Raw genomic sequence first — 57,671 nt, 5'->3', positions numbered from 1 at the left:
AAGGCACGTGAATTAATACATGAGGGAAAGTACAAGGAAGCAGAACAATTGATTAATACGAATATGCTTGGTAAGGATACTGAAGCCTATCAGCCAATGGGTTACTTATTTATTGAGCAAGAGAATCTGTCGGATGTTCAGAATTACTCACGTCAGTTAGATCTCAATACAGGGATCTCGGTAACATCCTTCCGTAGTGGAAATACTACGTATACAAGGGAGACCTTTATAAGCGCAGTGGATCAGGTTATGGCTGTAACTTTGAAGGTTGAGGGAACTGGGAAGATTCATGCAAGCGCTCTACTAGAAAGTCCTCAGCAGCCTAAGATCAGTGTGAATGACAATCATGATGTTATGCTTGCAGGGCGTTGCCCAAGCCATATTGAATCCAACTACTTACGAGATCATCCTCAATCGATTCTATTTGAAGAAGATCTGGGGATACGTTTCGAAATGCACATTCGTGCTGTTCCACACGGTGGAACGATTAGTTACGAGAATAACGCACTACATATTCACGATGCAGAGGCTGTGACGTTCTATTTGGCAGCTGTTAGTGACTTCGAGAAGTATGATGTGATGCCAGGCTCTACGAATAAAGATATGACAAGTATCTGTGCTGACTGGTTAGATCGTGCGGTTCAAGCAGGGTATGACGTTCTAAGGGATCGGCATATTAAGGATCACACGGCTATGTTCGGACGTGTTGATCTATATTTAGGGACAAGCGATAATAGCACCCTCCCTACGGACGTTCGTCTGAAGTCTTATCAGGATGGAGCGAAGGACCCCGAACTTGAGGCATTGTACTTCCAATATGGACGATATTTATTAATGGCTAGCTCACGCCCGGGTACACAACCAGCTAATCTGCAAGGCATATGGAATAACCAGATGGAGCCACCTTGGGGCAGTGAATACACTACGAATATCAACACGGAAATGAATTACTGGTTGGCTGAGATAGGTAATCTTAGTGAATGTCATGAGCCTTTGTTTGATCTGATCGAGGATTTATCCTATTCAGGTCGTCGTACTGCCAATATTCACTATCAGGCGAGAGGTTGGACTGCTCATCATAATTTAGATATTTGGAGACAATCTGCCCCAACAGGTGGAGATGCGAGTTGGGCATTCTGGCCGATGGGAGGCGTATGGTTAACTTCTCATTTGTGGGAACATTATCTGTTTACAGGGGATGAGGATTTTCTGAGAAGCAAGGCTTACCCAGTGATGAAAGGTGCTGCCTTATTCTGCTTAGATTGGTTGGTTGAAGGTCATGATGGTTATTTGGTAACCAATCCATCGACATCACCTGAGAATAAATTTCTGACATCAGAAGGCGAGCCTTGTAGTGTGTCTATGGCGAGTACGATGGATATGACGTTAATTCGTGAACTATTCTCTCACTATCTGGAGGCGATTTCTCATCTAGGTGTGGATGATGACCTAGGCAAGGAGATTGCCAGCGCTTATGAACGACTGTATCCGTTTAAGATTGGTCAGCATGGGCAACTTCAAGAATGGATTCATGACTTTGAAGAGAGCGAACCAGGTCACCGTCACGTCTCCCATTTGTATGGTGTCTACCCAGGTCACGAAATCAATCGGTATGAGACTCCTGAGTTAGTACAAGCAGCAACGACTTCTTTAGAACGCCGTATAAGTAATGGTGGTGGACATACGGGTTGGAGTTGCGCTTGGTTGATTAATCTCTATGCACGGTTACTGGATGGCAAATCTGCCTATCAATTTGTTCATACGTTACTTGCACGATCAACGCATCCTAATCTGTTCGACGATCATCCTCCATTCCAGATTGATGGTAACTTTGGTGGGGCTGCGGGTATCGTTGAAATGTTACTTCAGAGCCAATTGGGTGAGATTCACCTTCTCCCAGCCCTTCCAAACGAATGGAGTACTACCGGTTATGTTAAGGGAATAAAAGCTCGTGGTGGGTTCTCTATTGATATGGAGTGGAAAGATGCCGAAGTAGTAAGTGTTATTGTTACTTCTGATCTTGGAGGAACTTGTACACTTCGGAGCACTATACCATTGATGCTAGAGGATGGTAGTGTTATTGGAGTAAGAGAATCTCAAACAGAACAGTTTACGTTACAATTCGACACAGTTAAACAACAGAAGTATAAGATAACAGCAAAGATAGGTTAATATAAAAAAGGTTATCCATTCTTCAATGTCGTGGATGACCTTTTTTTAACTTATATGTATGTTTTGCGTTTTTTTAAAGAATGATACGATAATGTGAAGAGAACTTGAAGACATCACTATTTGTACATCATAGGAGGAAACATTTTGAACCAACAGTCGATATCAAGAATGATTGATCATACGTTACTCAAAGCGGATGCTAAGAAGGAAGAAATTCAAAAGCTAGCTGAAGAAGCTAAAACACATGGCTTCGCTTCAGTGTGCGTGAATCCAACATGGGTGGCAGTAGCGCATGAAGTATTGAAGGATACTCCAGAAGTAAAAGTATGTACCGTTATTGGCTTTCCACTAGGAGCTTCAACACCTGAAGTTAAGGCGTTCGAAGTGACAAATGCAATCGCTAATGGCGCAGGTGAAGTAGATATGGTGATTAACATAGGTGCTTTGAAAAGTCATGATGATGCCTTGGTGTCACGTGATATTGCTGCCGTTGTTCAAGCGGCAAAAGGAAAAGCACTGACGAAGGTCATCATTGAAACATGTCTGCTGTCTGACGAAGAGAAGGTACGTGCATGTAAGCTGGCTGTTGAAGCGGGAGCTGATTATGTCAAAACATCAACTGGATTCTCAACCGGTGGAGCGACAAAAGAAGATATCGCGTTAATGCGTGCTACGGTAGGACCTGATCTTGGGGTTAAAGCTTCAGGTGGAGTACGCAGTGCTGAAGATGCACAAGTTATGATCGCTGCAGGTGCAACTCGAATCGGTACAAGCGGTGGCGTCGCCATAGCTCAAGGACAACAATCTCAAGGAAGTTATTAACGATAACTGAATTGAGATGAAATGATGCAAAGACTGATTTCGATTCTCTAAAGGAGAAGGAAATCAGTCTTTTTTTGCTAGTTAAAAGATCTCTTTTTAAAATAATACTACACAAATGGTACGAAATGAACTAATATGAACACATATGAACGTAAATGCAGAAACAATATTGTTCATGACTACAAATCGAGAGGAAGTAATAATGATGGAAAATCGCTATGTATCTCATCCCAACGATGTAAAAGGATTTAATACAGCTCGTTTGCGCGAGGAATTTCTAATGGATACTCTTTTTGCAGTAGATGAACTTGTTACCGTTTACACGCATGTGGATCGTTTTATTGTAGGTTCAGCTGTACCTGAAACAAAGGATATTGAGCTTGCGGTCAATCTTAAGGATATTGGAACAGATTATTTCTTAGAGCGTCGAGAGATTGGTATTATCAACGTGGGAAGTAAAGGGACGATATCGGTAGATGGTACGGATTATGAAGTAGATACGAAGGAATGTTTATATATTGGACTAGGTGTGAAAAAAGTAGTATTTAAAAATAATGGGGGAGGAGCACCATCAGCTCGCTTCTATTTCAATTCTGCCCCTGCACATAAGTCATACCCAACGAAGAAATTAACTCAAGCAGAAGCCACGCCAGCCCATTTGGGAAGTATTACTTCGTCAAATGAACGTACGATCTATAAATATATTCATCAGGATGGTATTCATAGCTGTCAACTTGTCATGGGATTAACGGAACTAGATCCAGGCAACATGTGGAATACCATGCCGAGTCACACACACAATCGTCGTTCTGAAATATATTTATATTTCAATCTACCAGAGGATGGCGTAGTGTTCCATATGATGGGTCAAGCGGATGAAACACGTCATCTCGTTGTACGTAATGAGCAGGCGATTATCTCTCCAAGTTGGTCCATTCATAGTGGTGTTGGTACGTGTAATTATACATTTATATGGGGAATGGCTGGAGAAAACCAGACGTTCAGTGATATGGATGCGATCGCCATGCAAGACCTACGTTAATCTATTGTAGAAAGCGATGAAGGTATATGAGTCCCTTGAAACGGCATGAGAAAATTATGGAGGCCCTAATTTCGGGTCAAGAAGTGACAGTGATCGAACTTAGTGAGTTATTACAAGTGACCGGTAAAACAGTACGTGAAGATCTTGATAAGTTAGAAAGCATGGGGCTGTTGGTAAGAATCCATGGGGGAGCAAGATTAGCCCAAGATGATCAATACGGCATTCTAACAAGTAAAGGTGTGACAGATAAGCATAGTCTAGAGAAAGTCCAAATTGCCAAGCGTGCAATCGAACATATTATGCCAGGTGATATCATTGCTCTTGATGGTGGTAGTACAACACTGGAAATAGCTAAACACCTGGATAATCAGCCGATGACTGTTATTACGAATGATTTGTTCATTATTAATGAATTAACGAAGAAAGATAAGATCTTACTTGTCGTACCTGGCGGGTCACGCGTACGCAATGTCTTAGTTAGCGATGATGCTCCGAGAATAATATCAGAATTGAATATTCATAAGGCATTTATCTCGGCAACAGCTGTGCATTCGGAGTTTGGATTATCCATTTTTACGGGGGATTTAGTTCCTGTGAAGAAAGCGATAATTCAAACGGCTCAACAAGTATTCGGTGTGATAGATCATCACAAATTTGGACAATTCGCTTTGCGGACTTTTGCCACATGTGCAGAAATGGATGTCATTATTACGGATGCGGGTCTCTCAGAAGAGATGGCTGAATTATTTAAGAAATCTAACATTATATTAGACTATAAATCGGTGGAGGAATAGACCACAATGGAATTATTCGATCTGAGTGGAAAAGTAGCAGTAGTTACTGGAGGTTCTTCTGGTCTTGGTCAGGGGATAGCCCTAGGGTTGGCAGAAGCAGGGGCGGATATCGTCTCGATTTCGTATTCTGGAAGTGATGAGACCGTGAAGGCGGTTGAAGCGTTGGGTCGTAAAGCTTTTCAAATTAAGGCTGATCTCAGTGATGAATCTATATTAGAGAATGTATTTAATGAGGCATTAGGCTTCTTTGGAAGAGTAGATATTCTGGTAAACAATGCAGGGATTATTCGACGTGTACCCGCAGTGGATCATCCAGCTAAAGATTGGCATGATGTGATAAGCCTCAACTTGAATACCGTATTCTTTCTATGTCAGATGGCTGGACGCCATATGATTGAACGAGGTAGTGGTAAAATCATTAACGTAGCTTCAATGTTGTCTTATCAAGGTGGAATTAATGTTCCCGGATATACGGCGAGTAAACATGCGGTGACAGGTATAACTAAATCTTTCGCAAACGAATGGGCTTCCAAAGGTATTCAGATTAATGCAATTGCTCCTGGTTATATGGCTACAGATAATACAGCTGCCTTACGTGCCGACGAAGGACGTTCAAATGACATTCTTGCACGTATTCCAGCATCACGTTGGGGTACGCCAGCAGATCTTAAGGGGCCTGCTGTATTCCTCGCTTCTCAAGCATCTGATTACATGAATGGTCATGTTATTTGTGTGGATGGCGGATGGATGGCTCGCTAATTCCCTAAATACTTATTGTTAGGGTGTACTACTTGGATACAATCATAATGTGTAAAATCCTTTACAACCTTTAGGTTCGTGAGGGATTTTTTTAGTGGATAGGTAATTTACTTTTCAGATGTGTTAAGTATGAATTAGTCTTTTCAAATCTATTTATTTATGAGAAAATGTGGAAGTATTCTATATGAATGGTATCATCATATCTATTTATTATAAGGGAGGATTCACCATGTCCGAAGAACAACGATTATCGTTTGAGACTTTGGCTGTTCATGCAGGCCAAGAGATTGACCCTACGACATTATCGCGCGCAGTTCCGCTGTATCAGACAACCTCTTATGGGTTCCGTGACAGCGAACACGCTGCTAATCTATTCGCGCTTAAAGAGTTCGGCAATATTTATAGTCGTATTATGAACCCCACTTCGGACGTGTTCGAGCAGCGTATGACTGCCCTAGAAGGAGGAGCAGGGGCGTTAGCTACGGCTTCAGGTCAAGCAGCCATCACATTCTCGATTCTTAACATCGCAGGTGCTGGTGATGAAATTGTAGCTTCGTCTAGTCTATATGGTGGAACTTATAATCTTTTTGCTAATACGTTAGCGAAATTAGGGATTAAGGTTCATTTTGTAGATTCTAACCATCCAGAGAATTTCCGTGCAGCGATTACGGATAAGACCAAAGCGCTTTATGCCGAGACCATTGGTAATCCGCAAGGAAATATCTTGGATGTAGAAGCGGTTGCGCACATAGCTCATGAACATGGCCTTCCTCTTATTGTAGATAATACGTTCCCAAGTCCGTACTTACTTCGGCCTATTGAGTATGGAGCAGATATTGTTGTCCATTCTGCAACGAAATTCATCGGTGGACATGGTACATCTATTGGTGGTGTCATTGTTGATGCTGGTAAATTCGATTGGAAAGCTAGTGGTAGATTCCCTGGACTTACGGAACCAGATCCAAGTTATAATGGTGTTGTGTATACCGAGGCTGTAGGTCCTTTAGCGTATATTATAAAAGCTCGTGTTCAATTATTGAGAGATATGGGGTCCGCTATTTCTCCATTTAACTCATGGTTGCTCTTACAAGGATTAGAAACGTTACATCTACGTATGGAACGACATAGTGAGAATGCGCTTAAAGTGGCTCAATATTTAGAGAATCATGCTGATGTAGAATGGGTCAGCTACGCGGGACTCCCAACTCATCCGACATATGAGCTATCCAAGAAATACTTACCTAAAGGCCAAGGTGCAATTCTTACATTTGGGATTCAGGGTGGTACAGAAGCGGGTCGGAAGTTGATTGAGAGTGTGAAGTTATTCTCACATCTAGCTAATGTGGGAGATTCTAAGTCACTGATCATACACCCAGCTAGTACAACACATCAACAACTGTCGGAGAAGGAACAAGTGGCAGCTGGGGTTAGACCAGAGATGATTCGAGTTTCTATTGGAACGGAACATATTAATGACATTCTAAGTGATTTGGAACAAGCCATTCAAGCTAGTCAAATATAAGTGGGCCGAGTGCGCTCTTTAGTTCATCCTATTTAAATATAGATTAGATTATTTCGATAGAGGTGCTTCTTTTTCCTTAATGGGGGAAAGGAGCACTTTTTTTATACAATAAATGGAGATAACTGTATATTTCTTCGGGTAGCTTAATACGCTTATGTATGATCGTTATTTCGTTGAGAAAAGAGGGTGGCAAGCATTTATGAACCAGAAAGAGGATCACTATCCTTGCAGTGGGACTAAGGGTTGTTCAGGTACCATCTGTATGAAAGCGTTATACTCATTTAGTGGTCTCGAGCAAGCCGTGGATATGGATGAACAGAGTTCTTCACAAGAAAATGTATTCCAAAGTGAAAAGGACCTGTACAGTGTCTGTAGTGAACATCAACTGGCTATCAAAGCAAATTCATTATCAGAAATGTTGTCACTTGTTGAACTTGTTGAAATGGGGACATTTTCTCGTGAAGAGGCGCTATTGAGCATAAATGCAGAATGTATTCGTGATGTGGTTGGAGATAGCTTATATTCGAATCGGATGAATCATGAATTGACTCCCCCCAAGAAGTTACTTTTATGGAGTGACCAAGTGAGAAGCATGCGGATATTCGCAGGAGGAACGACTCCTGAAGATGTGTGGATCGGAAAGCTTATGGGAGCTTATGGTTTAGGATTAGTTCGTTGTGAAGAGTTGTTGAAGGTAGAATATCTAAAGGATATTATTCCTAGTGACCTGATTGGGGCTGAGGAAATCTCGGTCACCTTGCAACGGCGATTACTCTGTCTACTTCAAGAACTGTGGGAATCGATCTTTTATGGACTTCAGGGTGCACCTGCTACGGTGAGCTTGATGCCATCCTCCAGCAATGTTCATTGTTCTTATCCCCCTGATGGAATTCAAGATATTATGCTAGAAGCTTTATTTCGGGCAATGCGAGGTTGTGTGGAACAAGGAACGGAGTGTACTGTCGATCTATTAGTGAATCGTCCAGCAAGTGCAGAGCAATTTGCAGATACTGTTCATTGGATTGAACAGGTCGCGGAACAGACACTAGGACATATGAGCCGTTCGATTAAATATCGAGTGGGAGCTTTAGTTCCTCGTAATATACAATCGTCCGTTGCGGGTGACCTTGCTAGATGTACACACTTGTTGGTTGTGGAATGGGATGAAAGTGATGTGACATCATCTGGGGATGTAGTGAATATGGGTGTGTTTCATCATATTCGACAAATCCATCCAAGTATTCATATTAGAGCTGTAGGGCATGTAACGAGTACGGATCTCCCTGTTATTTATACTTTAGGGATCGATGAGATAAGCTGTGCGCCTCAGGAGGTACCTACTATTCGTATTGCTGCAGCACAATTGGAATTGATGGAGAAAGCATCGGTAGGCTTTCATTTATAGATAGCATGAGTAAGAACCTGAAGATGAGAGTAGTGTCTGAGACACACTGATCATCTTCAGGTTTTTTTTCGTGTAAGGGGTACATTGCCCATTTACTTGGTACTAACAAAGGAATATAATAAAAGCATAAAGTTGCCTATAGGAAAAATAATTGTACAAGTGCAAGAAATGATTATCATTATCATTTACCATGCTGCTCCGGATACCCGGAGCAGCATGTGTCATTTTTAGGGAAGTAATAATGCAATTCATTCTCAAGTGGAAGGTGATTACAATGGAAAATACTCAGAAAGCTTTAGTGAAAATATCAACGCCTGCTATCAAAAAAACGGCTAATCAGCCGAATCCTCATAAGAGGGGGAAATTTGATCTGCGTAGTATGCTTCGCAATGAGGAGATGCTTGCTGCATTAGGAAGTGGAGTTCTTACGTTAATCGCTTGGTCTGTTGGACATTGGGCTGAATACCTATCGATTCTACTGTATGTTACGGCCTATACATTAGGAGGATGGACTAAAGCACGGGAAGGTGTTCACACGTTGGTTCAAGAACGTGACCTTGATGTTAACCTACTTATGATCGTCGCAGCGATGGGTGCGGCTAGTATTGGATACTGGAATGAGGGTGCACTGCTAATCTTCATATTTGCTCTAAGTGGTGCATTAGAGACCTATACTATGGAACGAAGCAAGAAAGATATTTCGTCACTGATGGCTCTGAAGCCTGAGACTGCTCTACGTATTGAGAATGGTGAGATGATTAAGGTTACGATTGACCAACTTCAGATTGGGGATTTATTTCTCGTTAAGCCAGGGGAATTAATTCCAGCTGATGGTTGTGTGCAACGTGGATCTTCTTCGGTTAATCAAGCCTCTATTACAGGAGAAGCTATTCCTGTAGATCGAACAACGGGGGATATCGTGTACGCCGGTACGCTTAATGGGGAAGGGGTATTATATGTTGAAGTTACACAATCTGCTGAATCTACGGTATTTGCCAAGATCATCCGACTCGTCGAGGAAGCAGAAAGTGAAGTACCCCAGTCACAGCGCTTCATTAAACGATTCGAATCGATCTATGCGCGTATTGTTGTCACCGTAACGTTAGCTGTCATTACCGTATTACCTCTTCTATTTGGATGGACGTGGGGTAGTGCTTTTTACAAGGCGATGGTTTTCCTTGTCGTAGCTTCGCCGTGTGCATTAGTCTCATCTATTATGCCGGCTATGTTATCAGCTATATCGAATCGTGCACGTAAAGGGGTACTTTTTAAAGGTGGCGCTCATGTGGAGAACATGGCATTAACATCCGTTGTGGCTTTTGATAAGACGGGAACACTTACGATGGGAACACCGCAGGTGACAGATTTCATCATAGATGATCGTTATGACCGTGATGAATTACTTAGCATATGTGCCTCTGTTGAGCAGTTATCAGAACATCCATTAGCTAAAGCTATTGTACGTAAGGCAGAGGGACTCATCTTGAAACCTGTGGATGATGTTCAATCTTTGACAGGTTGGGGAATGTCAGCAATGGTCGAAGGTACGTTATGGAAAATCGGTAAAAGTGATATTCTAGATCATTCGATGGATGCATCGAACCCAATTTGGCTGGATCAGAGAAGTCGTCTCATTTCTCAAGGGAAAACGGTGTCCGTTATGATGAAAGGCGATCAAGTGGTAGGGCTAATAGCATTGCAGGATACGATACGACCACAGGCGGTACTTGCCGTAAAGTCTTTACAAGCACTTGGGATTCGAGTTGCTATGCTTACAGGTGATCATCATGATACAGCGCAGGTCATTGGTGAACAGATTGGTGTGGATTGGATCTATTCAGATCTTCAGCCCGAAGAGAAAGTAGCTCATGTTAAAGAATTAAGAGAGAAATATGGGCATGTAGTTATGGTGGGTGACGGAGTGAATGATGCTCCAGCATTGGCTACTGCAACGGTGGGTATCGGGATGGGGATGAACGGAAGTGGTACGGCGCTAGAGGTAGCGGATGTTGTTCTTATGAACGATAATATCGAGGAGATCGCAAGTACGATTAAGCTTGCACGGCGAGCGCAAAGAGTCATTAAACAAAATATGGTGTTCGCAATCAGTGTCATCTTACTTCTTATTACCAGTAACTTCGTAGGGGACATCGCTCTACCGTTTGGCGTAGTTGGACATGAAGGAAGCACGATATTAGTCATTTTAAATGGATTACGGCTTCTGAGATGATCTGTAACAAATATGTTGACAAATTGCTTGGGTCCAACCATAATAGTTACTAGATGATAATAATTATAATTAGTATGATATGAAATATATTCCACATTATAATTGAAATTGGGGGAACTTATGATGTACAAATCTATTATTGTTGGAACAGGTCCAGCAGGATTAACAGCAGCGATTTACTTGGCTCGTGCCAATATGAAACCACTTGTGATTGAAGGGCCACAACCAGGTGGACAATTAACAACAACGACTGAAATTGAGAACTTCCCAGGATTCCCTGATGGAATTATGGGGCCTGAATTGATGGATAATATGCGTAAACAAGCCGAACGTTTCGGTGCAGAGTTCAAAACTGGTTGGGTTAATAGTGTAGAACTAGAAGGACGCCCATTTAAGCTGAATGTAGAAGGAATGGGAGAATTGGTTACTGAAACGCTAATTCTTTCTACAGGAGCAACAGCGAAATACTTGGGCATTCCTGGTGAACAAGATAATATCGGACGTGGTGTAAGTACATGTGCCACATGTGACGGATTCTTTTTCCGTGGTAAAGAGATCATTGTGATCGGTGGCGGCGATTCTGCACTTGAGGAAGCCAACTTCCTTACTAGATTTGCTTCCAAAGTGACTCTTGTTAACCGTCGTGAGGAATTACGTGCATCAAAAATTATGCAGGATCGTGTTCGTGCGAACGATAAAGTGGAGTGGAATTTGAATCGTACTCCTATTGAGGTAACTGCGAATGACAGAGGCGTTAATGGTCTTAAAGTGTTGAACAATCAGACAGGTGAAGAAGAACTGATTGAAGCAAGTGGTGTGTTTGTAGCGATTGGTCATCATCCGAACACAGCATTCCTTGGTGGAAAAATTACGACAGATTCGAATGGATATATTGTGGTGACACCAGGAACATCGGAGACGAACATCCCTGGGGTATTCGCTTGTGGTGACGTACAAGATACCCGATATAGACAAGCGATTACGGCTGCGGGTAGTGGCTGTATGGCAGCGATGGATTGTGAAAAGTATATTGAGAGCCTTGAATTTAGCGAGGTTAAAATTTAATATAACGATCTGTAACCATCAAAAAGCTTCACCTTCCGTTAAGAGGAGGGTGAAGCCTTTTTGTTTACATATCGTTGTTGATTGAACGAAGGAGAATCCTCACTATGATTGACTTTAACTCCATTCATGAATGTGCAATGAAGTCGTAAATATGTAGGATGTAACGTCAAAAAAATATCAGCATACTGGCTTGGAACACAACATAAGCAAGTGCCCCTGCTAGAATGAGCCTAAAGCCGGACCTACGCTTGGATTGAAAAAATCGCAAGATGGCTAGGCTGAACAACGGAGCTATCACGACCAAAAATAACAAGACAGTAATGAACATTTGTGCCGAGATGTTAGAAGTATCAACGTAGGTCAAGGAACCTCTCTCCATTTCATAAATGATATGACTAAAATCACAATCTTCAATTCTATTATAACGAAATTTCAAGCTCATGGCGTTATAAAAGAAGGCGAAAATGAGAATTATGTAAGATCATTCCTTTACCTGATTATACTGAAACTCGAATACGACCTAGGAACAGTGAAACCGCTGCATAGGATGCGCCAAGCATGGCAGAACGACTGCCAAGTGCCGAGAACTGGATCTGTAATTGACGTCGATGATAAGGCAATGTTCTCTCAGCAACAACGGCTTGTAGGGAAGATTCGATCCATTCTTTAGCTTCCGTGAGTGGGCCACCGATGATAATAAGCTCAGGATTAAAGCTATTGACGATATTGGTGATACCGATGCCTAGATAACGTCCAATTTCCTTGAATAAATCTAACGTGTCAGGATCCTCTTGCTGAGCATATCGAAGCAAATCATGAGTTGAATGTGCAGGTAACTGTCTGTCTAGTTCTGCATAAGTTTTCTCTGATGCATATAACTCCCAGCAACCTTGGTTTCCACAAGAACATTTGCGACCGTTGGCTTCAATGGTCATGTGCCCTGTCTCACCAGCGTAACCCCAAGCTCCTTTATATAGTTCGCCATCAACAATAATACCAGAACCGATCCCCATGCCTGCACTGATGTAGATGAGATGACGGACGCCAACAGAGGTACCGTAGTGGAGTTCACCTTCTGCTCCCGCATTCGCTTCATTATCGACAGTTACAGGAATACCGAAAGTTTCCTCCAGCATGTCTTTCAACGGAACCTTCTCCCAACCAAGATTGGGTGCAAATAGGATCGTTCCTGCTTCATCGACCATTCCTGGCACACCTAGGCCTATGCCGACAATACCATGAGGAGAAGAGGGGGCTTGTTGCATAAGAGTCTGAATGGCTGTCTTCATTTCATCGAATACAAAAGGAATATCGTGATGCTTCAATTCAACACTATATTCGGCGAGCACGTGATCTTCGAGATCCGTTAATACCCCTTTCAAATGGGTGACACTTAGTTCCATACCTATGGCATGGCCTGCATTCCGATGGAAAAGTAACATAAGTGGTTTACGTCCACCGCTAGATTCTCCAGGACCTATTTCTTGAACCAAATGACTCTCTAACAATTCAAGCACAAGGTTCGACACCGTCGCTTTATTAAGACCTGTTTTTTCAGAGATCTGTATACGAGACAGTGGATTATGACGACGAATGGTATCGAGTACTATCGACTTATTTATTTTTTTAACCAGCGCTTGATCACCGGTGATTTTCATGTGAAATGTACACATCCCTTCTAAAACAGTATAGGATTTTAAACTTTGTTTATCCAATAGACAAAGTATAACATATGTGATAGGATAACGGTGATAGCGATTACTTTACAAATATGAGGAGGACATTTTATCATGGCCTATTTTGAACAAGTTGGAAAAATTGCTTATGAAGGCAACGGATCGACTAACCCTTTTGCATTTAAAAATTATAACCCAGAAGAAGTAATTGCAGGTAAAACAATGGAAGAACATTTCCGTTTCGGTATGGCTTATTGGCATACATTGACTGCTGGCGGTTCAGACCCATTTGGTGCTAACACTGCTGTTCGTCCTTGGGATAAATATACAGGTATGGATCTAGCGAAAGCTCGCGTTGAAGCTGGCTTTGAATTTATGGAAAAAATGAACTTACCGTTCTTCTGCTTCCATGATATTGATATTGCTCCTGAAGGTAACAACCTTCGTGAATTCCAAGCTAACATTGATGTTATCGTTGGATTGATTGAAGATCAAATGAAAGCAACAGGTAAGAAATTGTTGTGGAACACAGCGAACATGTTCACTAACCCACGCTTCATGCATGGTGCAGCATCAACAAACAATGCTGATGTATATGCTCACGCTGCAGCACAAATCAAGAAGGGTCTTGAAGTTGGTAAACGTCTTGGCGCTGAGAACTATGTGTTCTGGGGCGGTCGTGAAGGTTACGAAACTCTTCTTAATACAGATCTACAATTGGAACAAGACAACTTAGGTCGCATGTTCCACATGGCTGTAGATTATGCTAAGGAAATTGGCTTCGATGCGCAATTCTTGATCGAGCCTAAACCAAAAGAACCTACTAAACATCAATATGACTATGATGCAGCTACTTCTATTGCATTCTTGCAAAAATACGGTTTGGACAAACACTTCAAACTTAACCTTGAAGCTAACCATGCTACACTAGCTGGACATACATTTGATCATGAGATTCGTGTAGCTCGAATTAACGGTATGCTTGGTTCATTGGATGCTAACCAAGGAGATATGCTTCTTGGATGGGATACGGATGAATTCCCTACAGATATCTACGATGCAACACTTACAATGTATGAAGTTCTTAAGAATGGCGGAATTGGCCGTGGTGGCGTAAACTTTGATGCTAAAGTACGTCGTGCTTCCTTCGAGCCTGAAGATTTGTTCTTGGCACACATTGCAGGAATGGATACTTATGCTAAAGGTTTGAGAGTTGCTGCTAAATTGATCGAAGATCGCGTATTTGATAGCTTCATCGAAACTCGTTATAGCAGTTTCAGCGAAGGTATCGGAGCAGATGTTGTGAATGGTAAAGCTACATTATCATCACTTGCTGACTACGCCCTTAACAATGAGAATCCACGTAAGAACATCTCAGGTCGTCAAGAGCAACTTAAAGCAACATTGAATCAATACATCTATGCATAAATAGTATTCTATTTATAAAGGTTTAAGGGCCGCCGCTCCTTTCCCACGGGAAGGCGGCGGTCTTCTTTTTTTTATTATTTTTAACTAGGAGGATTATGATGAGTTACGTTATTGGGGTGGACTTAGGTACTAGTGCAGTAAAGACGGTGCTAGTAGACAAAGAAGGTCGCGTAGTGTTCGAAGCAACGGAAGCGTATCCACTGCTTCAACCGAAACCAGGGTATAGTGAACAGGATCCTGAAGAATGGGTAGAGAAAACGTTGATTGCTTTACACAAAATGATGAAAGATTCCGGTGTTAAGCCTTCGGAAGTCGAAGGACTAAGCTTCTCCGGACAAATGCATGGGTTAGTGTTAGTGGATCAAGCCGGGAAAGTACTTCGCAATGCGATCCTATGGAATGATACACGTACGACGCCACAGTGTCGTAAGATTGAGAAGACGTTAGGTGCAGATCTTCTACAAATCGCACGTAATCGTGCGTTAGAAGGATTCACATTACCTAAAATCCTATGGGTACAAGAGAATGAACCTGAACTGCTTAAGCAAGCAGCATTATTCTTACTGCCTAAGGATTATGTGCGTTATCGTTTAACTGGCGATTATGCCATGGATTATTCAGATGCAGCAGGAACACTACTACTTGATGTAGCGGGTAAGAATTGGAGTGAAAAGATTGCGAGCGCATTCGACTTGCCAGTATCTCTATGTCCAAAATTAGTTGAATCTTTCGACGAAGTGGGAACATTACTTCCTGATATCGCAGCGAAATCTGGCTTACTTCCTTCTACGAAGGTATTTGCAGGTGGTGCAGATAATGCCTGCGGCGCGATCGGTGCGGGTATTCTAAGTGAAGGACAAACAATGTGCAGTATTGGTACTTCAGGTGTTATTCTTTCTTATGAAGAACGTAAGAATCTAGACTTCGAAGGAAAAGTGCATTTCTTCAATCATGGTGAGAAGGATGCTTTCTACATTATGGGTGTTACGCTAGCAGGAGGATACAGTCTACAGTGGTTCAAAGAAAAGTTCGCTGCAGACCTCTCGTTCGATCAAATGCTTGAAGGAATCGATCAGATTCCTGTAGGTAGCGGTGGTCTACTCTTTACGCCATATATTGTTGGTGAACGTACTCCGCATCCAGATGCTAACATTCGTGGTAGCTTTATTGGAATCGATGCAGGACATGGTCGTGCGCATTTCGCTCGTTCTGTTATGGAAGGTATTACGTTCTCGCTGAAGGAATCGATTGAAATCCTACGGGAATCAGGTAAGACGATATCTGAGGTCATCTCCATTGGTGGAGGAACGAAGAATGAGAATTGGTTGCAGATGCAAGCGGATATCTTCAATGCCACGATTCTGAAGTTGGAAAGTGAGCAGGGACCTGCAATGGGAGCAGCAATGCTTGCAGCATACGGAAGTGGATGGTTCCCATCCCTACAAGCATGTGCATCACATTTCTTACGTACAGCTAAATCGTATGAACCGAATCCAGAAGCGGTAGCAGTATATGAGAAATTGTTCAGTCTATACCAGGAAGTATACGGACAAACACGTGATTTGAATGATAAACTTGTTGCTTTCCGTTAATAAATTTAAATAGTCATGCTAAATGATCCGTTGTTCTCTTCATATAGGAGAGAGTAACGGATTTTTTTGTAATGAGATAAGGAAGAGGCTTAGAGGTATTTTTATATATTCTAAGCATATATTTGGTTATTGAGGGTTAGGGATTCTGTTACTGTTGGGTAGTCGAATGGTTAGCACCGCACGCACATTGCACTTATACAATAAGGATGTGATACAATATTTGTGGGAATTAGCTAGAGAAGGGCAGGGTAATCATGAGAAAAAACCGCTATCAATTTGTAAAAGTACTGTTGATCGGAACTTTAATGGCGGTTGCAGTTCCACCTACTGTGGATTTTGAGCATGCTTTTGCTGCTTCAAAGGCTACTGTGGTTGTGAAATCCGTGAGTGACATCCAACAAGTATTACTGTCAGCTATGAATAGTCATCAAGTGAATGTAACGTTTGTATATAAGGGCAAGACTAAATCGCTCAAAACACAATTAAAACAAGCTTTGGACCAAGCAATGGAGAGCGATCCATATATCAATTATACGATTGCAAGTTATGGATATTCTTATAAAGGTAGCCCGAGTGCAGCGGATGTAACAGTTAAACTTAGTTATCGCGAGAGTGCCCAACAAACGGCATATGTAGAGAAACGTGTAAAGACTGTGCTGAATGAAATTATCACTCCGGGAATGAATGATCACGAGAAGGTCAAAGCGATCCATGACTGGATCGTCATTCATCTGCAATATGACACAACGCTACAGAAATATACGGCATATGAAGGTCTCAGTACGGGAAGTGCTGTATGTCAGGGATACTCCCTGTTGACTTACAAGATGCTGAAGGAAGCAGGAATACAGAATAAAATTGTAGAGGGTACTGCTACACCTGCGGGAAGTCGAGTAAGTCAACTTCATGCATGGAACTTAGTTCTTATATCAGGTGCGTGGTATCACTTGGATACTACATGGGACGATCCGGTTCCTGATCAGAAAAATGGAGTAGGCATAGAATATTATTTAAGAAATGATAAACAGATGCGTAAAGATCATACATGGACCAAGCCGTATCCAGCAGCGGTGACGTTATATCGCAACACATTATCTACACTTGTTCAGCAAGGTGGAAGCAAGACAAGCTTTTATAAGAAGTTAGTGAAGGATCTTCAGTATCAACTGTATGATAAAGGTGAAATTGTAGCATCTTCTACTCAATTAAAAGCAAAAGTTAAGGAAACCATTGCACAAGGTAATCGATCAATTATATTCAGGTTCCATGGCGATGAAGCCACGTTGATGGAGGCTCTTCAATATTTATATACGTTAAATATCAAGGGAATCTCATATAATCATAGTCCTTTTGAAGAGACGGGAGATTTGAAAGTGTTTGTTACTTGGAAGTAGTTGAAAGCTATCTGGACACGAATAGAGAAGGGCAGGATGCTGCCCTTCTCTATTTTTTTATATTATATATATATATATTGAGATGTTTATTTATGTTTGTGAATCCAAGTGGCGATATCTTCAATAATAATCGGAGCGACGTTAGAAGGTTGAGCATACTCCTCGCCAGTAGAAATTCCACTATATTCATTTAGAAGGTGTGTCACGTTAGGATATGATTTGTATTCCACATCCTGCCTGTGCTTCAACTCGCTCTTCCAAGCATTAAATTCAGCGATAGGTACTTGCCAGTCATTCACTCCTTGTAGTACAAGCATGGGACCCGTTTGCTTCTTGGCAAGGTCGGTTGGCTTGTAATCTCTTTGTTCGAACCACCAATAAGCCGGTTGAATTGGAAATGCCTCTGGAAGATGGTCAACTGAATATTGAGGGTCTTTCACGATGGCCGTAATGGCTGACCACTGTGCAGCTTGCGCTTCATAAGGTGCAGGATCTTGACCTAATTCCTTGATTCGATGAATCACTTCTTTCAGTTGTTCCTCTAGTACATCAACAAATTTGGAACTTGGTCCGGATAAAAGAATAGTGCCAGCGATATCGCCATCTATATCAGCTGCGACAATGAGTGGCATAGCGTATCCACCTTGGCTATGACCCGCGACATAAATGTGAGAAGAGGATATTTTAGGATTTGAATGCAATAGTTCTACAGCTGAGATAGCATCATCAACAGTCTCATTCTTCAATGTGAACTTCGAATTGGTGGCTACTTTAAAGGTATGTTCATATGTCACCTTATCGTATCGAAGAACAGCAATGCCCTTTGCGGCGAGGCCGACGGCAAGATCATGTAGAGGCTTAGCACCACCTATAGAGGAATCACGATCGTTGGGTCCAGAGCCGTGTACTAATACAACTGCCGGGAATGGTCCTTCACCAACTGGCATAGTGAGGGTACCAGGTAGCGCAAGTGTACCCTTTCCCACGACGACTTCTTGTTCGGTGTAAGTTGCCGGATTGTCATAGGATGGCTTCTGATAAGTTGAAGCCGACGTTACGGCTATATTCATATCGTCGATCTGTCCTTCTTGATTCAGGCGTAATGTAATATTGAAGGGAATTGTGTTTGTCTTGATGCTATAAGTCACATTTCGATGAATGGCATTCGTTTTCTCTGTCTTAATAGGTTCTCCGCCAACAGATTTGCCATAGACTTGTTCGTAATTGCCCCATAGAACATCTAGAATCTGAGAAGGTAAGACTTGTTTCAATGCAGGGCTCATATATTCGTATGCTTTGGCTCCATTTCCGACTTGTAACTGATCCAAGAACAGATCTGCGGTATCCATCGATACTGATTCATGGGGAGTGGATTCTGTTCCGGCAAAGATGAGATTCATGAATTCCACGGGTATCATGGCTTGGTTCGAAACTATTTGGACGGGCTCAGCTAAGGCGACAGATTTCCCATTTACGGTAGCCTGTGAATCACCTATAGCAAGAACCAACGTTGTAGTTCCCTTCGTGATGGTTACCTTGTGGGATACTTGATCCCATTTCACCATGGCGCCAAGGGATTTTGCTGTCTCACGAACAGGTGCGGTTGTATCAATTGGTTCGGACATAGCTGAGGCGACTGTCATAGGTATAGCGAGACTTAAGGCGATAGAAGCAGCTGTTACGGTTCGTACGACTTTGAATTTCTTCATAATCATTCTCCTTTGTATAAATTTCAAGCTAAACCTAGCTAACGAAAAGAGAGACAATGATGCTAACAGCTGGAATAGCGAGCAAGAACACCCAAGCCATGGGTCTAGCAAAATTGACAGTCCAACCAATCCCCATCCGTTTCTCAATCCAGATGGATGGATCTTGAGGGTTGAAATAAATGCCACCGAGTTTCCAGTGAGAATCATCATTGATGGGTGCTGTATGTGAACTTGTTGGTGTTCTACCGATACGGCTACCGCCCTGACCCGTGGTGAATGCAAAAACCATGGTTCCTATAATAATGATAGCTATTAGGATGGTACTGACAAGCCCGACCATTTCTGTATTTAACTCGAATAGCATGTTCAACTGGATGAATGAAAATAACAGTACTATAAGCAGTCCTATAATCAGCATTAACAATGATGATCTGCGACGGAATAGTGTGTTCTGCTTAATCGACTTCTCTGGATTACTAGAGCTGATCTGTTGTTTGCTCTTAAGAATTGCCCAGTTCAAGAACATGAATAAGCATGTCATCACAAATTGCATTAAGTTAAGGCCGAGTACGCTTGAGTAGGATTTAGCTACACTATTTGTCACATGACCTTGAAAATCGAACTTCATAGCTATGGTGTCAGGGAATTGATCATAGTATTTTAACGCTAGAAATGCACTAACAATGGTTATTATGAAATGAATGATGAACCACTTGTTTGAGAAGATTAGTTTATTGCGTCTAAATCCTGTATCCACAGCGAGGATGGAGGATCTAGGTGATGGGGTAATCGGGTGTTCGGATTTGTATTTCTTCATCTTTAAGTAAAACAAATAATTAATAATTAGGGAACTAACGACAATGATTCCGACGCAGATTCCGATGATATCCTCTTGATGCACAGCATCACTTATGGCTGAGGTGATGATACATAATAAGAGTACCACCGTATAGATGAGAGAATTCATCCAGACATACTTTTTACGTAACGATCGTAGGGGCTCACTATAGTACATCTCTTCGCTGACAGATACACCAAAGCTAACGGTGTCACGAGTGAGATATGGCGTACAAATGAGCAGTAGCGAGACGGGCACAAACATAAGTATCAGAATAAGGGTAGAGAGCCAATCCATTAGTCATTCTCCTTTATGTTCAGAATTTCATCGTGAATATGTTCGGTAATGTGGAGGAGTTGTTCCTTTGTCATTCCGCGACATATGGCTTCGGCAATGATGGGTTTTAATTGGTCATGTTGTTTGAATTCATACTCGGGAGTCACCCCAGGCATGCCATCGGGTTGCACAACGACACCTTTTTGCCGATGGATTTGAATGAATCCTTCCTGTTTCAGTAACGTATATGCCTTGTTAACCGTATGCAGGTTGACTCCAATATCGGATGCTAGACCACGAACAGAAGGGAGGGCCTCACCCAGTTGAAGATCGCCGCTAGCAATTCCCTCGATAATTTGATTTATCAGTTGCGTATAGATTGGAACATCGGATTGCATATCAAGTTGAATAATCAATAAGTTCCTCTCCTTGTTTGATATTTATATCTGTTATACAACAAATATAACAGATGGAACATAGTTTGTGAATAGTGAAATTATGAATTAGGCAAAAGAGCGCCACTGGATATGTCCAGTGGCGCTCTTTATAAGTAAGTTCTATGTAGTTGATGAGTTAAAATTATTTGGTTTTCCCCATTTTCTCGATAAGAATATCTTGAAAGGTTTTTTTGGAGGAGTCGTCAGAGCTATCCTTCTTCGAAGGACTTGTGATTTGTGGACGATGATATTGAGAGTGGTACGGGATAATGTAATTAATGTTCAGCATAAGACGATACCTCCTATGTGTTCATGATTAAGCGTGATTCACGCTATATCCTTTTATACCCGACCCAGACATGGATTAAACAACTATTTATTATTTTAAATAAAGTTAGAAAAAAGCCCCATGCAGAAAGAATATCTTCATGGGACTTCTGAATATTTTATAAATGACGTATTATTTCATGCTTTACCCGTTCTTAATCATTTGGCGGAGTACCGTTTGTAGAATACCACCATTATGATAATAATCAACATCAACCATACTGTCTAAACGTGCTGTAACGGTGAAGTCAAATTGTGTACCGTCTTCACGAGTTGCAGTGACCGTAAGTTCTTGACCTGGTTTAATGTCATTGTTAACACCGACGATATCAAATGTTTCACGACCATTAAGTCCGAGACTAGTCCAGCCAGTACCATCTTGGAATTGTAAAGGCAGAACGCCCATACCAACAAGGTTACTACGGTGGATACGTTCATAGCTCTCTGCAATGACTGCTTTGACACCGAGAAGAGTAGTCCCTTTTGCAGCCCAGTCACGCGAGCTACCTGTTCCATACTCTTTACCTGCAATGACGATCAGATTCTGTTTATGGTCTTGATAATCCATAGAAGCATCATAAATGGACATCACTTCGTCAGTTAATAGGTTCGTAGTTACGCCGCCTTCCGTTCCTGGAGCGACTTGGTTACGAATACGAATGTTGGCGAAGGTTCCACGCATCATAACTTCGTGGTTACCACGTCGGGAGCCGTAGGAGTTGAAATCTTTGCGTTCCACGCCGTGTTCTTTCAAATAAAGACCTGCAGGGCTAGAAGGTGAAATGCTACCCGCTGGTGAAATATGGTCTGTTGTGACCGAATCACTGAGAAGGGCTAATACACGAGCAGAACGAATATCTTCAATATCGGTTAGATCCGTTCCAAGATTCTCGAAGAATGGTGGGTTCTGAATGTAAGTGGATTTATCATCCCATTCATAGAGTTCACCTTCGGGTACAGGAATGGCATTCCAACGTTCATTCGCTGTAAATACATTCTCGTACTTCTGACGGAACATTTCTGGTGTAAGGGACATGCCAATAGCTTCTTTAATCTCTGCAGAAGTTGGCCAGATATCTTTCAGATAGACAGGTTGATTATTCTGATCATAACCCAACGGATCATTGTTCAGGTCAATATTAACCGTTCCTGCAAGAGCATAGGCTACAACTAATGGTGGGGAAGCAAGATAGTTAGCCTTAACCTGAGCATGAACACGACCCTCAAAGTTACGGTTACCTGATAATACGGCAGCCACCGTCAGATCGTTATCTGCAATCGCTTGGCTTACTTCATCAGGTAGTGGACCTGAGTTACCAATACATGTTGCACATCCATATCCCGCAAGGTAGAACCCAAGAGCCTCAAGTGATTCTAGTAGTCCTGCTTTCTTCAGATATTCGGTTACGACAAGGGAACCTGGTGTTAGACTGCTCTTCACATAACCTGGTTTTTTTAATCCGCGTTCTACTGCCTTCTTCGCAAGAAGCCCAGCCCCTAGCATTACACTTGGGTTGGAAGTGTTCGTACAGCTAGTAATAGCAGCAATAACGACAGCACCTGTTCCAAGTTCACTAACTGAACCGTCGGAATGTTGAATCTTTATAGTCTCCTCAATTTTGCTATCACTAAGACCATAACCACCTTTATCAACAGGTGTCCGCATGATGTCATTGAAGGCATCCTTCATATGAGTCAATTCAATACGATCCTGAGGACGTTTCGGACCAGCTAAGCTAGGTACGATAGAAGCCAAATCGAGTTCAATCACATCTGTAAATTCAGGATCGACAGTATCTACCGTGCGGAACATATGTTGTGCCTTGTAGTAAGCTTCTACTAGCGCAACCTGTTCATCAGAACGTCCTGTATTACGTAGGTATGTCAACGTCTCATCATCTACTGGGAAGTAACCAATAGTAGCGCCATATTCAGGAGCCATATTAGCCACAGTAGCACGATCAGCTAGGCTAATGTTTGCTAAGCCTGGGCCGTAGAACTCGACGAATTTACCAACAACACCCTTTTTACGCAAAATTTGAGTTACGGTTAGAGCTAAGTCTGTCGCGGTTGCGCCTTCTGTTAGGCTACCTGTGAGCTTGAATCCAACAACATCAGGCATGATGAAGTAAAGCGGTTGTCCAAGCATTCCAGCTTCTGCTTCAATTCCACCTACGCCCCAACCAACAACACCAAGTCCGTTAATCATGGTAGTGTGGGAATCCGTTCCTACTAAGGAGTCAGGATAAACAACAGTCTCTCCATCAATCGTCTTCGTTGCTGCAACAGAGGCGAGGTACTCAAGATTGACTTGGTGTACGATTCCGGTTGCAGGAGGAACAGCACGGAAGTTATTGAATGCTGTTTGAGCCCAACGTAAGAAGCGATAGCGTTCTTCATTCCGTTCAAATTCAACTTCCATATTATACTCAAGCGCATCCGCTGTGCCGAATGCATCAACCATTACAGAGTGGTCTATGACAAGATCGACAGGCACTAGGGGGTTAATCTTCTTAGGATCACCACCGGCCTTTTTCACGGTATCACGCATTGCGGCTAGATCAACAACTACGGGTACACCAGTGAAGTCTTGCAGTACGATCCGTGCTGGAATAAACGGAATTTCTTTGTTCTCGTCACGACCCTTATTCCAGTCGGCTAGTTGTTTAATGTGTTCTTCTGTTATTGCCCGTCCATCGAACTGACGAACAGCAGCCTCTAAAAGTACTTTAATGGAGTAAGGTAGTGTTGAAATACTTCCAATACCTTGATCTTCTAAAGATTGTAGGCTGTAGTAACGATAGTTCTTACCACCAACTTCTAGATTACGAGCGGTAGAGAATTGATCTTTTCCTGACATACACAATTTCCTCCTTATTGTTGAGAATACTGCCATTGTTTCACTAGATGAAACATAATTTCATAATTTAATGTTTAATTTAAGTATACCGTTTACATTGAAGGTAGTAAAGAAGTTTTTGACTTTATTTGAGTCCTAATTTGGAGCACACGACCACGTTCATAACGTATTTGGCAAGCATGTATCCGGAGATGAATTCAGCCTTAGGAAGATTCATCATGACCCTATTCCATGAGAATAAATGGATAGTGCAAGGATTACGCTCATATATTGAAATATATAGGTGTATACCATTTGCAGAAGGGGAGAAATGTTCTTATGGAGCAGGAATGGAAGCAAGTCCTTTTTACTTACGTCAACCAATATAATCAATGTCAGATCGATGATCACGGAGAGACAAGGAATCAAATTGTAACGGATCTTCACTTTTTAATGGAGAGATCGGAACGCACAAGAAGGCTTAATGAATGGTATGTGTCACGAGATGCTCAGCCGTTACGGAGCGAGACAAGGGCCACGCTACTACGAACGATTCAAGAAACACCACAAGAAGTGGTTGTAGATATCCAATTGCATTCCTCACTCTTTTATACTAAGGGTGGAATGACTCATCGGGAAGACACGATTCAACGTCAACGGCTTACCTTTATTCGAGATGGTGAGGAATGGGTAATTGTGTCCGTGGAACAGCTGACTGTAGAACGGCATCCCACCCTACAACATGCTGTGCCATCTAATAGTACAGAAGATATGTATGGCGGAGGAACAGGTCCCTATCTAAATGCTCATGTATTGGGTGGTGGAGCGGGACGGCGTTCGACGAAGTATCGTCGAGAAGAGGCTGTAGCTTATGCAAATCAATGGTGGGACACGGAGAATCCAGAATTCACAGCTTTTGCTGTCAATTGCACGAACTATATCTCGCAATGTCTCTTTGCAGGGGGGGCTCCAATCCACTATACTGGTAACAGAGCTACAGGATGGTGGTACAAAGGATTTATTAATGGTAAGGAATGGTGGAGTTATAGTTGGGCGGTGTCCAATAGCCTAGAACAGATGCTTAGAACTAGTACGTGGGGTTTGAGAGCGGAAGTCGTTGACCGGCCCGAGCAACTGATGCTAGGTGATGTGATTGTTTACGATTGGGATGGTAATGGCAACTACGAGCATAGTACCATTGTGACAGCCTATGATGCGGGTGGAATGCCGTTAGTCAATGCTAATACGGTAAGTAGTCGGCATCGTTATTGGGATTATAAAGATTCCTACGCATGGCAGGAGAATACAAAGTATCAGTTTTTGCACATCTCTGATGTGTTTTAGGGATCAAAAGAATTAAATTATATATGAAAGAAAGAGGTTAGGCATGAGTAAATCTACAGTAGGTCTTGTATACGGCGGTAAATCGGGAGAACATGAAGTTTCATTACAAACAGCATTCGCGGTCATGAATGCCTTTGATTACAATAAATATGAAATTGTTCCATTGTATATTACGAAGCAAGGTGATTGGCGGAAAGGGGAAGTACGACGGTCTCCTTTTGAACGGATTGAAGATCTTAAACTTGAGAATCATTCAGAAGGAACACAAGCAGCGTTAAGTGTACTGTTCAGTCGGTTATACGCTGGTGATGAATCTTCTACAACATTGGATCTGATGTTCCCACTACTTCATGGTACGTTTGGTGAAGATGGTACGATTCAGGGATTATTTGAAATGGCTAACATGCCTTATGTTGGTGCTGGAGTATTGGCTTCAGCTGCAGGGATGGATAAAGTCGTTATGAAGAAGTTATTTGCGGAAGCAGGGTTGCCACAATGTGGTTATCGTTATTTTACACGTAGTCAATGGAAGCGCGATAGCTATAACCTGATCTTAGGTGTAGAGGATCATTTAGGTTATCCATGTTTTGTTAAACCAGCTAATCTAGGATCTAGCGTAGGAATTTCGAAGGCGAAAGACCGTGAAGAGCTTACAGCTGCCGTGGAATATGCCTTCCGTTATGATATTAAGGTTATTGTTGAAGAATTTGTCGATGCTAGAGAAGTGGAAGTTAGCGTACTTGGGAATGATGAACCTATGGCCTCCGTTCCTGGTGAGATCGTATCCACTAGTGAGTATTATGACTATGCTGCAAAATATACAGATGGTCAGTCACAAATGTTGATTCCTGCACCATTAGATTCAGAAATGGCCGATCGCATTCGTGAAGCTGCTATTATTGCATTCCAAGCGATTGAAGGCAGTGGAATTAGCCGTGCAGATTTCTTCGTACGTAAATCAGATCAAGCTATATTCATTAACGAATTAAATACAATGCCTGGATTTACTCCTTACAGTATGTATCCACTATTGTGGCGCGAGACAGGCTTAAGTTATGCTGCGTTGCTAGATCGTATGATTGAATTGGCATTAGAACGTTACGCCAGCAAGCAGGAGTTGGATTACAATAACGATCTGTAGTCCAATCTTCTTATCTTGAGTTGAAGAAAAGAGGAATTCGGTATGGGTTTTCAGACGGAATTTAATTCAGTATGTAAGTTCAAGAATGAACAGGAACTCTATGAATTGTTAGAATATGGACGTGGAAAAATGGTTAAGAAAGGCTTTCGCGTCTATCCAACAGGACAGAAGGTCATTGCGTACACACCGAATAATGTGGCTATTGCAATCGTCAAAATTGTCGGATGTATCGCTGAAATTAACTTTCAGGGAGACGAAGTGACAGAAGTGGAGATGGAGTTCATTCGTAAACTAAATGATGATGAATCTCGAATTCAGACTAATTTAGCGTATGAGATGTTCTTCTGCGAACAAGAGGCATGATTGTTCGTTTCGGTTATGTAGCGATGTCTAAGGTGGTGCAGAATGCATCTCCTTCCAAGACGATGACGATGGCGAGTTTCAATAAGATATCTGATCGGGAAGCGGCGCTTCGGAAGCTGGAGCGAATTGCTCAGGAGAATCTGCACAATACGTTGCGGCTTCTGAAGCATTGTATTGGACATGACATTAAGGTATATCGATTCTCTTCAAAGTTGATTCCATTAGCAACACATGGGGATCTTGCAGATTGGAACCCTATGATCGCACTGAAGGATTCATTTCTTGAAGTAGGAGACTACATTAACAAACATGGAATGAGAGTCTCCTTTCATCCTGATCATTTCACCGTGTTAAGTACGCCTCGTCCTGAGGTGTTAATCAGCTCGGTTCGTGATCTCCATCATCATGTGTCTATGCTTACAGCGATGGGTCTGAATGCTACGGCTAAGAACAATATTCATATAGGCGGAGCTTATGGAGACAAGCTGTCTGCAGCAGCGAGGTTTGAAGAGCATTTTGCCCAATTGAGTAGTGATATTCAGGAACGGCTAACGCTTGAGAATGACGATAAGACATTTAATGCTGTTGAGACTTTGAACGTATGCCAGCATGTTGGACTACCTATGGTTCTGGATATTCATCATCAATGGGTGAACAACGAGGGAGAGCAACCTTGGGACCTGTGGCCAGATATTCTTAAGACATGGGGTAGCCCACTAGCACAAGCTGATACATTACCTGGTATGCCACTTGCTCCTAAGATTCATGTATCTAGCCCGAAGAGTGTCACGGATATCCGAAGTCATGCAGATGGCATCGAGATCGGTCCACTACTGGATTTCTTGAGACATATCTCAGGCGACACGCAGAATTTGGATGTTATGATTGAAGCGAAAAATAAAGATGTGGCTTTGTTTGGATTGATGGAGGATATGGCTCAGTTCACTTCTGAAGGGGTAACTATTCGGGATGGGTCAACCATCGAAATTCTCCCTTAACTGTGAAAGTGAATCCGTGCTTGAAATGAAAGGTAAAATGAGGTATTTTGAAATGTAATCATGATTACTTTGAATGGTTGAAGGGAGATAATAATGGTGGGGAAGCTGTTAGAAGGAAAGAATATCGTTGTGATGGGTGTTGCAAATGATCGGAGCATTGCTTGGGGGATCGCTCAGAGCTTAGCAGACCAAGGCGCACGACTTGCATTTACATATGAAAGTGAACGGGTAGAAGGACGTGTTCGTAAGCTAGCAGACACGATTCCAAATTCGCTAGTTCTTCCTTGTAACGTAACCAACGATGCAGATATCGATCAACTTGCGGAGACACTGAAGGGTGAATTTGGTGTACTTCATGGTATTGCACATTGTATAGCTTTTGCAAAAGGAGAAGATCTAGAAGGCCAATTCTACGATACATCCCGTGATGGCTTCGCTCTAGCTCATGACGTAAGCGTGTATTCGCTCGTTGCTGTGGTTCAACGATTACAGCCACTTATGACTGAAGGCGGTAGCGTGGTAACGTTGAGTTATATGGGTGCTGTACGCGTGATGCGCAATTACAACGTAATGGGTGTGGCTAAGGCTGCTTTAGAGTCTTCTGTTATGTATTTGGCTAATGATCTAGGAGAACGAAATATCCGTGTTAACGCAATCTCAGCAGGACCTATTCGTACCTTGGCTGCTAAGGGAATTGGAGATTTCAACTCCATTCTGAAGATTGTTGAGGAGAAAGCCCCTCTTCGTCGTGGAACGGATACGGCAGAAGTTGGAGATACCGCAATGTTCTTAATGAGCCACTTATCCCGAGGTATTACTGGTGAAGTCATATATGTTGATAGTGGATATCACATTACCGGGGTCTAGACTCCATTACAATTAAGCTCAATCATATGAGCACTGAAGTATGAACAATATCAAAGTTCGTTCTGGATCCAAGCCCAAGGAAAGGCGCGGCAAGGGACGGACTTTTTGTTTGTTATGGAAGAACAATATCATCAATTAGTCGAAAAAAGGCTATAATAGCGCCATTTGTCTGAAACTTTGAACAAGGAATGGCGTATACTTGTAAAAAAGAGAAATGAATTGATAGATTTAAACAGAAAGTAGATGAGTGCTTTGAACAGAGAGGAAAAGGTTCCTTATGTCGTGACAAGCAAGGGATATACCGCAGTCGCGATTAATGCGGCAGCAAAAGCTGGGGAATGGATTAAGAGTAAATTAGGTACAGTTAAAGAATTGAGTACTAAGTATTCTCCGCAAGATCTAGTGACTGAAGTAGATAAAGGTGCGGAGCAGATGATTCGTAAGCTTATTCTGACTCATTTCCCGGATCATGCTATTCTTGGTGAAGAAGGGGTCGAACCTGGACCACAAGCTTCAGCACGGGCGTTGGAAGAATCTATAGAAGAAGAATACTTATGGATTGTTGATCCTGTAGATGGTACAACAAATTATGTACATGGATATCCTTTTTATGCCGTGTCCATTGCGCTTGCCCATAAAGGAGAAGTCATTGTAGGTGTCATTTATGATCCCTCTAGAGATGAATTGTTTGTGGCTGAGAAAGGGAAGGGAGCTTACGTACACGGTAATCCTACCCATGTATCCATAGAGAATACATTGGCAACAAGTCTTCTAGCAACGGGATTTCCTGCAGATCATAGTTTCGCTTTTCCTATCAACATGGTAGGATTGCAGCATCTAGCTCCAAATGTTCGTAATATTCGTTCTGGTGGATCGGCAGCATTACACATGGCATATGTAGCAACGGGTAGAATAAGCGGTTATTGGGAAATTGGCCTGAATTCATGGGATTTAGCAGCGGGTGTCCTATTGGTAAAAGAATCAGGCGGAACCGTTACCGATACCCTAGGACGTCCATATGATTTAAGTGTAAGACATATCGTAGCTAGTAATGGACATATTCATGATGAGTTGGTCGATTCTCTTAAGGAAGCGGAAGCGACTGGACTATAGGGGTATGAATGTATTGAAGAAGATGAAGAGTTGAATACTCAAAATGGATTAGTTTCCTTAAAATAGAGTAATTCCCTTAAAATTTAGGGAATACTCTTTTTTTGCGTACATTTTTAATGGTAAGATGGTTAAACCGAGACCCATCGAATGATAGAGGGTAGCGAGTTATTCAGGGGGAGTTGAAGGAATGTTTCAATGGAAGAAGTATATTTCGGCCACAACTGGACTAGTATTGTTATCTTCTATGCTAATCGGTGCAGTAAGTGCATCTACACCAAGTGAAGGGCCTGTGCAAAGTTCCTATCGCGTTGTTGCCATTGGGGATTCTCTTTCAGTTGGTTATGAACCAGCAATGGATGAGAACAGCGTACCCTATGGTTTCGTGGAGAGATTACACGAGCAGGGACTATTCCGTGGGAGAACAACGGTAGCCAATTACGGCATATTAGGGTTGAAGGGAACAGGTCTAGAACACTTCGTTGAAGCAGCAAAGAAGGGACAGTCCATCACAGCCGATGCCATTCAGGCAGGTCTTCCTGATCCTAGAGCTGACAAGATTGGTGCTTCTGCAATTCAACTAAAAGAGGATATTACATCAGCTGACCTCATTACGATTACTATCGGTGGCAATGATTTCAAACCTATTATTGAGAGTTCACTTACATCAGGAAGCGAAGGTCTCATGTCGAGTATGGAGAGCTTATTCACTTCTTATAAGACTTCTATGACTTCTGTCATTGGTAATATACATGAATTAAATCCAGATGCATTAATCGTGGTAGCCGATCAATATAACCCGATCCCCTCCATTGCTAACCGAGAGATATATCCTAACTTGATTGCATCTGCCACTGCATTCACAGATGTTGTAGATAAGTTAGCAGCAGGTTATCAGAGTCAAGGGGTCAATGTAAAGGTAGCCCATGTGGCGAAGGAATTCGTTGGTGGTGAATCAACAATGACTCATATTATTGTAGATCGAGATATCCATCCTAATCAATTAGGATACGAGGCAATAGCTAAAGTATTTGCAGAAACCATTTGGGGACAATACCTGAAGCCATCCACAGTAGACAAAGCATTGCCGATGACAATTGTGGTGAAGGGACAGGAGCTGAAGACCCCTTATCAGCCTGTACTACGAAATAATCAGAACTATGTTGCGATCAAAGATATCGTTGATGCAGTGGGGGCTACTTCTATATGGGATAGCAAAACATCCAGTGCTACGATTACAAATGGTGATTTAACAGTCGTTATCACAATTGGCTCATCAAGTGTAGTAGTAAATGGTCAATCTATACCTGTTAGTACACCGGCCTTTATAAATAAAGTAGGCAAAGAAGGAAAGACTTATGTTCCATTAGCTGTATTGGCTACAGGACTAGGTTTTGATGTAGAATATAGTGCTAAATTAAGAACAGCTTTTATAAATCCATAACATAATAAACTATACAGCTATGTTAAACAGTCGTCTCTATCGGGGGCGACTGTTTATTAATATAGATATAGGGGGCTGACTCTATTTTGATATCAAAATATAAAAGCGCTTACTTAAATACGAGCATCCATTATAAGATGATTGGCCTGATTTCATTATTAATGTTAGTCAGCTTTGCGATATACATAACCGTTTTGAAAAATGTATTTAGTATATACGATGAACAGATTTACGAGAAATCTTCTCAAGTGCTAACGATGTCTTCGGTTGGAATAGAGAGTCAGTTGAAGGAACTGGAGGAACTGTCTTTTAAAGTCGTGTCAGATGAACAAATTCAGAGCTCCTTAATGAGGTTACAACATGCGAGTACAGCCTATGAGAAATTATTACTACGCAAAAAGATAACGAATCGAATTATCGCTTTTGCAGGTTCAGAGAAATATGTGTATTCCATGATGGTTATAGACAAGGAAAAGAACGCCATGGTGGCGGGCAATCGGGAAGGGATTCCGCAAGCCTTACAGACGGATCTTATTCAATTAGCTGAAAAGAACAAGGGTTCAAACGCTTGGATGATGGGGGGAAGAGGATTCTCCTTGCTAGGTGTGCGACAAATCAAGTCATTTACAGATGCAACATTCACACTAGAGAACTTGGGTACCCTTGTATTCAGGGTTAGGATTGATAGAATTGTGGACGATCAAGTGCAAGATGCAGGAAATGGTGGCCAATTAATGATTACGGATGGTCAAGACATTCTTTACCCCGAGGAACCTCTACTTACCGGTACTGAGATATTGAATGAAATGGATCATGATACACCCTATAGTATAGATTCTTATGAGCAGGGTAGATTCTTTACGGCGAGATTCCGTTCTTCGAACACAGATTGGACATACTTCCACATCACACCCTTTCAACAAATGTTTGAAAAGATTACGTTCATCAAAAGTTTTGTTACCACGATCTTTATATTTATTTTTGTGATGGCGATCTTGTTTGGTACAAGACTTGCGCTGAGTATTACTAGACCGATTGATCGATTGATCAAAAAAATGAAAAAAATCGAAAAAGGAGATCTCGATAATCTGGAAGAAATCGCTCTAGGTTCGATCCCTTCATCACCTCAGTCAGAGGTGGGGTTACTCCATCGTACTTTCAAAATGATGATTCAACGCATTCGTGAATTAATTAACGAGAATTATACGAAGCAACTTCTCATTCGAGAGACTGAACTTAAAGCGCTCCAAGCACAGATCAATCCTCATTTTCTATATAACACGCTTGAATCGATCAATTGGTTAGCAAAAGCGAACAAACAAGATCAGATATCTACCATGGTGGAGTCCCTAGCATTTCTATTAAGGAGTTCGGTTAGTTTCAATGAGTCACTGATCCCTCTTAGTAAGGAATTGGAAATTGTATGGAGTTATATCACAATACAGAAGACTCGATTCGAGGAGCGACTTGATTTCAGTGTTCATATTCCTGATTCACTTGAGAATGCACTTATACCTAAGTTAACGCTACAACCTATTGTGGAGAATGCTATCCATTATGCTTTGGAGCCTAATATTGAACCTTGTCGGATTCGTATTGTGGTAAAAGAACGAAATGGAGTCATTCATATTGCCATAGAAGATGATGGCCCGGGTATGGAACCTGAGTTTATCAAACGACTATTAGCAGGCAAAGTACAGACAAGGGGTGTAGGAATTGGACTCTCTAATATAGAGGAGCGAATTCGATTAACCTTTGGAAATGAGTGGGGAATCCATATCCTAAGCGAACCTAATATACAGACTTCTGTACAACTTACGATTCCCTATGTCAAAGGAGATGATCAGGATGTATAAAGTAATGCTAGTAGATGATGAACGTGTCATTCTCGAAGGGATCTCCCAAGTCGTGGATTGGGGAAGTTGTGGGAGCATGCTGATCGACACCGCTAGAAACGGGATAGAAGCCTATGAGAAAATTGAATCCAATCAGCCCGACATTGTCATCAGTGATATTTCTATGCCAGGTTTAGATGGTCTGGGTCTTGTGGAGAAGACCGCCGTGAATTTCCCAAACATCCAATTCATTATGTTGTCTGGATACAAAGATTTCGACTATGCCAGACGTGCAATGCAGTATGGTGTGAAGCATTATTTACTTAAACCTTGTAATGAGGGACAGATTCTTGGGGCCATTGCTGAATTGCTCAAAGAACGAGAACAACAGAAAGAGAATGCTGAATTTGTGAACCGTATGAAACAAGGCCTCAAAAAGGTACTTCCACATGTAAAAGAACAATTCCTGAAGGAGTTCATAACCAATAAAACATACGGGAGTAGCGATGTGGAATATTATCAAGACTTATTTGAACTCCCATTAAATAGTCAGACCGTCCGAATGATTCTATTCCGACAGGATGATTCACACGAATATGAGCATTTGTTCGCACTGAAGAATATTGCGGAGGATATTCTGGAAGGTGTTCTGCTGAGCACAACAATTGAGGGATGTCTATTAATCCTATTAACTGATCCGCCCCTTGTAGATCTCCTTATTCAGGGAATTGAGACAGTGAGATCGACATTCTTTAGATTCTATAAATTGGATGTAACGATTGCACTTAGCGATGCAGATCGTATGGTACATTCCCGCAAATTGTATCGGGAGATGCTGCAATGTATGAATCACCGATTCTATGTAGGTGAAGGTAGCTTGATCATGATGCATGATTTAGCACTACCTGATACAGAAGTTGTTCTAAATCTCCATGATATCTTAGATGAGGAGAAGTTTTGTCTGCTCGTCAAATCAGGAAATGAGCAAGAAGTATGCCATGAAATGGATAGATTATTCAGACAACTAGGTGAACAGAAATTAGAAATTGCCGTTACACGATCCTACATACTTCAGCTATATGCAGCGATGATACGGATTTGTCCCCCAGAAGAGACGAATTCTTTTACCAAAGGTATGGCCGTGCTAGCTGAAATGAATACGCTAGGTGGTCTCAAATCATTTGTATTTAAAGAAGCAAGCCAACTGACCGCAGGTTACTATAACAATTACATTCATCGTCAATCTTCTGTGGTAGATAAAATGATCGCAATTATTGAGAGCAACTATGGAAATGACGAGTTATCTTTAAATGGTGTTGCGAATGAAATATTGTACATGAATCCTGATTATCTAGGGAAAATTTTCAAAAAAGTGACAGGCAGTAATTTCTCCCATTATGTGAATCAATATCGGATCAAACGGGCATGCGAATATATACGTTTCGGCGGAGATGTAAAGGTGTTCGAACTTGCTGATAAGTTTGGATTCGCAGGGAACTCACAATATTTTAGTCAAGTGTTTAAGAAGAGTACGGGTATGACTCCTACTGAATTCAAGAGATCCTATGAATGATAATTCCGATAGGGTATAGAACTCTGTTTTTTAAACCAAGAGCTCTGTTTTGTGTATTCAATTCCAATTCCTAATTTGGGAGAATGAAATTGTAATAATGAAAGCGCTACCAACAGTGAGCGGAAGTGAATGATCATTTTTGAAAAGGGGAGAAGATGACATGAAGAAAAGAGCGACAATGTTGATGACGGTAATGATGCTTCTATTCGTAACGGCATGTGGAAACACAAACTCAAACAATGGTAATAGCGAAGTGACAGCTAGCAATACGGGTTCTAGTGGGGAAAGTACGGATACGAAGAAAAATGTAACTTTACGAATTGCTTGGTGGGGATCTGACACACGTCATGAATATACACAAAAAGTTATCGATATGTACAAAGTCAAAAATTCGAACGTAAAAATTGATTTTGAATATGCCTCTTTCGATGATTACTGGAAGAAACTCGCACCTCAAGCAGCAGCGAATCAGCTCCCAGACATTTTGCAAATGGACGTTTCTTATATTAGCCAGTATGCCAAGAATGGACAGTTAGAAGATCTCAGTCCTTACTTGAACAATCAGATTCAACTAAGTGATGTTAACGAGAATGTACTTAGCACGGGAATCATTGCGGGTAAGCAATATGGGATTCCGACAGGGGTTAATGTTCTTGGGTATCAATATGATCCGGCTCTTCTAAAGAAGGTGGGTATTGATACGATTCCAGCAGATTGGGACTGGGATAAGTACGAAGAGCTTGGGAATAAAGCGGCTGCTAGCAAGCTGTACTTTGATAGCGGCATGGCACCAGATATTTTCTTCAACTATTATCTTCGTACAAAAGGTCTAACGTTATATAATTCTGACGGTACAGCACTTGGATATGAAGATGATGCATTATTCGTAGATTATTTCGATCGTCTTGCTCGGATGGTGAAGACAGGAGCTGCACCGGATCCAGGTGTGATAAATCAATCCAAAGGAATTGTGGAAGAGTCTGATGTTGTGAAAGAAAAAGGGATTGGTATTTGGCAGTGGTCGAATCAATTCTCAGGATTACAGACCGTTGTGAACCGTCCAATGGAATTCGCACCTATGGTTGGACCCGATATGGAGAAAGGTTTGTACATGCAACCAAGTATGTACTGGGCAGTGACTTCTAACTCGAAAGCAAAGGAAGAAGCAGCGAAATTTATCGACTTCTGGATTAACGATGTGGAAGCGAACAAATTGATCAAGGGAGATCGTGGTGTACCTATCTCTAGCAAAATAAAAGATTCCTTGGCACCTGAATTGAGTGATCAAACGAAGCAAGTATTTGATTTCGTAGCGGCAATGGAACCTAAATCCTCACCGATGAGTTCTCCTCCTCCTGTAGGATCTCCTGAAATTATTGCCATGTTGACGGATTATGCAGAAAGTATCAACTTTGGACAGACGACTGCAGCAGAAGTTGCACCGAAATTTAGAGAAGCTGCAAATGCCATCCTAGCAAATAATAAGTAGAAGCAAAGCGCACCAGGATTTGAATGATCGTACCTACCCTATAGATTCTAGTTCATTCTATAGATTTACTTGAATCATTAGTCAACCATTCGGAGGGGGGGAAACACCCATCTCCGAATGACTATCTGATGGTTATGTATAAGGGGGTACAACAGATCAATAGGAGGCAGGGTATGTTGCGACGACATGGATTACTGAAATCGAATTTAACCGGATATGCATTCATTAGCCCGTTTATTATAGGTTTTCTAGCATTTACTCTTATACCAATGATTATCTCACTTTATTTATCATTCACGAGTTATAATTTGTTCTCTTCACCCCGATGGGTTGGATTTGATAATTTCGAGAAGATGTTCCTTAATGATCCTAAATATTGGAATTCAGTAAGGGTGACGATGATCTATGTGTTACTTGGGGTTCCGTTACGCCTCATATTTGCTCTGTTTGTAGCTATGATACTTAATACAAAGTCACGGATGGTAGGCGCATATAGAACGATGTATTATCTTCCTTCCATTATTGGAGGTAGCGTAGCCGTATCCATTATGTGGCGCAACATCTTCAGTAACGAGGGAATTGTGAATAGTGTTATAGGATGGTTCGGGATAAGTCCTGTACAGTGGTTCGGAAATCCTAGTGCTTCTCTGGGTATGTTGATCTCGTTATCGGTATGGCAGTTTGGATCGTCCATGCTTATCTTCCTTGCGGGTCTCAAGAATATCTCGCCAGAAATGTATGAAGCCGCTGGAGTGGATGGTGCCAAACCAATACGGAAGTTTTTCAGCATTACTCTTCCTTTGCTCAGCCCAATTGTGTTGTTCAATACGATTATGCAGACCATTAGTGCCTTCATGACATTCGTCCCTGCCTATGTTATCTCTAAGGGTGAGGGTGGTCCTATGGACGGTACGATGTTGTATTCTCTGTATTTATTCCGCCAAGCATTTATGTTCAATAATATGGGATATGCGTCAGCTATGGCCTGGATGATGCTCATCCTTATAGGAATCATGACAGGGCTCCTCTTTATGACATCTAAGTTCTGGGTATTCTACGAAACGGAAGGGGGGCGCTGATTGATATGGCATGGAGAAGAATAAAATGGCCCATTTATCATGTGATCGTTGCAGCGCTTGCCATTCTAATGCTCTATCCAGTTCTATGGATGCTCTTCAGCTCTTTCAAAGAAAGTCGGACCATATTCATGACGGCAGATTCACTGTTTCCCGAGACATGGATCTGGAGTAATTATGCAGTGGGATGGAAAGGGACGATTTATCCTTTTAGTAAATACTTGATGAATACAACAGTCATTGTTGTGATCGCAACGATCGGAGCTGTACTATCTTCATCTTTAATTGCATTCGGATTCGCTAGACTTCGATTCGTTGGACAGAAATTCTGGTTCTCATTAATGATGGTTACGTTAATGCTTCCACATGATGTCGTGCTTGTACCCCAGTATGTCATCTTTACGAAATTGGGTTGGATTAATACCATTCTACCGCTTGTTGTGCCTTCATTCTTCGGAATGCCATTCTTTATTTTCTTGATGGTTCAATTCATCAGAACGATTCCAGGGGAACTGGATGACGCCGCATCTATTGATGGGTGTGGTAAGTTTCGGTTGTACTTACAGATTATTATGCCACTCTTGAAATCTTCATTAGCGACAGCCGCAATCTTCTCATTCTACTGGCGCTGGGAGGACTTACTTGGACCGGTACTTTATCTTAATTCTCCAGAGAAATATACGGTCTCCATGGCCCTTAAAATGTTCCTTGATAGCGAGTCAGCATCGAACTGGGGTGCGATGTTTGCCATGTCGATTGTCAGTCTAATTCCAGTTATCGCTGTATTCTTTGTTTTCCAGAAACAAATTGTAGAGGGTATGACTAGTAGTGGATTAAAAGGATAGGAGGGAGTGTGTCGTAGCTATAAGTATGAATACAGAATGGGCATTTGACTTCGGACCTGGGATGCCTGCAAAGGGATTTATTGGGGTATCACCAGATCTACGTTATGAGGATGAGTTAGGTTATGGGTTCGAAGGAAACGGACAAGTATATGGACGGAATCGTTTGCATAGATTGAATGAGGATACAGCTGATTCTACTTCGGCGGATGGACATCTACGACAGAGTTTTTGTATCCCCATAGCCATGAACTTTGTTGTGAAATTATCTAATGGCACATACCTAGTTACGATTGAAGTTGGAGACGATCTAGCGGATACATTAACGATAGTCAAAGCGGGAGAGAACATGGCCGTGCTACCTCTCATTTCAACTTTTCAGGGACAGTTCAAGAAGATGATGTTCTCTGTTCCTGTGCGAGATGGGAAACTAGTGATTCGATTCACGGGCGCAGCACCTCGTATAAATGTCTTACACATTTCTCCAGCAGCAGGCACACTTACCCTGTTTATAGCAGGTGATTCTACTGTAACGGATCAACCTGCAGTTGGTTATCCATATGCGGGTTGGGGCCAGATGCTTCCGAGGTTGTTCAAGCATGATGTGCTTGTAGATAACCATGCGTTATCCGGACGAAGTTCTCGGAGTTTCATAGAGGAAGGAAGGCTAGACAGGATCATGGAGAAAATGCTACCAGGGGACTTCCTCTTCATTCAATTCGGTCACAACGATGAGAAGAGCGATTCTGCTCGTGGAACGAAGCCCTTCAGCACATATAAACAATATTTGAAGATCTATATTGAAGCTACAAAGAATAAGCAGGCTTATCCTGTATTGGTTACGCCAGTTCACAGACGTTACTTTAATAGTGATGGTACCTTATCAGATACGCATGGCGACTATATTACAGCAATGAGAGAACTAGCTGTTGAAGAGGATGTACCGTTGATTGATCTAGCAGCAGAAAGTAAGATTCTGTTCGAGAATGCAGGGATAGAAGGAAGTAAGGAATACTTCATGTGGTCTTACCCAGGTGAATATTTGAACCATCCTGGGGGAGTAGAGGATAACACACATTTTCAAGAATGTGGAGCATTCCGACTAGCCGAACGAGTAGCAGAAGGTATTTGCTCGTTAGACATACAACCTCTTCGAATGTATTTGAGATAAGTGAATGGGAAGGGAATGAGGGAATAAGATGCCAGCATTAGTGTTTGATGAACAAGAGATTCTCAAGATAATAGACCGGGTAGTGGATCGCACATTTAATATGGACTTTCATTGGGATTGGCCAGGTGGTGTGGCTTTCTACGGTATTTGTGAAGCTTATCATGCTACAGGTAAGGGTGAATATTTAGAACGGTTAAAGGCATGGGCCGATGAGAATATGGCGGATGGTTTACCGAAACTATCGGTGAATGGCGTATCCGTAGGACACTCCTTGTTAACCTTGTATGAAGCAACGCAAGAGAAGAAATATTTAGATATTGCAATTGAAATGGCCGAGTTCCTTACGCATCAAGCGGAACGGTTCGGAGAAGGAGTTTTCCAACATACAGTCAATTCTGACCATGATATTTTTCCTGAACAAGCTTGGGTAGATACGATGTTTATGGCGGGATATTATTTACTGCGAATCGGATATTTAACAGGGAACAGGGACTATATTGAAGATGGATTGAAGCAGTATCATGGACATGAGAAATATCTTCAGGATCCAAATACGAATCTTTATTATCATGGATGGGATCATGTGAACCAGAATCATATGTCTGGTATGTACTGGACTCGGGGAAATTCATGGGCAGCACTGACGATGTCAAAAGCACTGAAGTTAGTCGAAGTAACGCATCCCTCATACATGATGATTGATGGATCACTCCGTGATCAGTTGAGCACTTTGGTTAGGTTACAATCTCCTGAGGGATTATGGCATACCCTTCTGCAAGATGAGTCTTCTTATCTTGAAGTTTCAGGCTCTGCGGGGATTGCTACAGCTATTCTCATGCGAGGACGCTTATATAATAAGTATACACAGAAAGCTATAGAGGGGATTCTAGCACGCATTAAGGAAGATGGCACAGTGCTGGAGGTATCGGCAGGTACGGCAGTGATGAATGATATTCAAGGATATCGCGATGTCCCATATAACCGAATCCAAGGCTGGGGTCAGGGGTTAACGTTAGCTTTTCTAGCGGAACTCTTGCGCACGAAAGAAACTGTGTACGGATAAGAATGGAGGAGCGTCGATGAATGAATCAAGTGGTGTACATCTCCAAGGACGAGGACATACGTACTGGGTTATTCCCGATGGCTATATTCCTCAGGTGAGTCAAGGTGAACTAGAGAGTCATGAAAGTATATGTGTGTTGAATTGTGGAACACAGCAGGCGGAGCTTAACATCACTATTTTCTTCGAGGATCGTGAACCGTTAGAGAATATTGTTGAATCCGTCGATGGACGGAGAACGAAGCATATTCGAACAGCATCATTACGTAGGGATGGACAGTATATTCCCAAAGCGGTTCCTTATGCAATTACGGTAGAGAGTAATGTTCCTGTCATTGTTCAATATAGCCGATTAGATTCAACGCAAGCAGCATTAGCTCTGATGAGTGTTATGGCATACCCTGTCATATAACTAGATAATAGATTGGCTCGCCAAAGGTCGAAATATAATCTAATCCATAATAAAAATCCGACTCTGATGGTAGAGTCGGATTTTTATTATGTTCTATGTTATGAATGGGATATTTAGAGACTCATTTCTCGAAGTGATTGATCTGCAGCTTCAAGTGTTTGATCTATATCTTCATCCGTATGAGCCGTTGTAAGGAACCATGCTTCATATTTAGAAGGTGCTAGGTTGATCCCATGATTCAACATATGGCGGAAGAATGATGCAAAGACTTCGCCATCCGTGTCTTGGGCTTCATCATAATTGGTTACAGGATGATCGCAGAAATGAGTAGAGAATGATCCACGAATCTGGTTAATCGTTAGTGGAATGCCATGACGATCTGCAGAAGCTTGAAGGCCATGAGTAAGCTTCACGGCTAATCGGTTCATCTCTTCATAGACACCTTCACCTTGTAGTACTTCCAAACAAGCGATACCGGAAAGAATGGAAGCAGGGTTGCCTGCCATCGTGCCAGCTTGATATGCAGGTCCAAGTGGGGCAACCTGTTCCATGACATGCTTTCTACCCCCGTAGGCACCAATAGGTAGCCCACCTCCTATGATTTTACCTAGAGCTGTTAAGTCAGGGGTGATAGCTTCATGATTGTGTAAACCATCAAAAGTCTGAGTTGATCCGTAGTGGAAACGGAAGGCAGTAATGACTTCGTCATAGATGACAAGTGATCCATTATCATGAGTCATTTGGCAGAGACCTTCTAGGAAACTATCTTGAGGCATAACCATTCCGAAATTACCAACAATGGGTTCGACCATAACGGCTGCAACATCATCGCCCCAGCGTTCAAGTGCAGCTCTCAGTCCTTCAAGGTCATTAAAAGGGACTGTAATCACTTCTTGAGCGATACTAGCTGGAATCCCAGCACTATCTGGAATGCCTAGCGTAGAAGGACCTGAGCCAGCAGCGACAAGGACTAAGTCCGAATGGCCGTGATAGCAGCCAGCAAATTTAATGATTTTATTACGTTTCGTATAAGCACGTGCTACACGGATCGTAGTCATGACAGCTTCCGTACCCGAATTAACAAATCGAACTTTATCCATGGAAGGAATAGCTTCCTTCAACATCATGGCTAACTGAATTTCCCACTCTGTAGGAGCGCCATAAAGAGTACCGTTCTCAGCTGCCTTTGTTATAGCTGCTGTAATATGAGGATGTGCATGTCCAGTGATGATAGGACCATATGCTGCAAGATAATCAATATACTTATTATCATCAACATCCCAGAAATGAGCCCCTTTGGCTCGCTTCATAAAGACAGGTGCCCCGCCGCCTACAGCTTTGAATGAGCGGGAGGGACTGTTAACACCACCAACGATATGTTGTAGTGCCTTTTGGTATAAATGTTCGGATTGAGTACGTTTCATCTTGTATTTAAACTTCCTTTCGCTAATGGGTAAGGAGCAGGAGTTCGCCCAAATAACTTGGCTACTTCTGCTCCTTACAGCTGAGGTCTTACTCTCACGATTATTTATTCTGTAGTAGCTTCAACTTGATCCTCAGTAGTCTGAGTTCCAGGTTCACTTTGAGGTGCTTTAAACAAGTCCTGGATATACTGATGTAGTTCATCTAAGTCTTTCACTGTTATAACGGATGATCCACCAATATTCTCCTCTGCAAGAAGATTCATAGGAGGAATCTGCTCGCTACCTGACATAGAACTTTGATATCCAATATTGGCAAGCTTCCACATGTCGTTTGTAGAGAGGTTAGTATCAACGAATTCACTAACGCTTTCTAGAATAGAAGGAAGCTTCATAATAGAGGTTGTAGACTTCATCTTATCTGTAATGGCCTTTAAGAAATCTCTTTGCCTTTCGGTACGTGTGAAGTCAGACAGAGCATCATGTCGGAAACGGACATATTGCAAGGCTTTATCACCATCGAGATGCTGTTGTCCCTCTTTAAGATCAATATCGTATTCATGCTTGTCTGCTTTACTGCTATACTTCATGTCCTTCTCAACGTAGAAATCGACACCACCTATGGCATCAACTAGTTTAATGAATCCTTGAAAGTCTGTATACACATAATATTGAACAGGGATTCCTAATAGATCACTAATGGCCTTCATAGCTGTATTGGGACCATGTGTAATAGCTGTATTAATGCGGTCTTTCCGGAATTCAGGAATGCTGACATAGGTATCTCTAAGGATAGAAAAGAGATGGATCTTCTTCTGTACAGGATCTAATGTGACGACCATCATACTGTCAGATCGAGGAATATCTCCCTTGCTTAACCCACGACCATCCACACCCATAATCACAATACTAACAGGCTCAGTTCCTTCCCATTTAGGAGGCTCGGGGACCGCTACTTCAACCTGTTGTAGATGACTAAAAGGAGACGAATTTCCTTCTTTCTGTAATCCTTCTACACCTTTATAAAAGGATGTGACATAATATACGATATAACCAATCGCTGCAAGTAAGAGTATAGCAAGAACCCACCAAATGGTTCTTTTTGTCTTTCTTGTCATTCAAGCTTCTTCCTTTCACAATTCCGGAAATAGGTGCATTTTTCGACACTGAAAGAGTAGGATTTATTTTATTATAATTTTTTTTGCAATGACAATCAATTTAATAAGTAGATTAATGACGTATAAAGGAGAATGGTAATCATGGATACACAACTAGAAATAGGACAACATGCACCAGAATTCACACTGATGGCTTCTAATGGACAAGAGGTATCCTTAAGTGATTATCAAGGCCGTAAGGTTGTACTATATTTTTATCCGAAGAATATGACCCCGGGTTGCACACAGGAAGCATGTAGTTTCCGAGATGCGAATGCTGAGATAGAAGCACAGGGTGCTGTTATTCTAGGTATTAGTCCAGACGAGTTGAAATCACATGCTAAGTTTATTGAACGTAATGATCTTCCATTTCTTCTATTATCGGATACTGATCACGTCGTAAGTGAAAAGTATGGTGTCTGGCAACTCAAGAAAATGTATGGAAGAGAGTATCTAGGTATAGTTAGATCTACATTTCTTATTGATGAAGAGGGAATACTTGTGAAGGAATGGCGCAAGATAAAAGTAGCAGGACACACAGAAGAAGTATTGAAGACATTATAATGAGTAGGAAATTAGCTACTATGAAGATATGACGGTTCAACTATTGACATGCACTTTTAAAAAAAAGATCAAAGAGCCAACATCTTTAGAAATATAAGATGTTGGCTCTTTGATTATTCGTTTCTTATACTGGAGAATACACCACATCATCAACAATCCCATAGACTTTGGCTTCTTCGGCGGATAAGAAATAGTCTCTTTCCATGTCATTCCTTATCTTTTCTAAAGATTGACCCGTTTTCTCAGCATATAAGGAATTTAGTTGATCCTTAATCTTCAGAATTCGACGTGCAGATATTTCAATATCTGTGGCTTGACCTTGCGCACCACCCAAAGGTTGATGAATCATGATTTCACTGTGCGGTAGTGCAAGTCGTTTCCCTTTTTGGCCCGCTAACAGGAGTAATGATGCAGCGGAAGCAGCAAGTCCTGTACATATGGTTCTGACTTCCGGTTTGATAAATTGCATAGTGTCGTATACCGCAAAGGCAGCTGTAACGGAACCTCCGGGACTATTAATATAGAGAGAAATATCTTTGTCCGGATCATCTGCTGCTAGAAAGAGTAGCTGTGCAACAATGTTGTTAGCCGTCGAATCATTAATTTCTGATCCTAGAAATACAATGCGATCCTTCAACAAACGGGAGTAAATATCATAAGATCTCTCACCTTGAGAGGTCTGTTCAACAACATAAGGAATAATACTCATTTTTGTGTCCTCCTTAAAGTTTTGCGAAGCAAAACTAACTTCGAAAGCGTGGGCTTAAGTTTTGCGAAGCAAAACTGACTTCGAAAGCGTGGGCTTAAGTTTTGCGAAGCAAAACTCACTTCGAAGCACCCATTATACGGCCATTTGAGAGAGTGATGAACGATGCAGCATCATGCTGAGTGATGAACTTGATTTTTTGTATGCATGTTTTTGGATTGTTGTTTTACTAACGACAATGATGAGCTCTTCTAGAATGGAAGTGTTCTCATCTCTAATCGCTTGTACGAGCCTATCCTTGAACCAATCTTGACGAATGTTGATCCAATGGGGACTCAAGTCTCCTGAATAGTCTTGAGACTTCTGACGAGCTCGATATAGAAGGGCTTTGACTGCTGTTTCCTGGATCTGTAGTTTATTAGCTATCTCAGTCAATGAATACAAGAAGCTCTCCTTCATTACGAATGCTAATAGCTGCTTGGGAGTTAATCTCCCCATTAACTGTTCCAACGCTTCTAGAAGATCTTCGGACTGCTTATCCTCATAACCACATTCATCTTGAATTCCAAGTTGTAACTTAGACTTTTTACGCATTTCGTCAATCCAGTAATTACGTGCAATGGTACGCATTAAGGGTATAGGGACATTGTGTTCGCGATTCGGCTTGTAGAAAGATAAAGTTCTAGCGATAGTCTCTTGTGTCACATCGTCAGCGTCCCAACGATTATGAGTAAGGGAGAGGCAGTATTTTTGCAATATCGTATATAGCTCTTCATGTGTTCCTCTTTGTTCCAATTGGGTTTTCGTGTCATTGTGGATTAACATGTTAATCATTCCTTTCAGGCCTATAGTTATATAACGTATGAGAAGGGCATAAAGATACGCCCCTAATTTTCTTGAAAAAAAGAACCTTACATTTATGATGTAGGTTCCTTATGTATATCTTACTTTCATGAAGGTCGTTTCATTCTGTCTTTTCTTGGTTTTATAAGTTTGCCGAAATGGATCCTTTTACGGAACCGATAGAGAGTGAACATTAGGAGGATTATAACGATACCCGCCACGATCCATAGTAAATACATTTCTGCTAAGTGGAATACCACTTGCCATTGGGGTCCGAATATTTTACCGAGACTTAAGAAGAGGATGACCCATAATAGTGCTCCGCTATAAGCATACAAGGCAAATTTACGGAAGGGGAGAGCGTTGATACCTGAGAAATAACCTGTGAAATGTCTTACACCCGGAATAAAGTAACCGATAAAGACAAGGCTCTGCCCGTATTTACCGAACCATCTTCGAGTCTTTGAAAGCTTACGTGGAGATAGGAGGATCCATTTGCCAAATCGGTTAAGGAAGGGGAGTCCGGCCTTTAGTCCAATGAAATAGGTAATGGTCATACCGATCGTTGTACCAAGGAAACCCATGATGATCAGCCATCCAAAATGTAGTGATCCTAGATAGGAAAGATAACCAGCATAGGCCATGGTAGTTTCTCCAGGAAAGGGAAGCGCAATGAACTCTAACATTAGACCTATAAATAATACTAGATATCCGTATTCCTCGAACAGAAGCTGAATCCAACGCAGTACTTCCATGATATTCACTCTCCAAAATATGAACTATCGTAATTCTATCCTAAAAAAACAATTTAAACTCTAGTCTTTTTTCATAAACCTCACCATATAATCTATCAGAAAAGTTGAATTCATAGAAACGGTGGAGGTAATGTTTATGATTAAATCATTTTTTATCGGTAACAAACCAAGATATGTATTCGTGCTTATGACGTTGTTATTAGCTGTGTTGATCATTTCTCTACAGCATCAGAAGCATCAAGTTCATAACCAAGTGGTGCCTACAACGGCTAATTCAATCTATTCGATATCGTCTCATTCTAAAGAAATCATAGCACCCACGCAAGATACAAATCTTTTAAACTATCAAGCGGAGAGTTCACCTACTATAGAGTTGCTGTCATCCAGTTCAACCAAGTCTCAGACCACTACTACACTTCCTGAGAAAACCGTGTACCTTACCTTTGACGATGGACCAAGTAAACTAACGGGGACTGTGCTCGATATATTAAAAGAGTCCAAGATCCAGGCTACATTCTTCGTATTAGGTGAGCAAGTACAACGTTATCCAGAACTCATAACTAGAGCTATTGAAGAGGGACACGTTCTAGGCAATCATACTTTTAATCACAATTATGAAGAACTATATAAAGGATTCTCTCCATTTTGGAGTCAGATCAAACAGACAGAGGAAGCTATTCGTCTTATTACGGGATCACGTACATCCTTGGTTAGGGCTCCAGGAGGAACGGCTGGACATTTTGATGATACCTATTTCACGCTATTGAAGCAAGGTGGATATCAGGTGATCGATTGGAATGTAGATAGCGGAGACTCGAAGCGACGTGGTGTTCCAGCCCAAGAAATTATCAAAGGGGCAACAACGGACATCCAGAGTAATCAAGTTGTTGTATTGATGCATGATGGTACTGGACATGAACAGACTGTTAAGGCACTTCCCAAGATCATTTCTTACTATAAAAATAAAGGCTACCAATTCGAAGTACTAACTCCTGAATTAGAGTCTGTCCAATTCAACGTGACGAAGAGCGCTCGAGCCTTGAATCGCCAACAACCTAGCTCCGAGTGGATTACAGCAAATGTCGTGCCTAACGCTGCTCTGTTTGCTTCAGGTAATCGACTAGTCATGGATATAGGTAGAATGGCGACAGAACTCAAACCTGGAGAGTTCCGAATCTCTGATGGGCGAATTATGGTTCCGCTTCGCACAACGATGGAGAGAATAGGCATTCATGTGAAGTGGGATCCGAACAATAAACTAGCTGTCATGAATATGAAGACGAATTCACTTCAGATCAACGTAGCCACCGGAGAGTGGACGAGCAGTAATAAGAACAGCAATTTACAGCATTTATCCAGATCTATTCAGATGAATGGTGATACCCTGTGGGTTCCACTGCGTGACATACTTCAAGAAACTGGACATGATCTGATTTCAGTCAGTCTGAACGAAGAAGAATGGCGTATTAGAACAAGTTAAGATAGGCTTGCTATTCATTAATGATGGCATTCTATGAAAATAACATATGGGAGGTCTAGTTCTCTTCTTTCATGGAAATAATAGTTGATAGATTTAACGTAATCAATCCATGAGAAGAAGAGAGGTAATCATATTGTCTACTTCATCTATGAATCACAAAGAGTTTGCGCCAGAACTGCTAGATAGAATGGTATCAAGAGTTGGGACTGTTATGGTCGGTAAAGAGTCCGAAATTCGTCATGTCATCATCTCTATGCTAAGTGGTGGACATGTCCTACTTGAGGATGTACCCGGTGTGGGTAAAACCATGTTAGTTCGAGCTATTGCAGCTTGTATGGGAGGGACGTTTGGCCGTATTCAATTTACATATGATCTTATGCCCTCGGATATTACAGGGATATCAGTATACCATTCACATCATGGACATTTCGAATTCAGACCGGGTCCTATCTTATCCAATGTAGTCTTGGCTGACGAGATCAATCGTGCTTCCCCACGAACACAATCGGCTCTTCTAGAAGCGATGGAGGAGAAGAAAGTCACCGTCGATGGCACAACATACCCTCTACCACGCCCATTTCTTCTATTCGCTACTCAGAATCCACTTCAATTCGAGGGTACTTATCGGTTGCCCGAGGCGCAGCTTGACCGTTTTCTTATCCGTATAAGTCTAGGTTACCCCAATCTGGAGCAAGAGGTGGATTTGTTGTCTCGTATGCAAATTAGTCATCCTTTGGAACGGGTTAAGCCAGTGATCATGGTAGAGGATATGATCGCTATGCAACGAGATGTTAAGAATGTCTATGTAGATGATTCTATTAAACAATTACTTGTGTCTGTCGCTGATGCATCACGACACCATGCTAGATTACAGCTTGGGATCAGTCCGCGAGGGACCTTAGCTTGGATGATAGCTTCTCAAGCTGCGGCATATATGAATGGTAGAATGTACGTCACACCGGATGATGTTAAAGAAATGGCAATGGCTGTTCTTTCCCATCGTATTGTTGTTCATCCCCATAGTCTAATGGAAGGCGTCATAGGTGAGGAGATTGTGCTAGAACTGATGTCTAGAACAAGCATACCTCTGTATCGAAGCCGGAAAGGAATCAGATCATGAGGGACAGAATTCGTGAATGGGTAATTGCTGTTATAGGGTTGGGTGCACTCATTGCATTGTATGAATGGCACGGTGGAACCTCGATATGGTTCCTAATTATTCTTACCGGGATTTTTATGCTGGGAGGCTTTATCTTACAATGCTTTGGTGCTCACCATATAGAGGTCAAACGCACAGTGAATCCGATGCGACTTATTGCGGGTAAGACAGCTGAAGTTGAGGTCCACATCCAATTCAAGTCTATTCTTCCTCTCCCTTGGATGAGTATCACAGATTATTTCACAGAAGGGAGTCACAGTAAGCTGTGGTTTCCGGGATGGCGAAGATCTTACACCTATAAATATTGTTTACAGAACCTGCCTCGGGGGAAAATAACCTTTCAAGTCTGCCATGTAGAATGGGGTGGACTGTTTCGCTTTTTCAAGAACAGTTATTTACTACCTTGTGAAGAGGATATCTTAGTATTCCCTATACCAGCAGCCATATCTATAACACAAGGGTGGACAAGTCAGGATATCAGAGAAAGAGAACAAGTGACACATCAACAGTCTGCAGGTGTCTGGGGCTTAGATGTTCGTGATTATAATATGGGGGATCCACTCAGCAGAGTTCATTGGAAAAGCTCAGCTCGACGAGGGCGATTACAGACTCGACTTTATGAGGCGGTTGAGGATCAAGCGGTATGTATTATTTTAGACCATTGTCCAGACACCTATAAGATAGCTACATCTGGGGTAACAGCCGACAAGGACGTTGTACGGGAAGGCTTTGAAGGGGCTGTATCCACCGCAGCGGGGTTATTTATCAGTGCATTAGAAGAAGGTATTCAAGTCGAATTAATAAGTGGTGATATGACCGAGCGTCCGCAGCCTGTGTTTCCAACTTACGACTCCACACTCGCCGTCATCGAACCAAATGGTAAGAAAAATATGTCCATGGTAATGGGTGAGAACACGGATCATTTACTTCCTGGAACTCAAGTGTACGTCATTACTGGGGGGTTACATCATAAACTTGTCGGAGCCGTATCTAAACTACACCATAAAGGATTAAAGATAGATATATACTCTATTGTCTCATATGCTTCGGCGTCCCATTCTAAACAGAATGTTGTAAATACGGAACAAGCTAAGCAAGAAGAGATTGCGGATTCACTCGGACGCATAGGAGTTAGAGTGCATAGTTTGGAAGTTGCTTCTTTAGATATAAGAAATGATATAGATCGAGTTCCAGTTAAGGGGGTGAATAACCATGACAGCATCCTTACAGAACGAAAAAATAGCTATATATAAATCCGTTTCCCAGGATATAAATAGACCTATCCCCCAATCCAGAAAGGGAGATAGTCTGATATATCGCTATATATTATCTTTGCCAATCATGGGGTTATTTGTAGAATGGCTATATCCTCTCTCTAATGGGTCCTTAAGTGCTTCACTAATTGATGTATTGTATGTTCTGACGGCACTCTTGTTATTCGTCGGGGTACTTCACTTAAAGATGTGGGTATCGATTCCCTTACATCTGATAATAACATTAGGCGCATGGGTATTCTTATTTGGAAAAGGAAGAGAGATAGAGTGGCTCATTTCTTATGTGCAGACGCTACAGTATGACGTTAGTGTACTCGTGCAGGAGTGGAGCCTATCGGCCATGGGTTCAGAGACTCGCACGCTGATTCTAATGCTGGGCTGGAGCCTGCTTGTGGCAACGGTACAATCGCTAGCCCTTTATCGAGAGAGTATCGGACTCTTTACAGTGGCCACTATAATCTATTTACTTTGCTTAGAGACACTACTCGGATTAGAAGTATATCAAGATATAGTTCGTACGGCACTCTTGATCATAATTCTTCATGGGGGTATCACTTTAGCAAGATTGATTGAGAGATCTACCTCTTCTGATGGGATAAGCAAACGTCACTATAATCTATGGTTTGTCATGGTTTGTGTGATGGCGATAGTCGTTGTAGGGTCGGCTTGGGTAGGGGGGAGAGTAATCTCTGCTAAGCCAGCACAGCAGTTCAGTGTTGAATCAACAGTAGAGAAGTTGAAAGATTGGTCGGGAGTCGAGTCTCATAAGCAGAATTCAAACTTAGCTACTACGGGTTATGGTGCAGGAGATGAGGACTTAGGGGCTCCGCTTCAACTCGATAGTAAGATTGTTTTTACAGCGGAATCACCTATTCCGTCTTATTGGCGTGGAGAGACCTTTGGGTATTATGATGGTCGGCGGTGGGCAGAGCCTCAAGCATATTTCCAAGCGGTTACTATGGAAGGGAATCTGCAGAATGATTCTATAATAAAAAAGGATGATGGTCAGAGTTCTGTCATTCAGACCATAAGTTTTGTAGACCCGATGAGTGATGAGTTTCCTCTATTTAGTGGAGGAGATATTAATAACGTTATGCGTATTACCACAGTGAACCAAAAAAAGATGGTTTACCTGTTACAAGATGAGATTGCAGATACGATAAAATATCCAGCAACCTCAAGTTCAAGTCCCGTAAAGGATTATCAAATTAACGTAAGAAATCCTTCTCTAAACAAGCAACTAATGCGTGCGAATTCAAGCGGTGATCCTGAGGTGTTTACGAAACGGTATTTACAGTTGCCGGAACAACTGCCGCAACGTGTGAAAGAATTGGGTGTCCAATTAATAACAAAAACAACGAATAGGTATGATGCGGTGCAGGCAGTGGAGCGTTTTTTGCAAAACAATTATAAATACTCTCTTCGCACAAGCGTACCACCAGCCAATCAGGATTTCGTGGATAACTTTTTATTCGAGACCAAGATAGGATACTGTAACCATTTCGCTACGTCTATGGTTGTTCTTCTTCGAACACAAGGAATTCCATCTCGTTTAGTGAAAGGGTATGCACCTGGGACTCTGAAGGTTGACAGTAATACAACTTATGTTGTCAAATCGAGTGATGCACACGCTTGGGTAGAGGTGTACTTTCCGAATATAGGATGGATTCCCTTTGACCCAACACCAGGTTTTTCTACAAATCTCCAAGAGAGTTCAGAAGTTATGGCTATACCTAAGCAGGATGGAGAAATAAAGGACACTTTATCAGGGTTAATAAGACATCGATTGGATCAGATCGTGACAATGGCTGTGAATGTTAGAATAGCCGTTGTAGAAGCGGGGTATTTTATTCCCATATTGATTATTGTGTTGATACTATTAGGGGCTATGCTTTTGAGCATTTGGAGAAGTCGTAGGCACCTTCATCTATGGAGATTGCGTTACATCACTCGAAGTGCTTTTCCTCAAAAAGAGCAGTTGTTACAGGCCGCTATTGTTATTTGGGACGAGGTTGGACGTCGATTTGGTCCAATTCCTAACGGGATTACAGTAAGAGAATATGTTCATACACTTAAGATTACAGATGAGAATTTGCGTGATGAATTAATTCAATTTGTTCAACAATGGGAAAGTATCGCATACAATGAAGCCGCGCTAAATCGTGTCCATAGCATATCCTTTTTACACCGATGTGCACTGCTAGCCCATTCACTGTCATAAATGACCATGTTCTTAGTTTCTTGACGGTATGAATTATCGTTGCGTATAATTAGTTTTAATAATTAAGGGAGGCACGAATAACCTAATGAATAAACCTAATGAAATAATCGTAGTCCTTGACTTTGGAGGTCAATATAATCAATTGATCGCACGACGCATCCGTGATCTGGGTGTATATAGTGAATTGTTACCATACAACACACCTGCTGAGAAAATTCGAGAACTTTCCCCTAAAGGTATTGTGTTCTCTGGTGGACCATCTAGTGTCTATGCAGAGAATGCGCCACATGTCGATCCTGCTGTCTATGATCTGAACATTCCAATCCTAGGGATTTGCTACGGGATGCAACTTATGGCACACCAACTGAACGGAAAAGTAGAACGCTCTTCTAAACGTGAATACGGTAAGGCTGATTTGCAGTTTGAGAACCAGACAGTTCTTCTTACAGGGTTGGAGTTAAACCAGACTGTATGGATGAGTCATGGAGACCACGTTGTGGAGCTTCCAGTTGGATTTGTTCTAGATGCAGGTACTGAATCTGCACCAATTGCTGCAATGAGTAACGTTGAGAAACAACTTTACGCAGTACAGTTCCATCCAGAAGTTCAACACTCTGTAAAAGGTAACGAAATGATTCGTAACTTCTTGTACGAAGTGTGCCAATGTGATGGCAAATGGACGATGGAATCCTTTGTAGAAGATAAAGTACGTGAGATTCGTGAACTTGTTGGAACAGATAATGTATTGTGCGCACTTAGTGGTGGCGTAGATTCATCTGTTGTTGCAAGATTGATTCATAGAGCTATTGGTGATCAGTTAACTTGTATGTTCATTGATCATGGATTGTTACGCAAGGGTGAAGCTGAGAGTGTTATGGAGACATTCGTCGGTAAATTTGACATGAAGGTTGTCAAAATTGATGCTCGCGAACGTTTCATGTCCAAGCTCAAAGGTGTGGATGATCCTGAACAGAAACGTAAAATTATCGGAAATGAATTTATTTATGTCTTTGAAGAAGAATCTGGTCAGTTTGATGATTTCAAATACTTGGCTCAAGGTACTCTTTATACAGACATCGTAGAGAGCGGAACTGCGACAGCACAAACGATCAAATCCCATCATAATGTGGGTGGACTTCCTGAAGATATGAAGTTTAAGTTAATCGAACCTTTAAATACACTATTTAAAGATGAAGTACGCAAGGTAGGAGAAGAATGTGGTCTTCCTACTGAAATTGTATGGCGTCAACCTTTCCCAGGACCAGGTCTTGCCATTCGTGTATTGGGAGAAGTAACAGAAGACAAGCTTACCATTGTACGTGATTCCGATTATATTCTACGTGAGGAAATTGCCAAAGCAGGATTAGATCGTGAAATTTGGCAGTACTTTACGGCGCTACCTAACATGAAGAGTGTAGGCGTAATGGGCGATGCTCGTACTTATTCCTATACGGTAGGTATTCGTGCGGTTACATCCATCGATGGTATGACAGCCGATTGGGCTCGCATTCCATGGGATGTACTTGAGAAAATTTCAGTACGTATCGTTAATGAAGTAGATAATGTTAACCGCATTGTGTATGACATTACTTCTAAGCCACCAGCTACGATTGAGTGGGAGTAAATATTAGATACTTTACGCTTTAGAATACTCTAGAAGCCTTAATATAAGGGTTTATATAGTATTCGTAAGTTAACCATCTCATTCACCTGCAACAATTGAATGCAAAAAAATACTCTCTTTTATCTGCGTTGTTTAGCAGATAGAAGGGAGTATTTTTTATGACAAAAATAAATGAACTAATCGAGGATTTTAGGCTAAATCAATGGTTGATCCATACAATAAATTCAGTTGTCTACAGTCAAAATATATGTACCAAATTATTATGACATTGTATAATTCAGATCAGTACTTTGGGTTTACTAGTACTAAATAACATACATTGGTGGTTGAGATGAGTTCAATTATGGTTGAGCCAGGAAAGTCAATTGGAAAGTTGACAATCGGTATGGATAAGTCGACTGCCGAAAGAATTGTACACGAAGACGATCAATCTCTTTTTGGCTTGATTTTGATATAGACAATAAAGTTGAACGTATTCTGATCGCCTCAAGTATTAGGGACGTTATACGAGTTGAGTATATGGATATTGATTTATTCAATACAAAAGCAAAAGATTTAATAGAAACATTAGATCAGATAAGTCCTTATGATAGAACTGATGACGATGGCTATAGTTACGACTTTCCTGAAATTGGATTAACATTCCGAAGATCAGTAAAACGTACTGAAGAAGACCTACAAGAAGATTGGTTTAAAGAAATGAGTATTGAAAATCAAGAAGATGATATGCGATATCTTTATTTCGAAGCAGTGGGTGTATTTAAAATAAAATAGTATAAGTAAAAGGACACTATGATTATTACTCCATAGTGTCCTTTTATTTATTACGTTCAGGAAATTTGTGTCACTAAACATTTATTTTGGTGTGTCATTATCTAACTCACACTACACATTTGAGAGCGAATATACATAAGATCCTGCTGCGTACTGCTGATTGCCTTCCTTCCGTCAATTTTATTTACTCTGACTATAAATAGTGACAAAAGGAACAAAAGTTCAATCATAACGAAGAGTAACCTGTGAAGGGGTATACTCTTCTTTTTTGTGAAAAATAAAGGCTAGAAGTTAAATGTTTCATTGATCTCTACACAATTAATGTAATCAAATTAATAATTTATCCATTGTATGGGAATAATGATAATCATAAAACACCCAGAATGACTGTATTCACGAACAATAACGAAATTATATCTAATAATGTTCGCATTTGTCATTGACAGACAGATTGTTTCGACATAAAATGATAAAGCACAATATGATATATATATTTTTCGTATAATTCTGAGGATCGGCTCGGAAGTTTCTACGAGGTCACCATAATGACCTGGCTACGATTATAAAAGAAACCCACGTTTACAATAGCCTTATGGCTGTCGATATACGGGCTACTATTTTTTTATTCTGGCTGGAGTCACTATGACTTCAGCTTTTTGTTGCTGTTAAACATATTTGAGGGGGAAGTATTGTAATGAATCGGTTAAATCGGTTTTTTAAATTAAAACAGAATGGCACCACAGTGAGAACAGAGATAATGGCTGGGTTGACTACGTTTATGGCGATGGCCTATATCTTGTCAATCAATCCGAACACGTTGACCGCTTTTGGTCAAATAGATATGGGTTGGTATTCTGTATTCTTAGCAACTGCATTAGCGGCCGGTATTTTCACAATTGCAATGGGGTTGTTTATTAATTTTCCGGTTGCTCTAGCTCCTGGTATGGGATTGAATGCTTATTTCGCTTCTGTTGTATTGTCTTCTGCAACTACGGATCATCCTTTTACTTGGCAAATGGGATTAACAGCCGTATTCATTTCTGGATTAATCTTCATTCTGTTGACGATTACTCATATCCGTCAGATGTTGCTTGATGCTATTCCAGATAGTCTGAAACATGCCATTACAGTCGGAATCGGATTGTTTATCACCGTTCTAGGGTTGAAGAATAGTGGATTGATGGCAATCGGTGTCGAAGCAGGCGCTGATATTCCAGCACATACTTATACAGATGTACTTTCATTTGAAACAGTGATTCATTTAGGTAGCCTTTTAGATACGAATGTTCAATTAGCTCTTGTTGGTATTATTTTAATCGCGATCTTGATGGTACTGAATGTGAAAGGTGCGATTCTGTTCGGTATCCTTGGTACAACCGTTGTGGCTATGCTTATGGGGGTAGTTGACTTTAACACATTATCAAGTCCTGATAATCATTGGGTTCCTGATTTCACTCAATTGAACTTTATGACCTTCGATTGGGAAGGTATTATGCATACAGGTCTTGTATCAGCTATTGTAACGTTTACCTTTGTAGAGTTGTTCGATACCTTCGGTACATTAGTAGGTACTGCTACACGTGCTGGTATTATGAAAGATCCAGTTGAAGGTAAAAAGCGTGTAGGTAAAGCAATGTTTGTAGATGCTGTTGCTGTAACAGGTGGTGCAATGCTTGGTACTTCAACAACAACGGCTTTTGTTGAAAGTTCTGCTGGAGTAGCTGAAGGTGGACGTACGGGTCTTACTGCTGTTACAACTGGCGTATGTTTCTTGTTAGCATTGTTCCTTGCTCCGATAGTCGCTTTGATCCCAGGATCAGCTACTGCGGCTGCGCTCATCATTGTTGGTGTACTTATGGTTCAATCGATTAAAGAAATTGATTTTCAGGATATGGTTGTTGCCATTCCAGCCTTCTTGATTATTGTAATGATGCCGTTCACCTATAATATTGCTAATGGGATCTCGTTCGGGATTGTAGCTTATGTTATTCTTGCTACTGTCGGTAATCTTAAGGAGAAGAAGAAATATAACGTTCACTGGTTGATGTGGGTGTTGGCGGTTCTGATCATCTTGCGCTATGTGTTCCTTGGAAGCGAAGGTTAATACAACTTGGCGAAATGTGACTATTATATGTAGCATGACCTTAGGGTCATGCTTTTTTTATGCGAAAATGAATAGTGTAGAATCTCCCAATATGGACTTTCTACAAATGTTAAAGTAACATGCATAAGTTTGTTCAAATCCGGGGAATCTATTTTGTAGAGATATATTAATAAAAAAGCTTGCTATTCATTTCTGTCCGTGATATATTATTAGTCCGGCCAATAAATAACACATTTTATTGAATCGGCAAGTCAAACTCGAATGAAACTTAAACGAAAATAAAGCTTGCATAAACGAACCGGACGTGTTATGATATATAAGTTGTCGCCGAGAACAACTGGTAACAACAAAACAAATAAATTGGTCTTTGAAAACTGAACAACGAGTGAGTAGATTTCACGAAAGTGAAGTCAAAACAAATGAGAAATCATTTGATAGAGAAAGTAATTTCTCGTCAGTTTGTTTTAAATGAGCATAATCGCTCTTTTCATAAGCGTCATTAATTCATCTTCTCCGCAAGGAGATGGACGAATTAAT

Annotated in this window: 45 protein-coding genes, 1 pseudogene and 1 riboswitch (1 of these 47 running past the window's edge); of the genes and pseudogenes, 35 read left to right on the top strand and 11 right to left on the bottom strand. The window is 41.5% G+C overall.

Going from position 1 to position 57,671, the window contains the following annotated elements; genetic code table 11:
• The 9 genes from AC1D69_RS21080 to trxB all read left to right on the top strand — a co-directional run.
• On the top strand, positions 1 to 2,172 hold the 3' portion of the coding sequence (locus AC1D69_RS21080) for a glycoside hydrolase family 95 protein (RefSeq protein ID WP_495458103.1). 207 nt of this gene lie to the left of the window's left edge; the window shows 2,172 of its 2,379 coding nt (coding positions 208-2,379); its start codon lies beyond the left edge, outside the window; the stop codon is at positions 2,170 to 2,172.
• 168 nt (positions 2,173 to 2,340) lie between these two features.
• Complete coding sequence (gene deoC / locus AC1D69_RS21075) at positions 2,341 to 2,994, top strand: deoxyribose-phosphate aldolase (RefSeq protein ID WP_495458156.1); 654 nt, start codon at positions 2,341 to 2,343, stop codon at positions 2,992 to 2,994.
• 205 nt (positions 2,995 to 3,199) lie between these two features.
• Complete coding sequence (kduI, locus tag AC1D69_RS21070; protein ID WP_495458155.1) at positions 3,200 to 4,036, top strand: 5-dehydro-4-deoxy-D-glucuronate isomerase; 837 nt, start codon at positions 3,200 to 3,202, stop codon at positions 4,034 to 4,036.
• A gap of 26 nt (positions 4,037 to 4,062) precedes the next feature.
• Entirely contained in the window at positions 4,063 to 4,830 is a 768-nt protein-coding gene (locus AC1D69_RS21065; protein ID WP_495458102.1) for a DeoR/GlpR family DNA-binding transcription regulator, read from the top strand.
• A gap of 6 nt (positions 4,831 to 4,836) precedes the next feature.
• Positions 4,837 to 5,589, top strand: coding sequence for a 2-dehydro-3-deoxy-D-gluconate 5-dehydrogenase KduD (gene kduD / locus AC1D69_RS21060; protein WP_495458101.1), 753 nt, complete (start codon positions 4,837 to 4,839; stop codon positions 5,587 to 5,589).
• A 229-nt stretch (positions 5,590 to 5,818) separates the two neighbouring features.
• On the top strand, positions 5,819 to 7,111 hold the full coding sequence (locus tag AC1D69_RS21055; protein WP_495458100.1) for a homocysteine synthase: 1,293 nt from the start codon (positions 5,819 to 5,821) through the stop codon (positions 7,109 to 7,111).
• A gap of 199 nt (positions 7,112 to 7,310) precedes the next feature.
• Complete coding sequence (locus AC1D69_RS21050) at positions 7,311 to 8,516, top strand: aldolase/citrate lyase/malate synthase family protein (RefSeq protein WP_495458099.1); 1,206 nt, start codon at positions 7,311 to 7,313, stop codon at positions 8,514 to 8,516.
• Between the two features lie 274 nt (positions 8,517 to 8,790).
• Entirely contained in the window at positions 8,791 to 10,746 is a 1,956-nt protein-coding gene (locus AC1D69_RS21045) for a heavy metal translocating P-type ATPase (RefSeq protein ID WP_495458098.1), read from the top strand.
• A gap of 123 nt (positions 10,747 to 10,869) precedes the next feature.
• On the top strand, positions 10,870 to 11,811 hold the full coding sequence (gene trxB, locus AC1D69_RS21040; RefSeq protein WP_495458154.1) for a thioredoxin-disulfide reductase: 942 nt from the start codon (positions 10,870 to 10,872) through the stop codon (positions 11,809 to 11,811).
• Between the two features lie 497 nt (positions 11,812 to 12,308).
• On the opposite strand, the gene AC1D69_RS21035 is transcribed toward trxB, so the two are convergent.
• Complete coding sequence (locus AC1D69_RS21035; protein ID WP_495458097.1) at positions 12,309 to 13,469, bottom strand: ROK family protein; 1,161 nt, start codon at positions 13,467 to 13,469, stop codon at positions 12,309 to 12,311.
• A 132-nt stretch (positions 13,470 to 13,601) separates the two neighbouring features.
• Between AC1D69_RS21035 and xylA the strand changes: the two genes are divergently transcribed.
• The 3 genes from xylA (at position 13,602) to AC1D69_RS21020 (ending at position 17,901) form a co-directional block, all read left to right on the top strand.
• Complete coding sequence (gene xylA, locus AC1D69_RS21030; protein WP_495458096.1) at positions 13,602 to 14,915, top strand: xylose isomerase; 1,314 nt, start codon at positions 13,602 to 13,604, stop codon at positions 14,913 to 14,915.
• A gap of 98 nt (positions 14,916 to 15,013) precedes the next feature.
• A complete protein-coding gene (gene xylB / locus AC1D69_RS21025; RefSeq protein ID WP_495458095.1) occupies positions 15,014 to 16,507 on the top strand; it encodes a xylulokinase in 1,494 nt (497 codons plus the stop codon).
• Between the two features lie 254 nt (positions 16,508 to 16,761).
• The gene (locus AC1D69_RS21020; protein WP_495458094.1) at positions 16,762 to 17,901 is read left to right on the top strand and encodes a transglutaminase domain-containing protein; all 1,140 of its coding nucleotides are present in this window, start codon (positions 16,762 to 16,764) and stop codon (positions 17,899 to 17,901) included.
• A gap of 86 nt (positions 17,902 to 17,987) precedes the next feature.
• On the opposite strand, the gene AC1D69_RS21015 is transcribed toward AC1D69_RS21020, so the two are convergent.
• From AC1D69_RS21015 to acnA, 5 genes are all read right to left on the bottom strand, one after another.
• Positions 17,988 to 19,610: an alpha/beta hydrolase family protein gene (locus AC1D69_RS21015; RefSeq protein WP_495458093.1), complete on the bottom strand. Its 1,623-nt coding sequence runs from the start codon at positions 19,608 to 19,610 to the stop codon at positions 17,988 to 17,990.
• A 34-nt stretch (positions 19,611 to 19,644) separates the two neighbouring features.
• The gene (locus tag AC1D69_RS21010) at positions 19,645 to 20,745 is read right to left on the bottom strand and encodes a DUF1648 domain-containing protein (protein ID WP_495458092.1); all 1,101 of its coding nucleotides are present in this window, start codon (positions 20,743 to 20,745) and stop codon (positions 19,645 to 19,647) included.
• Positions 20,745 to 21,140 carry a GntR family transcriptional regulator gene (locus tag AC1D69_RS21005; RefSeq protein ID WP_495458091.1) on the bottom strand — a complete coding sequence of 132 codons (396 nt, stop codon included), beginning with the start codon at positions 21,138 to 21,140 and terminating at the stop codon, positions 20,745 to 20,747. The genes AC1D69_RS21010 and AC1D69_RS21005 overlap by 1 nt, the downstream gene beginning before the upstream one ends.
• A 163-nt stretch (positions 21,141 to 21,303) precedes the next feature.
• On the bottom strand, positions 21,304 to 21,450 hold the full coding sequence (locus tag AC1D69_RS21000; protein ID WP_495458090.1) for a hypothetical protein: 147 nt from the start codon (positions 21,448 to 21,450) through the stop codon (positions 21,304 to 21,306).
• A gap of 183 nt (positions 21,451 to 21,633) precedes the next feature.
• Positions 21,634 to 24,348 carry an aconitate hydratase AcnA gene (gene acnA / locus AC1D69_RS20995; protein ID WP_495458089.1) on the bottom strand — a complete coding sequence of 905 codons (2,715 nt, stop codon included), beginning with the start codon at positions 24,346 to 24,348 and terminating at the stop codon, positions 21,634 to 21,636.
• A gap of 318 nt (positions 24,349 to 24,666) precedes the next feature.
• On the opposite strand from acnA, the gene AC1D69_RS20990 reads away from it, so the two are divergent.
• The 15 genes from AC1D69_RS20990 (at position 24,667) to AC1D69_RS20920 (ending at position 41,052) form a co-directional block, all read left to right on the top strand.
• Complete coding sequence (locus tag AC1D69_RS20990; protein ID WP_495458088.1) at positions 24,667 to 25,671, top strand: amidase domain-containing protein; 1,005 nt, start codon at positions 24,667 to 24,669, stop codon at positions 25,669 to 25,671.
• Between the two features lie 43 nt (positions 25,672 to 25,714).
• Entirely contained in the window at positions 25,715 to 26,812 is a 1,098-nt protein-coding gene (locus AC1D69_RS20985) for a D-alanine--D-alanine ligase (protein WP_495458087.1), read from the top strand.
• Positions 26,813 to 26,854: 42 nt separating this feature from the next.
• Positions 26,855 to 27,175, top strand: a complete 321-nt coding sequence (locus tag AC1D69_RS20980) for a hypothetical protein (RefSeq protein ID WP_495458086.1) — start codon at positions 26,855 to 26,857, stop codon at positions 27,173 to 27,175.
• Entirely contained in the window at positions 27,172 to 28,173 is a 1,002-nt protein-coding gene (uvsE, locus tag AC1D69_RS20975; RefSeq protein WP_495458085.1) for a UV DNA damage repair endonuclease UvsE, read from the top strand. The genes AC1D69_RS20980 and uvsE overlap by 4 nt, the downstream gene beginning before the upstream one ends.
• Before the next feature lie 96 nt (positions 28,174 to 28,269).
• A complete protein-coding gene (gene fabI / locus AC1D69_RS20970) occupies positions 28,270 to 29,040 on the top strand; it encodes an enoyl-ACP reductase FabI (protein ID WP_495458153.1) in 771 nt (256 codons plus the stop codon).
• Between the two features lie 243 nt (positions 29,041 to 29,283).
• On the top strand, positions 29,284 to 30,153 hold the full coding sequence (locus tag AC1D69_RS20965; RefSeq protein WP_495458084.1) for an inositol monophosphatase family protein: 870 nt from the start codon (positions 29,284 to 29,286) through the stop codon (positions 30,151 to 30,153).
• A gap of 187 nt (positions 30,154 to 30,340) precedes the next feature.
• Positions 30,341 to 31,594: a stalk domain-containing protein gene (locus tag AC1D69_RS20960; RefSeq protein ID WP_495458083.1), complete on the top strand. Its 1,254-nt coding sequence runs from the start codon at positions 30,341 to 30,343 to the stop codon at positions 31,592 to 31,594.
• A gap of 137 nt (positions 31,595 to 31,731) precedes the next feature.
• On the top strand, positions 31,732 to 33,450 hold the full coding sequence (locus AC1D69_RS20955) for a cache domain-containing sensor histidine kinase (RefSeq protein ID WP_495458152.1): 1,719 nt from the start codon (positions 31,732 to 31,734) through the stop codon (positions 33,448 to 33,450).
• Positions 33,443 to 35,002, top strand: coding sequence for a response regulator transcription factor (locus AC1D69_RS20950; RefSeq protein WP_495458082.1), 1,560 nt, complete (start codon positions 33,443 to 33,445; stop codon positions 35,000 to 35,002). The genes AC1D69_RS20955 and AC1D69_RS20950 overlap by 8 nt, the downstream gene beginning before the upstream one ends.
• Positions 35,003 to 35,162: 160 nt before the next feature.
• Positions 35,163 to 36,491, top strand: coding sequence for an ABC transporter substrate-binding protein (locus AC1D69_RS20945; protein ID WP_495458081.1), 1,329 nt, complete (start codon positions 35,163 to 35,165; stop codon positions 36,489 to 36,491).
• Between the two features lie 173 nt (positions 36,492 to 36,664).
• Positions 36,665 to 37,570 (top strand): carbohydrate ABC transporter permease, encoded by a 906-nt coding sequence (locus tag AC1D69_RS20940; RefSeq protein WP_495458080.1) that lies wholly within the window; start codon positions 36,665 to 36,667, stop codon positions 37,568 to 37,570.
• A gap of 5 nt (positions 37,571 to 37,575) precedes the next feature.
• Positions 37,576 to 38,412 carry a carbohydrate ABC transporter permease gene (locus AC1D69_RS20935; protein WP_495458079.1) on the top strand — a complete coding sequence of 279 codons (837 nt, stop codon included), beginning with the start codon at positions 37,576 to 37,578 and terminating at the stop codon, positions 38,410 to 38,412.
• A gap of 25 nt (positions 38,413 to 38,437) precedes the next feature.
• Positions 38,438 to 39,580 (top strand): rhamnogalacturonan acetylesterase, encoded by a 1,143-nt coding sequence (locus AC1D69_RS20930; RefSeq protein WP_495458078.1) that lies wholly within the window; start codon positions 38,438 to 38,440, stop codon positions 39,578 to 39,580.
• A gap of 28 nt (positions 39,581 to 39,608) precedes the next feature.
• Entirely contained in the window at positions 39,609 to 40,643 is a 1,035-nt protein-coding gene (locus tag AC1D69_RS20925; protein WP_495458077.1) for a glycoside hydrolase family 88/105 protein, read from the top strand.
• Between the two features lie 16 nt (positions 40,644 to 40,659).
• Positions 40,660 to 41,052 (top strand): sensory rhodopsin transducer, encoded by a 393-nt coding sequence (locus AC1D69_RS20920; RefSeq protein ID WP_495458076.1) that lies wholly within the window; start codon positions 40,660 to 40,662, stop codon positions 41,050 to 41,052.
• A 113-nt stretch (positions 41,053 to 41,165) separates the two neighbouring features.
• Here the strand turns inward: AC1D69_RS20920 and AC1D69_RS20915 are convergent, their stop codons facing one another.
• A complete protein-coding gene (locus AC1D69_RS20915; protein ID WP_495458075.1) occupies positions 41,166 to 42,476 on the bottom strand; it encodes a glutamate-1-semialdehyde 2,1-aminomutase in 1,311 nt (436 codons plus the stop codon).
• Positions 42,477 to 42,580: 104 nt separating this feature from the next.
• Complete coding sequence (locus tag AC1D69_RS20910; RefSeq protein ID WP_495458074.1) at positions 42,581 to 43,591, bottom strand: LCP family protein; 1,011 nt, start codon at positions 43,589 to 43,591, stop codon at positions 42,581 to 42,583.
• 141 nt (positions 43,592 to 43,732) lie between these two features.
• Here AC1D69_RS20910 and bcp point away from each other — a divergent pair, with 141 nt between their 5' ends.
• Positions 43,733 to 44,194 carry a thioredoxin-dependent thiol peroxidase gene (gene bcp, locus AC1D69_RS20905; protein ID WP_495458073.1) on the top strand — a complete coding sequence of 154 codons (462 nt, stop codon included), beginning with the start codon at positions 43,733 to 43,735 and terminating at the stop codon, positions 44,192 to 44,194.
• Between the two features lie 124 nt (positions 44,195 to 44,318).
• Here the strand turns inward: bcp and clpP are convergent.
• The 3 genes and pseudogenes from clpP to AC1D69_RS20890 form a co-directional block, all read right to left on the bottom strand.
• Positions 44,319 to 44,915: pseudogene (clpP, locus tag AC1D69_RS20900) on the bottom strand (ATP-dependent Clp endopeptidase proteolytic subunit ClpP); the annotation flags it as partial.
• 120 nt (positions 44,916 to 45,035) lie between these two features.
• Positions 45,036 to 45,725: a sigma-70 family RNA polymerase sigma factor gene (locus AC1D69_RS20895; RefSeq protein WP_495458072.1), complete on the bottom strand. Its 690-nt coding sequence runs from the start codon at positions 45,723 to 45,725 to the stop codon at positions 45,036 to 45,038.
• Between the two features lie 125 nt (positions 45,726 to 45,850).
• Positions 45,851 to 46,498, bottom strand: coding sequence for a DedA family protein (locus tag AC1D69_RS20890; protein ID WP_495458071.1), 648 nt, complete (start codon positions 46,496 to 46,498; stop codon positions 45,851 to 45,853).
• A gap of 136 nt (positions 46,499 to 46,634) precedes the next feature.
• Here AC1D69_RS20890 and AC1D69_RS20885 point away from each other — a divergent pair, with 136 nt between their 5' ends.
• From AC1D69_RS20885 to AC1D69_RS20855, 7 genes are all read left to right on the top strand, one after another.
• Entirely contained in the window at positions 46,635 to 47,978 is a 1,344-nt protein-coding gene (locus AC1D69_RS20885) for a polysaccharide deacetylase family protein (RefSeq protein WP_495458070.1), read from the top strand.
• Between the two features lie 148 nt (positions 47,979 to 48,126).
• The gene (locus tag AC1D69_RS20880) at positions 48,127 to 49,098 is read left to right on the top strand and encodes an AAA family ATPase (protein ID WP_495458069.1); all 972 of its coding nucleotides are present in this window, start codon (positions 48,127 to 48,129) and stop codon (positions 49,096 to 49,098) included.
• Complete coding sequence (locus AC1D69_RS20875) at positions 49,095 to 50,390, top strand: DUF58 domain-containing protein (RefSeq protein WP_495458068.1); 1,296 nt, start codon at positions 49,095 to 49,097, stop codon at positions 50,388 to 50,390. Before AC1D69_RS20880 ends, AC1D69_RS20875 begins: the two co-directional genes overlap by 4 nt.
• Positions 50,350 to 52,632 carry a transglutaminase-like domain-containing protein gene (locus AC1D69_RS20870; RefSeq protein ID WP_495458067.1) on the top strand — a complete coding sequence of 761 codons (2,283 nt, stop codon included), beginning with the start codon at positions 50,350 to 50,352 and terminating at the stop codon, positions 52,630 to 52,632. Before AC1D69_RS20875 ends, AC1D69_RS20870 begins: the two co-directional genes overlap by 41 nt.
• An 85-nt stretch (positions 52,633 to 52,717) precedes the next feature.
• Positions 52,718 to 54,256, top strand: a complete 1,539-nt coding sequence (gene guaA, locus AC1D69_RS20865) for a glutamine-hydrolyzing GMP synthase (RefSeq protein ID WP_495458066.1) — start codon at positions 52,718 to 52,720, stop codon at positions 54,254 to 54,256.
• Positions 54,257 to 54,775: 519 nt separating this feature from the next.
• Entirely contained in the window at positions 54,776 to 55,030 is a 255-nt protein-coding gene (locus AC1D69_RS20860; protein ID WP_495458065.1) for a hypothetical protein, read from the top strand.
• 477 nt (positions 55,031 to 55,507) lie between these two features.
• Positions 55,508 to 55,607, top strand: a riboswitch (purine riboswitch).
• Positions 55,608 to 55,724: 117 nt separating this feature from the next.
• Positions 55,725 to 57,134 (top strand): NCS2 family permease, encoded by a 1,410-nt coding sequence (locus AC1D69_RS20855; RefSeq protein ID WP_495458064.1) that lies wholly within the window; start codon positions 55,725 to 55,727, stop codon positions 57,132 to 57,134.
• Positions 57,135 to 57,671: the final 537 nt, after the last annotated feature.

This window comes from Paenibacillus sp. Y301, from assembly GCF_059445505.1.
Note: the sequence above shows the minus strand (reverse complement) of the source record. Positions and strands in the feature narration are given on the sequence as shown.

Bases quoted from the DNA above. Each gene is read 5' to 3' on its own strand.
- deoC (WP_495458156.1), top strand. From the start codon at position 2,341: ATGATTGATCATACGTTACTCAAAGCGGATGCTAAGAAGGAAGAAATT.
- kduI (WP_495458155.1), top strand. From the start codon at position 3,200: ATGGAAAATCGCTATGTATCTCATCCCAACGATGTAAAAGGATTTAAT.
- AC1D69_RS21065 (WP_495458102.1), top strand. From the start codon at position 4,063: ATGAGTCCCTTGAAACGGCATGAGAAAATTATGGAGGCCCTAATTTCG.
- kduD (WP_495458101.1), top strand. From the start codon at position 4,837: ATGGAATTATTCGATCTGAGTGGAAAAGTAGCAGTAGTTACTGGAGGT.
- AC1D69_RS21055 (WP_495458100.1), top strand. From the start codon at position 5,819: ATGTCCGAAGAACAACGATTATCGTTTGAGACTTTGGCTGTTCATGCA.
- AC1D69_RS21050 (WP_495458099.1), top strand. From the start codon at position 7,311: ATGAACCAGAAAGAGGATCACTATCCTTGCAGTGGGACTAAGGGTTGT.
- AC1D69_RS21045 (WP_495458098.1), top strand. From the start codon at position 8,791: ATGGAAAATACTCAGAAAGCTTTAGTGAAAATATCAACGCCTGCTATC.
- trxB (WP_495458154.1), top strand. From the start codon at position 10,870: ATGTACAAATCTATTATTGTTGGAACAGGTCCAGCAGGATTAACAGCA.
- AC1D69_RS21035 (WP_495458097.1), bottom strand. From the start codon at position 13,469: ATGAAAATCACCGGTGATCAAGCGCTGGTTAAAAAAATAAATAAGTCG.
- xylA (WP_495458096.1), top strand. From the start codon at position 13,602: ATGGCCTATTTTGAACAAGTTGGAAAAATTGCTTATGAAGGCAACGGA.
- xylB (WP_495458095.1), top strand. From the start codon at position 15,014: ATGAGTTACGTTATTGGGGTGGACTTAGGTACTAGTGCAGTAAAGACG.
- AC1D69_RS21020 (WP_495458094.1), top strand. From the start codon at position 16,762: ATGAGAAAAAACCGCTATCAATTTGTAAAAGTACTGTTGATCGGAACT.
- AC1D69_RS21015 (WP_495458093.1), bottom strand. From the start codon at position 19,610: ATGAAGAAATTCAAAGTCGTACGAACCGTAACAGCTGCTTCTATCGCC.
- AC1D69_RS21010 (WP_495458092.1), bottom strand. From the start codon at position 20,745: ATGGATTGGCTCTCTACCCTTATTCTGATACTTATGTTTGTGCCCGTC.
- AC1D69_RS21000 (WP_495458090.1), bottom strand. From the start codon at position 21,450: ATGCTGAACATTAATTACATTATCCCGTACCACTCTCAATATCATCGT.
- acnA (WP_495458089.1), bottom strand. From the start codon at position 24,348: ATGTCAGGAAAAGATCAATTCTCTACCGCTCGTAATCTAGAAGTTGGT.
- AC1D69_RS20990 (WP_495458088.1), top strand. From the start codon at position 24,667: ATGGAGCAGGAATGGAAGCAAGTCCTTTTTACTTACGTCAACCAATAT.
- AC1D69_RS20985 (WP_495458087.1), top strand. From the start codon at position 25,715: ATGAGTAAATCTACAGTAGGTCTTGTATACGGCGGTAAATCGGGAGAA.
- AC1D69_RS20980 (WP_495458086.1), top strand. From the start codon at position 26,855: ATGGGTTTTCAGACGGAATTTAATTCAGTATGTAAGTTCAAGAATGAA.
- uvsE (WP_495458085.1), top strand. From the start codon at position 27,172: ATGATTGTTCGTTTCGGTTATGTAGCGATGTCTAAGGTGGTGCAGAAT.
- AC1D69_RS20965 (WP_495458084.1), top strand. From the start codon at position 29,284: ATGAGTGCTTTGAACAGAGAGGAAAAGGTTCCTTATGTCGTGACAAGC.
- AC1D69_RS20960 (WP_495458083.1), top strand. From the start codon at position 30,341: ATGTTTCAATGGAAGAAGTATATTTCGGCCACAACTGGACTAGTATTG.
- AC1D69_RS20955 (WP_495458152.1), top strand. From the start codon at position 31,732: ATGATTGGCCTGATTTCATTATTAATGTTAGTCAGCTTTGCGATATAC.
- AC1D69_RS20950 (WP_495458082.1), top strand. From the start codon at position 33,443: ATGTATAAAGTAATGCTAGTAGATGATGAACGTGTCATTCTCGAAGGG.
- AC1D69_RS20945 (WP_495458081.1), top strand. From the start codon at position 35,163: ATGAAGAAAAGAGCGACAATGTTGATGACGGTAATGATGCTTCTATTC.
- AC1D69_RS20940 (WP_495458080.1), top strand. From the start codon at position 36,665: ATGTTGCGACGACATGGATTACTGAAATCGAATTTAACCGGATATGCA.
- AC1D69_RS20935 (WP_495458079.1), top strand. From the start codon at position 37,576: ATGGCATGGAGAAGAATAAAATGGCCCATTTATCATGTGATCGTTGCA.
- AC1D69_RS20930 (WP_495458078.1), top strand. From the start codon at position 38,438: ATGAATACAGAATGGGCATTTGACTTCGGACCTGGGATGCCTGCAAAG.
- AC1D69_RS20925 (WP_495458077.1), top strand. From the start codon at position 39,609: ATGCCAGCATTAGTGTTTGATGAACAAGAGATTCTCAAGATAATAGAC.
- AC1D69_RS20920 (WP_495458076.1), top strand. From the start codon at position 40,660: ATGAATGAATCAAGTGGTGTACATCTCCAAGGACGAGGACATACGTAC.
- AC1D69_RS20915 (WP_495458075.1), bottom strand. From the start codon at position 42,476: ATGAAACGTACTCAATCCGAACATTTATACCAAAAGGCACTACAACAT.
- AC1D69_RS20910 (WP_495458074.1), bottom strand. From the start codon at position 43,591: ATGACAAGAAAGACAAAAAGAACCATTTGGTGGGTTCTTGCTATACTC.
- bcp (WP_495458073.1), top strand. From the start codon at position 43,733: ATGGATACACAACTAGAAATAGGACAACATGCACCAGAATTCACACTG.
- AC1D69_RS20895 (WP_495458072.1), bottom strand. From the start codon at position 45,725: ATGTTAATCCACAATGACACGAAAACCCAATTGGAACAAAGAGGAACA.
- AC1D69_RS20890 (WP_495458071.1), bottom strand. From the start codon at position 46,498: ATGGAAGTACTGCGTTGGATTCAGCTTCTGTTCGAGGAATACGGATAT.
- AC1D69_RS20885 (WP_495458070.1), top strand. From the start codon at position 46,635: ATGATTAAATCATTTTTTATCGGTAACAAACCAAGATATGTATTCGTG.
- AC1D69_RS20880 (WP_495458069.1), top strand. From the start codon at position 48,127: ATGAATCACAAAGAGTTTGCGCCAGAACTGCTAGATAGAATGGTATCA.
- AC1D69_RS20875 (WP_495458068.1), top strand. From the start codon at position 49,095: ATGAGGGACAGAATTCGTGAATGGGTAATTGCTGTTATAGGGTTGGGT.
- AC1D69_RS20870 (WP_495458067.1), top strand. From the start codon at position 50,350: ATGACAGCATCCTTACAGAACGAAAAAATAGCTATATATAAATCCGTT.
- guaA (WP_495458066.1), top strand. From the start codon at position 52,718: ATGAATAAACCTAATGAAATAATCGTAGTCCTTGACTTTGGAGGTCAA.
- AC1D69_RS20860 (WP_495458065.1), top strand. From the start codon at position 54,776: ATGGATATTGATTTATTCAATACAAAAGCAAAAGATTTAATAGAAACA.
- AC1D69_RS20855 (WP_495458064.1), top strand. From the start codon at position 55,725: ATGAATCGGTTAAATCGGTTTTTTAAATTAAAACAGAATGGCACCACA.